The sequence below is a fragment of the Sphingomonadaceae bacterium OTU29LAMAA1 genome (assembly GCA_024072375.1).
In the GTDB taxonomy this organism is placed as follows: Bacteria; Pseudomonadota; Alphaproteobacteria; order Sphingomonadales; family Sphingomonadaceae; genus Sphingomonas.
Genome location: CP099617.1, coordinates 391,616 through 449,286 on the forward strand (window position 1 = coordinate 391,616; position 57,671 = coordinate 449,286).

A 57,671-nucleotide genomic window follows, 5' to 3' on the forward strand; every position below is an offset into this window, starting at 1 on the left:
CAGGCCTCCGGGCTGCCGGCCGCTCTCCTCACGAACAAGAACGCCGTGCGCTATGATGACAGCTCAATCGGATACTTAACGCCGGGTCGCGTCCTCCGTCCATTGCGGATCGCCACTTATAACGCAGAAATTTCCGCGCTTGGTGGAAAGCGGCCATTCCGCTTTCTGGCTGCGATTAACAATTATTGACGTTTGTTCAGGAGGTGAGACAGGCGACGGAGGGGCTGCCTTTGACCAAAGGCCGCGAACCCCCGCGTTTACGACCGAGTGGCGTGGGCAACCATTCAACGGGTAGTCGGGTTAGGGACGGGCGGCTGTTAATCGGACCATGCCTAAACTCGCTGAGCGTGTAATGCTCGTATTAGAAAAGATGAAACTGTCGGAATACGTATGTAAATTCTACGGACAAGGTAAATCTCTATTCATGGACAGCTATGTTTGGCAGAATTTTAGCTGCCAATTTTCTAAGAATATCCTTTCGAATTTTACCCGTCGGCGTTCTTGGCAAATACTCGATCCACCATATCCATTCGGGCAGCTTCTGTTTGGCCAATCTCTGATGAGCCATGAACTCCAGAATGTCCGTCGTATCTCCGTGCTCGCCGCCAGCGGAGATGAGGAACGCGCCGACGCCTTCGCCCAGCCGGTCGTGAGGTACTGCGATCACCGCCGCTTCGCGAACGCGCGGATGACGTTCCAATACTTCTTCGATTTCACGTGCGCTGATGTTCTCGCCGCCGCGGATGATCAGGTCCTTTTTTCGTCCCGTGATCGTCACCGTTCCATCCGCCCTGACGATCCCGAGGTCGCCTGTGCGAAACCAGCCGTCGGAGGTGAACGCAGCCTGTGTCTGCTGGCCATCGGCGTAGCCGAGGCACATGGCCGGACCGCGCGTCTCGATTTCGCCATCTGCGCCCGGGGTCAGGACTGTTCCCTGATGATCCACGACGCGCACCTCATAGTCGCAGACCTGTCCGTCGCTCGTCGCACCCCTTGCCATCAGGTCGTCGGGCGGGAATCCCAACGTGACCAGAGGTACTTCCGAGCTGCCGAATACGCGGAATGCGCATGGCCGGGCGAAGCTTGCGTTGGCTTCCATGACGACGGCGGGCGACACAGGCGCTCCACCGCAGGCGAAGAAGCGGAAGCTCGGCAAGTCCGACCCTGCCCGCTGTGCCGCCGTCGCGAGTTCCTGGAGGAAGGGTGTCGCTGCGACCGTACCGCACAGCGAGTGCCGATCGATGAGAGCCACCGCGTCATCCGCCTGCCATCGTTCCATCAGGATCGTTCTGGTGCCGGTGACGAAGGGCTGTTCCAATCCATTGGCATATCCGCTGGTGTGCGTGACCGGACTGGGCATGAGGATGCCGTCGCCGTCCGTTACCTGCCAGCGCGCGAAGCTGATCCGTTCGACGCGTTCCATCGTGTTGTGGCTGTGCAGGACCGCCTTCGGGGTGCCGGTGGTCCCCGAGGTGTACAGGCGCAGCTTGACCGTGTCGGGATCGACCTGCGGCCTGCGATACGTGCCTGCGTCACCGGTCGCGATCAGCGCTTCATAGTCCCGCTCGGGCGATCGGACCGCCACGATGTGCTCTAGCGCGGGCAGATGGGCGGCGAGGTCCTCGACCATGTCGCGATGCGAGAAGCCGCGGAAGCTGTGGGCGACGAACATGGCGCGGCACCGGCTATCGGCCAGCATGTGGCGGACTTCGGCGTGCCGGTAGATCGGGACGATCGGCATGACGACGAATCCGGCCAGCGCACAGGCGAGATTGATCGTCGCCGCCTCGCACCAGTTCGGCAGGAGCATGCCGACCACGTCGCCCGCACCGAGGCCGCTGCGCGTCATCGCATCCGCCAGGGCCAGCGCCTGTGTCGCGACGGTTTGTCGATCGAGCGCATGAGGGCCATCGACGAAGGCCGTCACATCCGGGCGGTCGGACGCGCGCTGCAACGCATAATCGCCGATGGTGCGGTTCGCCCAGAGGCCGAGGCCGGCGTAGCGCTGCAGGTGCGGCGGGAGCGGGAGCCCAGTCATCACTGGTCGCTCCGATTCATAAGGTCCGGCATCGGAGCTTCGATGACGCCTGCACTGAAGTCCCGCACGACGCCGATCCGATGTTCGGCGGTGTTGACCTGCGGCGGGCGATAGGCATGGCAGGCGTCACGACGTTCGGGGAAATCGGCGAGCGGCCACGGATGGTTGTCGGTGATGTGCGCGCGGGCTCGCGCGGTGAAGGCGGCCATGCGCAGCACGGTTGCGCCCTCGAAAGCGTCGTCGCTGAAATGCGTCCGCGCCCAGGGCGCGAAGCCGGACAGGAGCGATTGCTGTGGCCGTCCGACTGCGGGCATGATCATCACTTCGTCGAGCATCCAGGCGTGGACGATGGTTCCGTCCAGGCCGATCGTCGCGGTCGTCCGACCGCCGTGGGCATCGGGGACGACGGCGTCCCACAGGCGATCGCCCTCCGGACGGCGCGCCATCGCCAGGGCCAGCATCGCCAGGTCGAACAGATGCGTACAATGATGCCGTGTGCGGCCATCCCCGCCCACGACATCGCGGGTGGCAGCTATCGACCGGCCGACGATGTCCTGCAGGATGTCCGCCGCACCGAGGCATCCCGTCGTCGGCCAGCGATGGAAACCGCCGTCGATCGTGGTCACCGCGCCATCGGCATGGCAGAGCCGAACCCACATCGCGTGGTTGTTGTCGTCCAATGCGCCGACCACCACGCCATCGCGATGGCGCAGCCGGATCCGGCGACAGAAAGCGCCCGTTCCGAAATCCGGGTTGAGATCGAAATGCGGCAGCAGGCGCTGGGGCGCAGCATCGCCGTCCGGTGCAGGCGCGGTCATTTGCGACCTCAGCCGGGCACGTGCCGACGCGCCGTCATAACGTCTGGCCGTCGTCGATCGTCAGCACCGAACCGGTGACATGGCTGGCGGCATCCGAACACAGGTGGAGCAGAACGGGGTCGAGTGCGTCGATCGGCATCACGCGACGGCGCGGGAAGCCGTCGAGCAGCTTTTCGCCCATCGGTTGCGTCCAGATGTCGGCGTTGAGCTCGGTCTCGATATAGCCGGGGCACAGCACGTTGACGTTGATGCCCTTGCCCGCCCAATCCTTTGCCAGCGCGCGACCCAGTTGCGCGACCGCGGCCTTGGTCGCGCAATAGGGGGCGATGCCGAGCGAGGCCTGATGCGCGGTGATCGACGAGATGATCGTGATGCGGCCATCGCCGCGCGCCGCGCTGCCGGCGGCGACCATGCGGCGGGCGCCCTCGCGCGCGGTCAGGAACACGCCGCGCACGTTGACGTCGACCATCCTGTTGAAATCGTCGATCGCCAAGCCGAGAGAGCTGCCGGGCAGGTTGATGCCGGCATTGGCGACGATCGTATCGACCGGGCCGAATGCGGCCTCGGCGCGATCGTAGGCGGCGATCACCGACGCTTCGTCGGCGACGTCCATTTCCACCGACACCGCCGCGCCGCCATCCGCCGTGATCGCATCGCGCAGATCGTCGAGCAGCGTCAGCCGACGCGCGGCGATCACGACCTTGGCGCCGCTGCCTGCCAAAATGCGCGCGAAATGGTTGCCGAGACCGGACGAGGCGCCGGTGACCAGCGCGACCCGACCGCTGAGATCGTAGGAAAATACCGGCATCGTGCCTCCCCGGTGATAGTGTTTGCAGCAACGTCCGATCGGGATATCAGGCCCGCCCGAGCACCGCAGCGGCGTGTGCCGCCAATACCTTCTTGTCCATCTTGCCCGTCGCGGTGGCGGCGATGCTGTCGACGAGCACCAGATGCTCCGGCCATTTCTTTCGCGAAACGCCGAGCTGTTCCATATGCGCCAGCAGCTCCGGCAGATCGATCGCCCGCTGCCCCGGCAAGATGCGGCATACCGCGCAGGCCTGTTCGCCCAGCTTGCGTTCCGGCACCGCGACCACCGCCGCCTCGACGATCGAGGGGTGGCGCAGCAATGCCGCCTCCACCTCGGCGGGATCGATGTTGAAGCCGCCGCGGATGATCTGGTCCTTGATCCGGCCCACGACCTTCACGAAGCCCTCGGCATCGCGGACGATCTCGTCGCCGGTCAGGTAAAAACCGTCGGGGGTCATCCGTTCCTGCCCCGCGCCGAGGCCGTCGGCATAGCCCAGGAACAGCGACGGGCCGCGCACGCCGGCCTGTCCGCGGCTGCCGCGGGGCAGGGGGGCGAGGCGATCGTCGAACGCCTCCTCCTCGGTGCCGGGGAACGGGATGCCGTCATATTGCTGGCGGCGGTCGAGCGAATGGCCGGGATGCGCGCAGCAATGCCCCATGCATTCTGACATGCCGAACACGCGCAACGCTCGCAGGCCGAGCAGCGCGTCCGCGTCGGCGATCAGTTCGGGCGTCATCGCGCTGCCGCCGACCGCTGCCGCGCGCAGCGACAGGCGCCCCTGCCAGCGGCCCAGCCTGGCCGCCTCGACGAGCGTGAACAGATGCGTCGGCACCATGATCGACCAGGCGGCACCATAATGTTCGGCGCGGCGCAGCGCCTCCTCGGGCACCCAGGGATCGAGCATCACGAGTGGCTGGCCGAGCGACAGCGCGAAATGCGCGGTGAAGGTAAATCCCGGCGCGCTGTCGAGCGGCACCAGCCCCATGATCGCCTCGCCCTGTTGAAGATCGGCGATGCCGGCGAACGCACGGGTCGCGTAGTTGAGCGCCTCCGCGCCGTGCATGACGGCCTTGGGAACACCGGTGGTGCCCGACGTGAATCCGATCAGCACCGTCTGCGCGTTGCGGGGATCGGCGGACCGCCGGTCCGATGGCGGGGGCAGCAGACGGACGCCGTCCGCACCGTCGGGTTCGATGCGCGCCGCATGGCCCAGCCGATCCTCCAGCACCGCGACATCGGCCGCCGACAGCTTCGAGGAATAGGGGCAGAAGACGGCATCCAGACGGGACACGGCGAGCGCGACGGCAAGCGTCGCCGCCGATTTGTGCGCCGCCACGAGCACGCGCGATGCCGCGTCGACGCCGGCATCGCGCAGCCGCTCGGCGATCGGCACCGCCAGATCGGCGAGCATGCGGCGCGACCAGATTCGCTCGTCGCAATCGATCACGGCGGGGGCGTCTGGCGCGCTCGCGAGCAATGCGGCGAATTGCGACCACAGCCGCGCATCGTTCCAGGTCAGATCGTCAGGCAAGCGACTGTCCTCCATCGACGAGGAAGGTCTGGCCGGTGATGAAGCTGCCCGCGTCCGACGCCAGCAGCGCAAGCGTGCCGCTGACCTCGTCGGGTCGACCGAACCGGCCGAGCAGGATGCCGGCGCGGGTGCGATCGGCGACTTCGGGCGTCAGCGTCTCCGTCATGCCGGTTTCGATCGATCCCGGCGCGATGGCGTTGACGCGGATGCCGTGCTCGGCCCATTGCGCGGCGAGATCGCTGGTCAGGTGGACGATCGCCGCCTTGCTGGTGGTATAGGGTACGACCTGTCCGTCGGCCGGGCGGTAGGAGATGAAGGCGCCGACGGAGGCGATGTTGACGATTGCGCCGCCGCCCTGCGCGATCATGTGACGCGCGGCATGGCGACAGGCGAGGAAGGTGCCGGTGACGTTGACGTCCATCACCTTGCGCCAGCCCTTGAGCGGGATGTCCTGCGGTAGACCCCACCAGGAGGCGCCGGCGTTGTTCACCAGTATGTCCAGCCCGCCAAGTTCGGCGATCGTGGTGGCCACCGCCTGTTCGACCGAATCCTCGTCTGTGATGTCGCAGGCGAGGCCGATCGCCCGCGTGCCATAGGTGTCGGCGACGCGTGCGGCGATCGCCTCGCATTCGTCGCTGGTGCGTGACGCGAGGGCGACGGAGCAGCCGAGGTCGGCGAGCGTCGATGCCATCGCCTCGGCGAGCGCGCCGCGCCCGCCGGTGATCAGGCAGCGGCGACCGGCGAGCCGGAACTGGTCCGTTGCGAAGCCGGGAACGGGATCAACCATCGGCTCCGGTCTCCAACAAATCCACCTCTTCGGTGATGAGGATGATGCGCCGCCCGCCCATGCCCTTGGTCTGCGCGGTCGCGGCCTTCCACTCGGGGGACGCGAAGGCGGCGTCGAGTGCTGCCTGATTGGCGAAGGTCAGCACGGCGTGGCCATCCCAGCCCGCCGCTTCGGGACTATCCCCCCCCGGCGTGCCGGGATTGTCATAGTCCTTTGTCACGACGCCGTGGCGGTAGGCGATCAGCCCGGGCAAAACCCGGGCCGCCGCAGCATGGGGGCCGCGCCACCATGTGGTGAAGCGATCCTGCGTCCAGTCGGCGGGGCGACTGGCGACCACGACCATGCTGACCGCCATCGCCTTAGTTGCCCGTCCAGACCGGCTTGCGCTTTTCCAGGAAGGCGGCGACGCCCTCCTTCGCATCCGCCGAATGGTGGACGACGTTGCAGGTCATCGTTTCCAGCGTGATGAGCGAGTTGGTGTCCGCGTCCATGCCGCGGTTGAGCGCCATCTTGGTCATCCACATGCAGAACGGGCTCTTGTCGATCAGCGGCGCGCAGAAGTCCTGGATCAGCTGTTCGAGCGCGTCGCCGCTCGGCGCGGAGGCGTTGCACAGGCCCCATTCGACGCATTCGGTGCCCGACAGCAGCTTGCCGGTCAGCATCAGCTCCTTGGACTTGCGCATGCCGATGTAGCGCGGCAGGCGATAGATCGGGCCGGCACCGCCGAACAGCGCACGACGGATGTGGAAATCGCCGATCTTGGCGTCGTCGGCAGCGATGCCGAAGTCGCACGAGATGAACAGCTCGAACCCACCGGCGACGGCATAGCCCTCGACGCAGGCGATGGTCGGCTTCTTCATGTTATAGATCTTGTCGTAGGTGCGCGCGGAATCGATCGCGAGCTGCAGCGACGTGCTCGATTCGTGCAGCACCGGCCCGACGAGCTGGTCGAGATCGGCGCCGGCGCAGAAGGTGTTGCCGCGGCCACGGAACACGACGGCAAGCGCCTTCTTGTCCTCGGCAGCGCGGTCGACCGCAGCCTCGAGATCACGCAGCAGCTTCGGGCTCACGCAATTGCGCTTGTGCGGGCGATTGAGCCAGATCGTGCAGATCCCGTTTTCCGCCAGCTCATACTGGATGACGTCGGTCTCTTCCGTCTTCGGCTGCTTGTAGACGTATTCCGTTGCCATGTCGTCATTCTCCGTTGGAAGTATCGGCGCGAATAGCTCCGCGTCGGGTGATGTGAGTGATTAAGACGCCGTTTCGGGGTGCACGGGCTCGAGCAGGCCGCCGACCGCCATCCAGGCGGCGATGCCGGCGGCGGGGACGGCGCACAGCGTCGCCTCCGCGATCTCGGCATCGGTGGCGCCGGCACGCCGGGCGCCATCGACGTGCCGCGACGCCATCGGGCTGTAGCTTGCCGCCAGAATGGTCAGCAGCAGCAGTTCACCGTGCTTGGGCGACAGCGGGTTGGCGTCGATGCTGCCACGGCGCATCAGGTAATAGCCGTCCGCACCGCGCGGTGAGAGCCGCAGCAGTTGGTCCAGCGCCGGCGGGATCGTGCCGAAATAGCTGGTGAAATTGTCGATGGCTTCACCCGCCGACGCGGTCGGCAGCGCGTCGCCGGTAGCGGTGGTGGGCGAACCGGGAAGGCAGGCATCGACGAGTGCGGCGAATTCGATCGCGGCGCCCTCGCCGCGCAGGCTTGCAAGGACGATGATCCCGGCGGTCGCATCGCGCGCGGTCACGCCCAGCGCGACGCCGCGTTCCAGCTCGCGTCGGGCGAGTTCGGGGTAGCGGCGATCGATTGCCGCGACCGCTGCGAACAGCGCCTTCATCCGCGCGGGCAGGGCGCCGTCCTGTTCGATCACGGCGCGAAATTCCGCATAGCCGGCGAGCGTATAGGGCGCGTGTTCCACCAACAGCGGGATATGCGCCAGCGTGTTCGTGAGCGTCGACATAGCGACCTCCTCTCCTGCCCCCGTAATGCCCGACCGTCTGGTCGGGCGTCAACAGATCGACCGCTGTCGCTTGTGACAGGCTGCGGATCGGGGCGCGGCATTTACGATGATCCGACGCCCCGATTGAGAGGGCGGTTCGATGAGGATGGAATGGTCATGACACGTCGATGGGCGACAGTCGCCATGGGTTTCCCAGTCCTGATGGTCACGCAGGTCACGCAGGTCACGCAGGGCATCGCGGCGCAGGCGCCGCAATCGCCTCCATCCGGCACCACAGCGCAGTTTGCGGGCGAGACGCGCGACGCACGGTTGCTCGCCATGCGCGCCTATGTCTGGGGCTATCCGCTGGTCCGCGCGGCGCAGCTTCGCCAGAATTTGACATTACCCGCAGACCCGCTGCGCACGCGGCCGCCGTCCTCGCCGGGCGCTGCGATCAACCGTTTCGGGCATGCGCATGAACTGGGATCGCCAAAGATGCGGCAGGGCGTCGCACCCAATGCCGACACGCTCTACAGTCTTGCATGGCTGGACATGGCGGGCGGTCCCTACGTTCTCGAAACGCCCGATTTCGGCAGTCGCTATTATACCTTTCAGATGGGCCAGGCCGACAGCTCGACGCGGCAATCGCTCGGCCAGCGCACGCATGGCCATCTGTTACCCCCGGTCTTCATCCAGGGGCCGGGCCAGCATCATCGGGTGCCCGCCGGCATGGTCGAGGTGCGATCCGACCAGCGCTATATGATGGTTGCGGGTCGCACGCTGGTTGCCGGCCCTTCCGACATCCCCGCCGTTACCGCGCTGCAACAGCGTATCCGCCTGCGGCGATGGGAGGATTATGCGGCGAAGCGCGACGTCCTGCCGCCGGTGACAGCACAGGGTGTGCTGGCGAGCGGTAACGCCGTCACCAGCCCGGACCTGTTCCTGTCGATGCTCGGCGTCGTCCTGCGCGACTGGCGACCCTCCGCTGCGGACCGGCCGCTCGTCGAATCGTTCCGGCGGATCGGCCTTTCGAAGCAAGACGGCTATCGGCCCGAACGGCTGACCCCGGCGACACGGGCGGCGGCATTGCTGGGCATCGGCGATGGCGAAGCTGCGGTTCGGCAGAAGACCTTTTCGCTTGGTCGCAACGTGCATGGCTGGAGCATCAACAACCAGGGCTCGGTATTCGGCGACGATTATCTGCTGCGCGCCGCCGTTGCGATGGACCAGATCTATGTTCTGCCGAAGGAAGAGGCGCTCTACCCCAATGCGCGCCTCGATTCGGATGGGCAGGTTCTCGATGGCCGGAACAGCTACGAACTGCGCTTCGCCAAGGGGGAGGTGCCCCCGGTACAGTTCTTCTGGTCGGTCACGATGTACCATGCGCAGGGCCTCATGGTCGACAATCCCATCGGCCGGTATGCGATCGGCGACCGCACCCCGTCGCTCATTCGTGATGCTGACGGCGGTGTCCGTATCCTGTTGCAGAACGCACCGCCCGGCGACCCCGACACGGTGAACTGGCTGCCCGCGCCGGCGGGGCCTTTCATGCTGATGCTCCGCCTCTACGGTCCTGCCGCCGCTGCGCAGGCCGGACGATGGACGCCGCCCGCGATCGTCCGCCGCAGCGATCCGAACCCGCACAGCTGACCCTTTTGACAGCCGACCGGTCGGTCGATTAGCCGTACACGGGAACATCGGACGAGCAGGCACACCCGCCGCCGGAGAGGATAGCAATGGCCTTCGAGCAATCTGAGCGATCGCGTTCGTGGATGGAGCGGGTCGCCGCGTTCATGGACGCGCACATCATCCCCGCCGTTCCAGTCTATCACCAGCAGCTCGGCCAGATCGATCGCTGGCGTGAGATCCCGCCGGTGTTCGAGGAGCTGAAGGCGCGTGCGAAGGCCGAGGGGCTGTGGAATTTCTTCATGCCGCCGTCGGACCATGACGACGATCTGTTCACCAGTACCGGCCTCAGCAACCTCGAATATGCCCCGATCGCCGAACTGATGGGCCGCGTGTCCTTCGCGTCGGAGGTGTTCAACTGCATGGCCCCCGACACGGGCAATTTCGAGGTGTTGCACCGCTATGGCACGCGCGCGCAGAAGGAGCGCTTCATGCTGCCGCTGCGCGATGGCGAGACGCGTTCGGCCTTTCTGATGACCGAACCCGACGTCGCCTCGTCCGACGCGCGAAATATCCGCACCGAGATTCGCCGCGACGGCGGCGAATATGTCATCAACGGCCGCAAATGGTGGTCGTCGGGCGCCGGCCATCCGCGTTGCGACTTCTTTATCCTGATGGGCAAGACCGATCCCGACGCCCCCGCCTATCACCAGCAGTCGATGATCCTGGTGCCGCGCGACACGCCGGGTGTCACTTTGGTCCGTCACCTGCCGGTATTCGGCTACGACCATGCCCCCCACGGCCATTTCGAGGTGAAGCTGGAGGATGTCCGCGTGCCCGCCGAGAATATGCTGCTCGGCGAGGGGCGAGGGTTCGAGATCGCGCAGGGCCGGCTCGGGCCGGGTCGCATCCACCATACGATGCGCAACATCGCGACGATGGAGGTCGCGCTCGAAAAGATGTGCCGACGGCTGTTGTCGCGCCGCACCTTTGGCAAGACGATCGCCGAACACTCGGTGTGGGAAGAACGGATCGCCCGCGCGCGCTGTGAGATCGAGATGGCGCGCCTGCTTTGCCTGAAGGCCGCGCACATGATGGACACGGTCGGCAACAAGGCCGCGCGGGCCGAGATCGCGATGATCAAGATCGCCGCACCCCGCATGGCGCAGCAGATCGTCGACGACGCGATCCAGGCACATGGCGGCGGCGGCGTGTCGGAAGACTTTGGACTGGCGGAACTGTGGGCCAACACCCGCATCGTGCGACTGACCGATGGCCCGGACGAAGTTCACGAGCGCCAGCTCGCTCGCATGGAACTGGACAAATATCGCGCGGAGCTCACGGCATGACGGCACCGGCAACGCCTGCGGCGACGATCGGCCACACCGTCGCGGTCGAACCGGGCACCGCCTTCGACGAGGCGGTTCTGCGCCGCTATCTCAACGGTCGCATCGCCGGGTTCTCGGGTGACATGGTGGTCAGCCAGTTTCAGGGCGGGCAGTCCAACCCCACTTTCCTGTTAACGACGCCGGATGCCAAATACGTGTTGCGGCGCAAGCCCGCGGGCGTGCTCCTCGCATCCGCGCATGCGGTCGACCGCGAATATCGGGTGACCAGGGCGCTGTTCGAAGCCGGGCTGCCGGTGCCGGAGCCGCTGGTGCTGTGCGAGGATCTGGATGTCATCGGCACGATGTTCTACGTCATGCGGCATGTCCCGGGTCGCGGTTTCTGGGACCCGCGCATGCCAGGCGTGTCGCGAGAAGACCGCGCCGCCATCTACGATTCGGCCAACGAAACGCTTGCCCGGCTGCATCTGGTGGATCATGTAAGTCTGGGTCTGGCCGATTACGGCCGTCCGGGCAATTTCTTCGCGCGGCAGATCTCGCGCTGGTCGCGCCAATATGATGCATCGCGGACACAGGACATTCCGGAGATGGAGCGGCTCATGGCGTGGCTGCCGGATGCGATTCCCGATGCCGGCGAACGCACGACCATCATCCACGGCGATTATTCGTTCCACAACCTGCTGATCCATCCGACCGAACCGCGGGTCGCCGCGGTGATCGACTGGGAATTGTCGACGCTCGGCGATCCGCTGGGGGACCTCACCTACCACATGATGGAATGGTTCAGGCCCGATGGCGTCGACGTGCGCGGCACCTTGCGCGGCGCCGATCTCGCCTCGCTGGGTATCCCGAGCGCCGAGGATTATGCCCGCCGCTATCGCGAGCGAACCGGCTTCGACGTCGATCCGACGCACCCGTTCTACACGGCCTTCAATCTCTTCCGCGTCGCCGCGATCCTTCAGGGCATCGCCGGCCGCAGCCGCGACGGCGTGCAGACCGCGAACAATTCCGCGGAGATCATCCAGCGCATCGTCCCGCTCGCCCAGGCTGCATGGCGTAGCGCGCAGGATGCCGGGGCGAGCTGAAGTTCGCGGGAACGACGACACCATAAAAAACGGCGGACAATGATCCGCCGAACAGAGGAGAGGGATCATGAAGAGCACGTTGAGGATCGCGCTGCTTGCAGCCGCCAGCATTGCCTCGCTATCGGCTGCTTCCGTCGGCGCTCAGCAGCTTGCGGCAGCACCTTCAGCGGCGGTCGCAGCCGCCGCCGACCCCCTGCCTCGGGACGGTCCGCCGCCGCAGACCATCGACACGACCACCGATCCCCGGACGGCCGCATCGGTCGGTCCGGTGGGCGGCGAGATCGTTGTCACCGCGCGTCGCCGCGTCGAACGCCTGCAGGACGTCCCCGTCGCCGCCACCGTGGTCGACCAGCAGCAGATCCGGCAATACGATCTCACGTCGGTCGCGAACATCCGGATCGCCGCACCCGAAATCAGCCTCGACCGCGGCTTCACCGGCTCGGGCTCGTCCATTGCGCTGCGCGGCGTCAGTTCCTCGTCGATAGATGCGGGTGTCGAACAATCGGTATTGCTCGATTTCGACGGCATGGCGATCAGCCGTGGTCGGATCCTCAACGATGCCCTGTTCGACATGGAGAGCCTCACGGTCCTCAAGGGGCCCCAGGCCGTGTTCTTCGGCAAGAATTCGCCTGGCGGCGTGGTGTCGGTCCGCTCCGCGGCACCGGGCAAGGCGCTGAACGGCTACATTCGCACCGGTTACGAGTTCACCACCGACAACAAACAGGTCGAAGCCGCCATCGGCGGCCCGATCGGCGAGGGCGCGGGCGCGAGGCTGGCGATCTTCGCCAGCGACAGCGAAGGGTACATCCGCAACCAGAATCGCGGCGTCGACAATGTCATCTTCCGCGGCAACACCGGCACGGCCTTCCTGCCGCCTTCACCGTCTCGCCTTGGTGCCGAACGCAAGATCGCAGCGCGTGGTACGGTCACGTTCACCGACAACGACGGCTTCGATGCGACGGTGAAGGTGCTCGCCAGCCGCTACGAGGGGCAGGGGGTCCAGAGCTTTTCCGAAGTCATGGCATGTCCTCCGTCGCGGACACGTCCCGGCACGATCGGCGGCCTCATCGACCCGACCGGAGACTGCAAGCTGAACGACAAGTCGTCGCAAGGCTGGGCGGATCCGGTGATCATCGCCAACTGGCCCGAAGTTCGCCGTAACAACGGCGGCCGTCCATATTCCCGCAACGACTCCTTCCTGCCGATCCTCACGCTCAACTATGCGAAGGGTCCGATCTCCCTGACGTCGGTAACCGGCTATTACGGCTATGATTACGTTACGCAGGGCAACGCCGAAGCGACCAGCTATTCCTATTTCTGGTCCTACAGCAACGAACAGAACAGCAGCTTCTACCAGGAGGTGAGGGCAAGCTCCGCGTTCGAGGGCGCGCTGAACTTTGCGGCCGGGGGGCATTACGAGAAGAACAATCGGACGCTGTTCGTCGGCGGTATCAACGGGTCCCAGCCGCGCGATCCGGCGACGGGTCGTTACGAGACCTATGACAACCAGCAGCACAACAAGTCGGAAGCATGGTCGCTGTTCGGCCAGCTGGTACTGAACGTGACGCCGACGGTCGAGCTCGCCGGCGGCGCCCGCTATACGCGTCAAACCAATGAACTGAACTCCTACACGACGTTCCTGAACCCGGTCATCACCAACATCTCTCCCCCTGGCCGCATCATCGCCGGCGAGAAGAGCCAGGACAACGTATCACCGGAAGCCACGCTGACGTGGCGGCCAACCAGGAATCTGACGATCTATGGCGCCTACAAGAGCGGCTTCCTCGCGGGTGGCTTTTCCAACCCCGGCATTCTGAGCAGTACGACCACCATCAACACGTTGAGCTTCGACAAGGAAACGGTCGACGGCGGCGAATTCGGGATCAAGGGCGGAATACTCGACGGCCGCTTGAACGCATCGCTGACGGCATACCGTTATACGTACAAGGGCTTGCCGCTTACCTCGCTGGTGGCGATCAGCCAGACGGCGGTCAGCTACATCACGCAGAATGCGGCCAACACACGGGTGCAGGGGCTCGAGTTCGAAACGTCGTACAGGGGCCCGGCAGGACTGATCCTGCGCGCCACTGCGGCGTACAACGATGCCAAGTTCAACGAGTTCGATCGTGCGCAATGCTGGACTGGCCAGTCGCTCGCACAGGGTTGCCTGGTCGATGCGGTGACGCGCGCCACGTATCAGAACCTCAGCGGTCGTACCGTCTACCGTTCCCCGAAATGGATCGCCACCGGCGGTGCCGTGAAGACCGTATCCCTGGGCGGCGACTATTCGGCAACGCTCAACGCCGATGTGCGCTATTCGGCGGGCTATTTTACCGGGGTCAATCTCAACCCCTATTCCTATCAGAAGAGCTATCTGCTTCTGAATGCCGGCGCGAGGCTGACCTCGCTGGCCAACTGGTCCCTCTCCGTCATCGGCCGCAATCTCACCAATCGTCGCTACGGAACGCTCGGCATCGACAAGCCCGGCGGAATTGGAGAGGTGTTCACCGTCGCCGGCGAACCGCGGGCAGTCGTGCTGCAGATCGAGACGAAGTTCTGATGGACGAGCCCGCGCTCCCGATGGAATGCGATCTGCTGGTGATCGGCGGCGGCATGGCCGGGATGTCGGCCGCCGGCTGGGCTGCCGAAAACGGAGCGCGGGTCATCGTGCTGGAAAAGGCGGGAGCGCTCGGCGGATCCGCCGTTCTGTCGGGTGGTGTATTCTGGACCGCCAGCTCGCATGGCAAGATGGCACTCTACGGCGGTGGAGACCCGGAACTGGCGCGTGTGGTGTTCGACACCTATGGCAGCGCTCTCGCACGGTTGCGCGAGCGCGGCATCGAGGTGTCGCCGCGGCTCGACGTCCTGCACGGGCAGGGCTACCAGATCGACATCGCCGCCCATATCCGTGGCTGCGCCGATCTGGTCGAGCAGCATGGTGGTTTCATCGCCCTCGACACCGAGACGACCGCGCTGACCCGCGACCCCAATGGGGCCGTCGTCGGCGCGACGGCGCATCACGTGGATGGCGATATCGTCATCCACGCCGCGGGTACGATCATCGCGACGGGGGGCTTCCAGGCCTCGCCCGACCTGCGCGAACGCTACATCCATCCCCACGCACGCGACATGCTGTTGCGTTCCAACCCGATCAGCGACGGCGGCGGCCTGCGGCTCGGCGAGGCGGCTGGCGGCGAGGTCGCGGGACGAAACCGGCGCTTCTACGGGCATCTGGTCAGCGGCTCGGATCGGTGGAACGATGAACGCCTGTATGTGGCGTTGTCGCAATATCATTCGGACCGTGCGCTGCTGTTCAATACCGCGGGCGAGCGGTTCTGCGACGAGACGCTGGGAGATCACGTCAACACCTACGAGACCCTGGTCCAGCCCGGCGCGCGTGCCCTGTGCGTGTGGGACAGCCGCGTTCATGCCTCCTATGCCACGGTGCCCGTCGTCTCGGTCGGCGTCGCCGACGACAAGTTCGATGTCGCCATGGCGCACGGTGGCGAAGGTCGGATAGCGGCCGATCTCGACGGCATACGGCAGTTCGCCGACAGCGTCGGGTTCGATGGTGGTCGCATCATCGCAGCGATGGCGCGCTTCAATCACGATGCGCGCCACGGCTGGGAAAACCAGCGTCCGCCGCGCAGCGAGGACAATCGCCCGATCGACAAGCCACCGTTCTACGCCCTGGTCGTCCATCCGGCGATCACATTTACCTTCGGCGGATTGACCATCGACGCCGATGCCCATGTCTTGCGGGCAGATGGATCGCGGGTGCCCGGCCTGTTCGCTGCGGGTGCTGACGCGGCGGGAGCCTATGGCAGCGGCTATGCCGGAGGCCTCGCTTTGGCGATGACGTTCGGTATCGCCGCGGCGCGTTCGGCGGGGTGGGCATGACGGCGGTCCTCCACATCGATACCCCTGCCGAGGCGCGTCAGCGGCGGATGGCATTGTTCGCGTTGTTCGTGGTTTCGGCGTTCAACTATTTCGATCGTACCATCCTGTCGGTGCTCCAGATCCCGATCAAGACCGAACTCGGGCTATCCGACGGTCAGCTGGGGGCACTCACCGGTTTTACCTTCGCCTTGTTCTACGCCACGCTGTCCCTGCCGATCGCACGGCTTGCCGACCGCTACAACCGGCGTATCATCGTCGCCATCTCGCTTGCGATATGGAGCGCGATGACGGCCTTGTGCGGGTTCGCGACCGGCTTCGCCTCGCTCGCCTTCTTCCGCATCGGCGTCGCGATCGGCGAGGCCGGTAGCGTGCCGGCGAGCGTGTCGCTGATCGCCGATTACTATCCGCCGCACCGCCGGGCGATGGCGGTGTCGGTCTGGGGCCTCGCCCTGCCGGCCGGCCTGCTGATCGGCTACGGCAGCATCGGGGCATTGGCGAATGCGGTCGGCTGGCGGCTCGCCTTCGCGATCGTCGGTGGTATCGGCGTTCTCATCGCGCCGCTGGTGCTGGCGATGGTCGGCAATCCGATCCGCGGACGGCTGGACGGCGCTGGTGCGAAAGCGGCCGCCGTTCCGCCCTTGCCGCTCGGACAGGCCTTGGCGCTGCTCTGGCGCACGCCGGCCTACCGGTGGGTGGCGATCGCGGGCATGTTCCACGGCTTCTCGCAATACGCGATGATGACGTGGAACGCGCCGTTCTTCGTCCGGACGCACCACCTGTCGCTGCGGGACGTGTCGTTTCTGATGGCGCTGCTCAGTGGTGTCGCGGGTGCGATCGGCATGTATGGCAGCGGCTGGCTGACCGACCGGCTTGCGATCCATGATCGTCGCTGGCGCGTGTGGATCATGGGCGCCAGCGTCGCCGCCACGGTGCCGTGCGCGTTGGTCCAATACCTGGCGTCCTCGACGAACGTCTCGATCGTCGCAGCCGGATTTTCCTCGATGCTGATGATCGCTTATTACGGTCCGATCGTCGCCGCGACACAATCTGCGGTGCCGCCGACGATGCGGGCGTTCGGCAACGCCATGCTGCTGCTGACCTTCAACCTGTTCGGCCTGGGTCTCGGGCCACTGGCGGCAGGTGCGCTCAGCGACTGGCTCAACCCGACGTTCGGCGACGACGCGCTGCGCTATGCGCTGGTGCTGGTGCTTGCGCCCTCGGTGCTGGCCGCCGGACTGTTCTTCTACGCCGGCCGCTATTGGCAGAATGAAACCGTCGCGGACAAGGAGCCCCTCCATGCGTGAACTTTCCGGAAAATGCGCAGTCGTGACCGGCGCAGGCAGCGGCATCGGTGCCGCGCTGGTCCGGCGGCTGGCGGCCGAGGGCATGAACATCGTCCTTGCCGACGTGGCGGCAGACGACGCCGGGGCGGTCGCGGAGGAGATTGGCGCGGCGCGCAGCATGGTGGTCCGATGCGACGTATCCGATGCAGGGGCGGTCGAGGCGATGGCGGTGGCCGCGGAGGCACGGTTCGGACCTGTGGCGTTGCTGTGCAACAATGCCGGGATCGTGCCCGGCGGCCGCCATCGCAAGGTCTGGGAATACAGCCTCAACGACTGGCAGTGGTCGCTCGGGGTCAACCTGTACGGGGTCATCAACGGCATCCGCAGCTTCGTCCCCCGGATGATCGCGCATGGCACGCCGGCGCATGTCCTCAACACCGCTTCGGTGGCCGGGTTCGTCAGCGGATCGGGGTCGGCCTGCTACGGGGCATCGAAGCATGCGGTGGTGCGGGTGACCGAGGCGCTGCTCGCCGGATTGCAGGAGGCGGACGCACCGATCGGCGTCACCTTGCTCGCGCCCGGATTGGTGGCCACGCGCATCTACGAGGCGGAACGCCTGCGTCCGGATCATCTTTCGGACGCCGGCGGCAGTCCACGCGAGTCCGCTGAACTCGAAGCGATGCGCGACGATTTGTACCGTGGCGCGACCACCGCCGGGCAAACCGCCGACCTTGCGATCGATGCGGTCATCGATGGGCGCTTCTACGTCTTCACGACCGCGGCATTCGATGCGGCGATCCGGCAACGCTGTGCCGACATCGTCGATCGGGCCGATCCGCGGTTCGAGAGCATCGTGGCGATGAGCCGCAAGGATTCCGGTCTGGACCCGGCCGCAACGTCGTCGTGAACGGCATACTGTCGGGACGTTGCGCGGTCGTCACCGGCGCGGCCTCCGGCATCGGCCGCGCCACCGCCGAACTGTTCGCCGCGGAAGGCGCGCGGATCGTTCTGGTCGACCGCGATGCGGATGCCGCGCGCGCCGTCGCCGGGGGACTGGCCGGCCGCGATCACAGCGTCGTGGTGATGGATGTCGCCGACGAAGCCGGCTGGCGAGCGCTCGCCGCATCGCTCGATGCAGGGTGCGACATCCTGGTCAACAATGCCGGCGTCGCCGCGCTCGACCCGATCGCCGCCACCAGCCTTGCGCGCTGGCGTGCGACGATGGCGGTGAACCTCGACTCGGTCTTCCTCGGCACCCGCGCGCTGCTGCCGATCCTGGCTCGGTCGGGGCGCGGGGCCATCGTCAACGTGGCGTCGATCCGGGGCATCATCGGCGGGGTCAATGCGACCGCCTATTGCGCGTCGAAGGGGGCGGTGAGGCTCTTTACAAAGGCCGTCGCCCTGGAATGCGCCGAACAGGGCAATGGCGTGCGCGTCAATTCGGTCCATCCCGGCCTGATCGACACGCCGCTGGCCGCCGCTGCATTGACCGACCGCGAAACAGCCGCCGGCCGCATGGCCGCGCTACCGATGGCGCGCGCGGGCCGTCCCGCCGAAATCGCGGCCGCCATCCTGTTCGCGGCCAGCGACGCCGCGCGATACATGACGGGAGCGGAGATCGTCATCGACGGCGGCACGATCGCGCAATAGGCGCCGCGCCGTATCGTCGATCACGGAGCCGCCGTGCCGATCGGCGTCGCCACCACGCCGTCGGGCGTCCAGCGGCCGTTCAGCAGATCCGCTTTCGGCAGATAGGCGCGCAACGCCAGGTAGAATGGGCGATCGGGTGCGGGGAGCCAGTTCGTCGCGTTCCCCGGCCGATCGCGCTGGATCAGGATCTTTACCGATCCGTCCTTGCCCATGATGAGTCCGGGCGTCCGGTCGTTGACCAGATAGCGTTTCAGCACATTGGGGTGCAAGCGATAGGTCGCGGCGTCGTAAAGCGTCACCGACCAGAAGGCGTCGACCGGCGGCGGGGGCGCCAGCGTCAACGTATAGGCCGCCCGCGATCCGTCGAGTGGCCGGCCGGCGGCATCGGAGAAGGTGTTGAAGGAATAGTTCTCCTCGCTGACGTTGGCGCCGAGGCCGACGTAGTTGATCGTCGCCCGATTGAGGTAATTGAAGCCGTATCGCGCCTTTTCGATGCGGTTCCAGCCCTTGCCCGTCGCGATCCCGAGCTGCGATCGCGAGGCGCGGATGATCGTCATCGCGGCCTGATACCCGGCCTCGATCCCAGCTTTGGTCTCTTCGTCGAGGGCGGCGGGATCAAAGGGTGCGGCAAGGCCGACGCCGACCGCCTGAAAGCGATGGACCAGCGCATCTTCCTGCACCGGATGGCCGTTCGATCGCAGCACTGAATCGAGAATGCGCAGGAACCCCGTACCAGTCTCGCGGTCCGTCGCCGGCGGCGCACTGCCTGGGGCGGCCGATTGCGTTCGGCCCGCGTCATAGCGCGCGATCGTTACGCGGTCCTGTAGCGTGCGCGCCATCGCCACCTCCGACGGCTTCTGGGCGAATATCCGCATCAGCACCCACATGTGCGGCGTCGCGACGCGGAACACCGTCACGCCGGGCGGCACGGTGCCGGTCCACGAAGTCGGTGCGATCAGGTAGCGACCGCCTTTGCTGCCGAAGGTGCGCGTTCCGATGTTGCTCGCATTGCCGTACGCGTCGAAGAAGTTGAGCGTGTAATATTTCAGCGGCACCGGCGGCACCGCGACGATCAGCGGACCGGCCGTGAGGTCTAGCCACGCATTGGAATACAGCGTGTCGGAATTGGGGCTCTTGAAGGCCGCATATTCGGGACCGGCGAGATCGCGATCATGCACGAAACGGTTGAAACCGACGTAGCGCTTACTGCCCCGATCGATCGCCTGAGCGTGCATCTCGGCATATTGGAGGACGGCCGGCAGACCATAGATCGCCGCTTCGGTCGCGACCGCTTCGGCATTGCGCCGCCGCGCGGCCGGATCATCGGGGATCGTGTCGAGCGCCTTGCCGGGATTGAACTGGTCCACCCGGCCGAGATCGTAGCTGGCGATCATCGGCGCCGCAGCAGGGTGCGGACGATCCTGCGCCGTCACCATCGTCGGAACCGCCAGCAGTGCAAACGCCATCGGCAGCGACAGTCGCCGCAGGGCATTGCGCGTCCCCCGGGCGTTCGTGGTCTCGTTCAGCTTACGCATCGCTCACTTCCCCTCCGTCCGGACGGTATCGGACATCGTGCCGCTCTGGGGCATCGTCGTTGACGACGAGCAGCGCGCCGGCATTGGCGCCGCGGAACAGATCGATCAATGCGGCCGGCAGGTGAGACAGCCCATGCCGTCGATCGGCGCGGACCGTCAGCGCGCCGTCGTTCACCCAGCGCCGCAGGTCGGCACGCGCCGCGTCGATCCGATCGACATGGTCACCGACCACGAAACCCTGGATGCGGATCGATCCGTAGACGATCTTCATCATGTCGCGCGGCCCCGGCGCGTCGCCGTCGCCGTCGTAAGCGGAAATCTGGCCGCAGACGACGATGCGGCCATGCCGCGCCATCCTGTCGATCGCATGCTGCAGCAACGCACCGCCGACATTGTCGAAGAATATGTCGATCCCGTCGGGTGCCAGCACGCGCAGACGGTCCGGAACGTCCTCATGCCGATAGTCGATCACGGCATCGACGCACCCCGCATCCAGCAGCCATCGGCACTTGTCGGCGCTGCCCGCGATCCCGATCACCCGACATCCCGACAGCCGCGCGATCTGGCAGGCGATCGATCCGACCGATCCCGCCGCGCCGGACACGAGCACGGTTTCACCCGGTCGCGGGCGGCCGATGTCGATCATCCCGAAATAGGCGGTCAGGGTGTTGGGCGAATATGCCCCCAGCGCATCGTCGAACGTCATGTCGTCCGGGACGGGGAACACGGGGATCGGCAGGCGATCGGGGCGCAGGCGGCTGATATCCTCCCATTGCGACAGGATGACGAGGCGGCTGCCGACATGATGTCGGGGATGCGCCGACGCCACGACCTCGCACGCCGCCATGCCGCCGATGACGCCGCCGATCGGTATCGCCGCGCGAAGCCCTTCCGCCGGCGGGTTAAGCCGGTTGCGGATAGTCGGCGCGACCGAGAACAGGTGGTTGCGGACGATGATCTCGCCCTCTTCGGGCGGGCGTTCGTCGTCTACCCGCTCGATCAGCGCGAAATCGTCCGCCGTTACGGCGCCGGCGGGGTGCCGTGCCAGCGTCCAGCAGCGGTTGCGCGTCATGCCGCCAGCCGGTGGCGCGCCTCCTCGGCGCGACCGAACACCCGCGCGAGCACCATCACGCGGCGCAGCGCCCGGCCGACGACCAGTTCGTCGGTTACCCCCATCCCGCCGTGCAGATGCACGGCCTCTTCGGCGACGTGCTGCGCCGCCTCCGCGACATAGGCCTTGGCGGCGGTGACGTGGCGGACGAAGTCGGACGCGTCGCGGGCCGTCGCGGCGGCTTTCAACAGCAGCGAGCGCGATTGCTCAAGCCGCACGAACATGCGCGCCAGCTTGTGCTGCACGACCTGGAACGTCCCGATCGCCACCCCGAACTGCCGTCGCTGCCGGGCATAGTCGACGGTCTGGTCGAGCAGCGTCGCCATGATGCCGACCATCTCCGCGACATAGCCGAGCTGCGCCAGCGCGCGCGCGCGGATGATGTCGTCGTCCGTGACCGCGAGCGCCGTTGCGGAGCAGCGGTGCAGCGACAGGGTGGCGGCGACGCTGCCGTCCGCCAGGCGGCTCGGATGCCGATCGAGGCCGGGCGCGTCGCCCGCGACCAGCCATGCCCGACCGCTATCGACGATCACGAAGGCATCGGCGTCGGCGCCCCAGCGGACCAGCGGACACGTTCCGTCGAGCGATCCGTCGCTATCGGTGACCGACCCCTCCGCCCACGCCAGCCTCTGCGTGCCTTCGGCCGCCGGCACGATCCGCTGGTCGATCTGGTCGGTTGTGCCATGCCGCGCCAGCAGGTCCGCCGCGCCGAGCATCGCCTCGGCGAACGGGGTGACGGCGACGGCGCGGCCCAGCTCCTTGGCGACGATCGCGGCGTCCTGCGGCGCGCCGTCCATCCCGCCGGCCGCGGCGGGCAGCGCGATGCCCAGCACACCGAGTTCCCCCATCGCGCGCCAGTCGTCGACGGGCAGCGGAGCCTTGCCGGCCTCCGGTGCGGGAATTGCGTCGGCCAGGAAGCGCCTGACCATGTCGCGGAGCAGGACCTGCTCTTCACTGGGCCGGAAGTCCATCGCGTCAGAGCCGCTCGACGATCGTGACGTTGGCGATGCCGCCGCCTTCGCACATCGTCTGCAAGCCGTACCGCCCACCGCGCGCGTGCAGGGCATGGATCAGCGTCGCCATCAGCTTGGTGCCGGTGCCGCCGAGCGGATGGCCGAGCGCGATCGCCCCGCCGTTGACGTTCAGCCGGGCAGGGTCCGCCCCCGTTTCCTTCAACCATGCCATCGGAACGGAGGCGAACGCCTCGTTGACCTCGAACAGGTCGATGTCGTCGATCGACAGGCCCGCGCGTTGCAGCGCGCGCCGGGTCGCCGGGATGGGTTCTTCGAGCATGATGACCGGATCGCCCGCCGTGACGGTCAGATTGTGGACCCGCGCCAACGGGGTGAGGCCGTGCGCCTTCACCGCCGCGGCCGATGCGACGAGCACGCCGCTCGATCCGTCGCAGATCTGGCTGGCGGTCGCGGCACTCAGCGATCCGTCGGGGGTCAGCGTCTTCACCGAACCGATCCCCTCCAGCGTGGCGTCGCCGCGCACGCCCTCGTCCCGGTCGTGGACGAAATCAGTCCCGTCCGGCCCGGTCACGGCGATCGGCACGATCTCGGCGTCGAAGGCACCCGCTTCGGTCGCCGCTGCCGCCTTGCGATGGCTGGCGAGCGCGAACCCGTCCATGTCGCTGCGGGAGAAGCCGTGCTTGTCGGCGATCATCTGCGCGCCGACGAACTGGCTGAAGCTTTCCACGCCATAACGCTGCTGGATGCTCTTGGCGAAGGGGCCTTCGCCGATCCCCGCATTGGCGGCGAGCGTCACCGGCGTCCCCATCGGCACGCGCGACATGCTCTCGACCCCGCCGGCGATCACCAGATCCTGGGTGCCCGACATCACCGCCTGCGCGGCGAAATGGAGCGCCTGCTGCGACGATCCGCACTGGCGGTCGATCGTCACCGCCGGCACGCTGTCGGGCAGCGACGAGGCGAGCACGACGTTGCGGCCGAGCGCGAACGTCTGTTCGCCGATCTGGCTGACGCAACCGATGATGACGTCGTCGATCGCCGCAGGATCGACGCCGGTCTCCGCGAGGATGGCATCGATGACATAGGCGCCGAGGTCGGCGGGATGGATGCCCGCGAGGCGACCGTTGCGGCGGCCGCCGGCGGTGCGGCGGGCGGAGACGATATAGGCTTCGGGCACGTCGACGTTCCTTGCGTTTAGAGGCCCAGCGCAGCGCGGGCGATGATATTGAGCTGGATTTCGCTGGTGCCGCCGAAGATCGACCACGCACGCGCGTTGAGATAGCGGGCGGCGGCGAGCCCCGCCTCGGGCGGCCCCGCGAAACCGGCGTCGTGATCGTGGAAGGGCCGGGCGTCCTGCGATTGCAGCCCGGCTATCCCGAAGGCGTCGATCGCCAGACCTTCGATCCCCTGACGGATTTCCGACGCGATCAGCTTGTTTGCCAGACTGCGTGGTGCCGGCGGCTCGCCGGCCTCGATCTCCAGCAGCGTCTGCAACTCGGTCATCTCCAGCGCTTCCGCCTCCAGCCGCAGCCGCACCGCGCGATCGGCGAGCGATCCGGTCAACGCCGCGGCCCGCTCCAGCCGTTCGAGATCGCCGAGCAATTGCGGCGCATAGCCGGTGCCGCCGCGCTCGTTCTCCAGCAGGAACTTGGCGATCGACCAGCCCTGGCCCTCGTCGCCGACGCGGTTGGCGATGGGGACGCGGACGTCCTCCAAAAACACCTCGTTCAGCTCGTGGTCGCCCGACGCACTGAGGATCGGGCGTACCGTCACGCCGGGCGAGCGCATGTCGATCAGCAGGAACGAGATGCCGCGCTGCGGCTTCACCTCGGCATCGGTGCGCACCAGCGCGAACAGCCAGTTGGCGAACTGCGCCTGCGTCGTCCAGATCTTCTGGCCGTTGACGGTATAGTCGTCGCCGTCGCGGACCGCCCGCGTGCGCAGGCTGGCGAGGTCGGAGCCCGATCCCGGCTCGGAAAACCCCTGTGCCCAGACGTGCTCGCCTTGTCGCAGGGCGGGCAGAAAGCGGTCCTTCTGCGCGGCCGTGCCGAAGGTGTAGACGACCGGCCCGACCAGCTTCAGCCCCATCCCGGCCAGCACGGGGGCGCCCGCGCAGGCGCATTCGGTTTCGAAGATCCAGCGTTCGACGGCGCTCCAGCCCGGGCCGCCATGCGCCGCTGGCCAGAAATACACCAGCCAGCCGCGCGCCTCCAGCGCCGCCTGCCACGGACTCGCGACATCGGGCTCGGCGAATACGCCGGAGGTCAGCGTCGCCCCGCGCCTCATCTCGGGCGTCAGCGCCTCGTCGAGGAACGCGCGCACCTCGGTCCGGAACGCCTGCTGCTGCGGGGTGAGGGTCATGTCCATGTCAGCGCTCCACAATGGCGATCGCCGACACGCCGGGCGCGCCGTAGACGTGGCTGTAGGCCAGCCGCGGACCGCCCGGCACCTGCCGCGCGCCCGCCCGTCCGGTCAGCTGCATGTAATTCTCGTAGACCTGCCGCAGCCCCGACGCGCCGATCGGTTCGCCGCAGGCGAGGCAGCCGCCATCGGTGTTCACCGGCAGCTTGCCGGCGATCCGCGTCGCACCATCTGCGATCCACGCCTCCTGCTCGCCATCGCGGCAGAAACCGTTCTCGGCCATGTGCATGATCTCGGCGCCGCTTTCGGTGTCCTGCAATTGCGCCACGTCGATGTCCTCCGGGCCGACGCCCGCCATCTCATAGGCGGCGCGCGAGGCGATGACGGTGGGGGAGGGGCCGCGCTCGACGTCCAGCGCCGGTGAAAACACTTCGAACGAGCCCGGCGGGCGGCTGCGCACCGTGGCGGCGCGCAGCTTGACCGACGGCAGAGCCAGTTCACGCGCCTTGCGCTCGCTGGCGAAGATCAGCGCGACCGCGCCCTCCGCGGGCGAGCAGAACATGAACTTGGTCAGCGGATCGCTGACCATCGGTGCCGCCAGGATCGTCGCGGCGTCCACCGGTTCGCGCCGCCAGGCATGATCGGCCAGCGCACCATTGTCGAACGCCTTCTCCGCCACCGCCGCGAGCGTTCCGTTCGTGATGCCGTACATCGCCATGTAGCGCTGGATCTTCATCGCGAAGAACTGCGTCGTTAGCATCAGCCCGGTGTCGCCATACCATTCCGGCAGGCCCCATTCGGCCGGCTTCGGATCGAACGCGCCGCGCGGATGCTTGTCGAAGCCGACCGCGATGCCGAGGTCGAACTCGCCCGACTTGATCGTCGCATAGGCGCCGAACATCGCCGATCCGCCCGTCGCGCAGCCGTTGGCGACGTTGATGAACTGGATGCCGGTCAGCCCCAGCTCCGACACCATCGTATCCGCCTTGCCCGCCGCATCGGAGCCGCCGTAGGCAAATTGCATGTCGCGCCAGTCGAGCCCCGCTGCGGCCAGCGCCTGGCGGACGGCATAGGCACCCTGCTGCAAACCCGTCCGTTCCGGGGTGCGGCCGAACGGGTGGATGCCGGCGCCGACGATATGCACGCCGCTCATGCCGCGCGCTCGGTGGGCGCGAAGGCGAAGGTGGATCGCACCGCTCCGTCGGCGCGCTCGAACCGCTCGGCGACCAGGGTCATCGGCATGTCGATGCGATATCCGTCGAGCGGCGCTCCGGTCAGCCGCGCCTCGACGATCAGCGCATCGCCCAGTGTGACGTAGCCGACCGCATAGGGCTCGAAGGATTCCGGCCCGGCATAGGGCGGCGATTTGGGCCGAAACCGCTGCACCGTCCACGACCAGAGCGTACCGCTACGGGGCAGCGGTTCCAGCGCGAACCGATCGTCGTCCGTCGGCGGCGGATAAACCAGCCGTCCGCTCTCCCGCTCCCGAGCCGCATACAGCGTGGGGGTGCCCGCGGCGTCCAGCGACAGCAGGCGATCGTCAACGGGGGGTGGCCAATCGGGCATCGTGCTTCCTCTTCCTGCACGACGACGTAGCGGAGCGAAGACGCCGCCGCCGCTGCCCTTTGTGTCAGCGCAACGTGCCGAGAAAGCCCAGCTGCGCCGCCTTGAAGAGTGCCTGGTCGCGATTCACCGCATTCAGCTTCTGCGCCGCGGTGCGGATATGGAACCGGATGGTGGTCCGCTGCAGCCCGAGGATGGTGGCGATCTCGTCGTTCGTCTTGCCGGCGCCGGCCCATCGCAGGCATTCCACCTCGCGCTTCGTCAGCACGATCGCCCCCACCTTTGCGGAACGGCGTTCCGTCACCTTGACGTAGCTCGCGACGAACACGCGGGCGAGCAGCGCGAGCGCCTCGCCATGCGCTTCGAACGCGGCGGCCAGATCGTCCATCTCCGGGTCGGGCGACAGGAAGCTCGCGGCGCCGATCTCCCCGAACGGCAGGTGGACGGGGGCGACGATCGCGGCGCTGGTCAGCGCGCGTTCGCGGAATTTGGACAGGTCGAACTCGGCCAGCAGCGAATTGGGCGACCGCGTATGAATACCCGCCGCGTTGCACCAGAACGGTTCGCTCTCCAGCCGGCATGCCATCGGCAGGGGCGATGTCAACGCCAGGTGCGGCGTCGTCCACCAGCATTTGTCGCCACTGGCACCGAAGACGTCGCCGGCCAGGATCGCGCCATCCGCATCCCGCATCGGCGTGGCACTGGCAATGTTGTGGGTCACCGCCACCCGCAGTCCGGTAAGATCACGTACGCCGTCGCGCAGCGCCTCGGCAGCGGGACGGATGCCCGCGACGCCATCGACGCGCACGGCCTGCAACAGATCGTCGGCGATATGCATGGCGTCAGCCCGCCTTCAGGCCATCGAAGAACGGAGCGCACAATGCGTCCGCAACCTCCTCCGGCGAGCGTTCCCGAGCCATCGGCGGATACCATTTATACGCCCAGTTGCACATGCCGAGGAAACCGTACGTCGTGATCAAGGGGTCGCATGGCCGGAATATGCCGCGCTCGACGCCCTCGACGACCAAACCGCGGATCGCCTCGAAATACTCCTTCCGCGCGGCACGGATCTGATCGCGCATCGTGCCGGTGAGGTCGCCGTAATTGTCCATGAACGCACGGACGTAGCCCGGATGGCTGGCGATCTGGCGCAGGATATCGACACAGGCGGCGCGCAACGAAGCGATCGGGTCTGCCCCTGCTTCGTGCGTCAGGCCGTCGAGCAAGGCACGGATATGGGTGTCGTGGATCGCGAACAGGATCGCGATCTTGCTGGGGAAATAATGGTAGAGCGTCGGTTTGCCCAGCCCGACCTCGTCCGCCAGCATCTGCATCGACGTATTGTGATAGCCCACCTTGTCGAACAGCGCGGCGCAATGCGCGATGATCTCGCCGCGCTTTTCATCGTGCGCTTCGGTTCGCGGACGCTTTCTGCCCGGTGCGGGCATTATGTGTTCCCGTGACATGACGGCGGCATCCTAGGATCGCGTCCGAAGCGTGTCCATCACGCCTTCGGCTCCATCGCCGTCGCGCCGACCACCCATGCCGACAATCCGGCGACCGGAACCGCGCACAACACCGCTTCGGCCACCTCCGTTTCGCTCGCACCCGCCTTGCGCGCGCCATCCACATGAACTGACGCCCATGGGCTGTAATCCGCCGCCAGCACCGTCACCAGCAGCAGCTCGGCATAGCGCGGCTCCAGCGCGGTGCCCGACAACGTGCCCTCCCGCATCAGGTAATAGGCGTCCGCTCCGGTCGGCACGAGATCGAGCAACGTACCGAGCGAGGGCGGGATGCTGCCGAAATAGCCGATGAAATTGTCCCGTGCCTCGCCATCCGGCACCTCGATCGGGGTTTCGTCCGCATCGATCGTCGCGGCGTCGCCATACACGGCCTCCAGCACCCCGGCGAAGCGCAGGGCGGCACCTTCGCCACGGCTGCTCGACAGGATGGTCAGCGCCGCGGCGGCGCTCTCGACGTCGAGGCCCAGTGCCGCCGCCGCCGCCAGTTCACGCTCGGCCATCGGCAGATAGCCTTTCACCGCCGCCGCCGCCGACAGGAACAGGCGCTTGATGGTCGACGGCAAGGCGCCGTCCTTCTCGACGACGGTCCGAAACCGGCGGAAACCCGCGATCGTCTTGGGGGCATGCGCGCGCAATCGTCCGACCGAAAGCAGGGGGCTCACATCCGACGCCATGTCATCATCCTCTCGCTGCCATTATCGCCCGACCGGTTGGACGGGAGTGACTTTCCGTCCTTTTGGGCAGTATGGATGCGGCTGGCAACCCTCCTATGGGTCCTTGTCCCGGCAACGCACCGGGCAACGCGTCGGTTAGGGAGATGGATCGTGACGCAGACCGGTACACAGACAGATCGGCGGAATGCGGGTGACCTGACGGGCCGTCTTGCCGTGGTCACCGGGGCGGCATCCGGCATCGGGCTGGCGACCGCCGCCGCGCTGGCAGAGCACGGCGCCGCGGTCATCCTGGTCGACCGCGACGGACCCGGTGCGGAAGCCGCGCTCGCCGGGCTGACCGGCGGGGGGCATCGGGCCGTCATGCTGGACGTCACCGACGAGGCCGGCTGGGCGGATCTGGCCCGGACGGTCGAGACGACCAGCGGACACCTCGACATCCTCGTCAACAATGCCGGGTTCGGCACGTTCCGGTCGATCGCCGACACCACGCTCGATCATTGGCGGGCGATCATGGCGGTCAATCTGGACAGCGTGTTCCTGGGCTGCCGGGCGCTGCTGCCGCTGCTCGCCAGGTCACCGGCCGGCGGGGCGATCGTCAACATGTCGTCGATCAGGGGGATCGTCGGCGGTGCCAATGCCGCGTCTTATTGTGCGGCGAAGGGCGGCGTTAGGCTGTTTACCAAGGCGCTTGCGCTCGAGTGCGCCGCGCTCGGCAACCGCGTGCGCGCCAATTCCATCCATCCCGGCCATATCCACACGCCGCTGACGGCGGCGGCGCACGACGACCCCGCCGTGCATGCCAGGCTGCTCGCCGACGTACCGCTGGGCCGGCTCGGTACGGCGGAGGATATCGCAGAGGCGATCGTGTTCCTCGCCAGCGACCGTTCGCGCTACATGACCGGCGCCGAATTGGTCGTCGATGGCGGATCGACCGCGCAGTGAAGCGACTGACAGACAACAGGAGAGCGTGATGAACATCGACGGACTAGCGGCCATCGTCACCGGCGGGGCGTCGGGCCTGGGCGCGGCCACCGCCGCGATGCTGGCCTGGCGCGGCGCGCATGTGACGATCCTCGACATGAATGCCGAAGCGGGGGCGGCGCACGCCACGTCGATCGGCGGTCACTTCGCCCGCACCGACGTCACCGACGAAGCGAGCATCGTCGCAGGCGTCGACGCGGCGGAGCAGGCGCACGGCGTCGCGCGCATCCTCGTCAATTGCGCCGGCGTCGCCCCGGCGATCAAGACGGTGGGCAAGGAGAACGCCGTTCACCCGCTGGCGACCTTCCGCCGCACCATCGACATCAATCTCATCGGCACCTTCGCCGCCATCACCCATGTCGCCGCCCGCATGGCCGCGGCCGATCCGATCGGTGAAGAGCGCGGCGTGATCGTCAACACCGCCTCGGTCGCGGCGTTCGATGGTCAGGTCGGGCAGGTCGCCTATGCCGCATCCAAGGCGGCGGTCGCCGGCATGACGCTGCCGATCGCCCGCGACCTCGCGCAGCACCGCATCCGCGTCATGACGATCGCGCCCGGCATCTTCCTGACGCCGATGCTGATGGGATTGCCGCAGGCGGCGCAGGATTCCCTTGGGACTCAGGTTCCCCATCCCAGCCGGCTCGGGCGACCGGAGGAATATGCCGCATTGGTCGAAGCGATCGTCACCAACCCGATGCTGAACGGCGAAGTGATCCGGCTCGACGGCGCGATACGGATGGCACCGCGATGAGCGCCCGTGCGAACGCCATCGCCGCCCGCGTGGAAGCCTTCGTGCGCGAGATCGTGGTGCCCTACGAACGCGACCCGCGGTGCGGCGCGCATGGTCCTGCCGCCGGGTTGGTCGATGCATTGCGCGAGCAGGCCCGTGCGGCAGGCGTGCTGACGCCCCACATCCTGCCGGGCGGCGAGCATCTCCATCACGCCGAGGTCGCCGTGGTGCTGCGCGCCGCCGGTCTGTCGCCGCTCGGCCCGGTCGCGGTGAACGTCGCCGCGCCCGACGAAGGCAACATGTATCTGCTCGGCCGGGTGGCGAGCGAGGAACAGAAGCGTCGCTTTCTCGACCCTCTGGTCCGCGGCGAGGCGCGCTCGGCGTTCTTCATGACCGAGCCCGCTGCCGAGGGCGGTGCCGGGTCCGACCCGTCGATGATGCAGACGACCTGCGAGCGCGACGGCAACCATTGGGTGATCAGCGGGCGCAAGGCGTTCATCACCGGCGCGGACGGAGCGCGCGTCGGCATCGTCATGGCGAAGGCGGAAGAAGGCGCGTCGATGTTCCTCGTCGACCTGCCCGATCCCGCCATCCGGATCGAGCGGGTGCTCGACACGATCGACAGTTCGATGCCCGGTGGCCACGCCGTCATCGCGATCGACCGGCTGCGCGTGCCGGCGGACCAGATGCTCGGCAATCCCGGGGACGGCTTCAAGCTCGCGCAGGTGCGCCTCGCCCCGGCACGGCTGACGCACTGCATGCGCTGGCTCGGTGCCTGTACCCGCGCCAACGAAATCGCCACCGATTACGCCTGCCGCCGCCACGCGTTCGGCAAGCCGCTCGTCGACCACGAGGGTGTCGGCTTCATGCTCGCCGAAAACCTGATCGATCTGAAGCAAGCGGAACTGATGATCGACTGGTGCGCCGGCGTGCTCGACGGCGGCGAACTCGGCGGCGCGGAGAGCTCGATGGCGAAGGTCGCGGTGTCCGAGGCGTTGATGCGCATCGCCGATCGCTGCGTGCAGGTGATGGGCGGGACCGGCGTCACCGGCGACACCATCGTCGAGCAGGTGTTCCGCGAAGTCCGTGCCTTCCGGATCTACGACGGGCCGACCGAAGTCCACAAATGGAGCCTCGCCAAGAAGATCAAGCGCGACTGGAAGGCGGCGTCGTGACCGCGTCCGATGCGGACATCGGAACGATGGCGGTGCGCGACGCACACCGCTTCGACGAGCGCGCGCTCGCCGACTGGATGGCCCGACGCGTCGATGGTTTCGCCGGACCGCTGCGCGTCGAACAGTTCAAGGGCGGCCAGTCCAACCCCACGTACCGGCTGTCCACGCCAAGCCGGGATTACGTGTTGCGCCGCAAACCGCCCGGCACTTTGCTGAAAGGGGCGCACGACGTGCTGCGCGAGGCGCGCGTCCTCACCGCGCTGGCCGCGACCGACGTGCCGGTCGCGCGCGTCTATGGCGTTTGCGAGGACGATGCCATCATCGGCACGGCGTTCTACGTGATGGCGATGGTCGAGGGGCGCGTCATCTGGGACGCTACCTTTCCCGACGTGCCGCGTGCTGACCGCCCCCGCTATTTCGACGCGATGAACACCACCATCGCGGCGCTCCATCGCGTCGATCCGGTCGCGGTGGGCTTGGGCGACTATGGCCGTCCGGGAAACTACTTCGCCCGCCAGATCGCCCGCTGGTCGGCGCAATATCTCGGCGACGGGCAGGCGGGGCGCGATCCGGACATGGACGCCTTGGTCGAATGGCTGCCCGCCAACATTCCCTACGGCGATGAAAGCAGCATCGTTCACGGCGATTTCCGTTGCGACAACATGATCTTCCATCCCACCGAGCCGCGAGTGCTGGCGGTTCTGGACTGGGAGCTGTCGACGCTCGGCCACCCTCTCGCCGACTTCGCCTATCATGCCCTCATGTACCGGATGCCGCCCGACATCGTCGCCGGCTTGGCCGGCGCGGATCTTGCCGCGCTCGGCATCCCGACCGAACGGGACTATGTCGCCGCCTATTGCGCCAAGACCGGGCGCTCGGCGATGCCGGACTATCAATTCTACGTCACGTTCAATTTCTTCCGGCTCGCCGCGATCTTCCACGGCATCAAGGGCCGGGTGATCCGCGGCACGGCGGCATCGCTTCACGCCCGCGAACGGGCCGCCAACTTCCCGAGGCTCGCACGACTTGGCCATGCCGCCATGCAGGAGGGCACGCGGACCGCGGCCTGATGCCGACACCGACGTGCGAAGGACGTGCCCCGCACCTTTTCAGAAGGACAGAAGAGTGAACGAAGTTCTGCTCGATCGGCACGGCGACGTCGCCGTCATCACACTGAACCGTCCGGATCAGGGTAACGCCATTAACGCGGCTCTGGCACGGTCCCTCCTCGAAACCGTGCTGGCATGCGCAGCCGACGCGACCGTGCGATGTGTGCTGCTGACCGGCTCCGGACGGATGTTCTGCGTCGGCGGGGACGTGAAGGCGTTCGCGGCGGCGGGAGGCGACACACCGGCCCTAGTCACCGAGCTGACGACGTTCCTTCATGCCGCAATCGTCGGATTGTTGCGGATGGACAAGCCGCTGGTCACCGCGATCAACGGTGCCGCCGCCGGCGCCGGTTTCAGCCTGGCGATCATGGGCGATGTCGCGCTCGCGAGCAGTGCGAGTTCGTTTTCGACGGCCTACGGGCTGATCGGCCTGACCCCGGATGCAGGGACGAGCTGGCTTCTGCCACGGCTGGTCGGCCTGCGCCGAGCCCAGGAGATCGCGTTGACCAACCGGCGGCTGGACGCGACGGAGGCCGTATCGATCGGTCTGGTGACACGCGCAGTCGATGCTGCGGCGCTGTTCGACGCGGCGATGGCGCTCGCCGCAGGGCTCGCGGCATCGTCCGTGACGGCGCTCGCGAGTACCAGGGAGCTATTGTTTTCCAGCTACGGGGCGACCCTGGAAGAACAGCTGGGCAGCGAGGCGCGCATGATCGCGCGGTCGGCAGGATCAGAGGAAGCGCAGGCTCTGCTCCAGAAGTTTGCCGGGCAGGGCAGGTCTTCATGAGCGACGCCCTGCTGACCATCACCGATGGCGCCGTTGGGCGGCTCCGGCTGAACCGTCCCGAGGCACTGAACGCTCTGAACCTGGCGATTTGCGAGGGGATGCTGGCGGCACTGGAGGCGTGGCGAACCGATCCGGCGGTGGCGGCGGTGATGCTCGACCATCACGAGGGCCGCGGCTTTTGCGCCGGGGGCGACATCCGCATGCTCGGCGAGAGCGGCGCGACCGACGGTGTCGCGGCGCGTGCGTTCTTCCACACCGAATACCGGCTGAACCACAAGCTGTTCACCTATGCCAAGCCGACGGTGGCGTTCATGGACGGAGTGACGATGGGCGGCGGCGTCGGCATCGCCTTGCCGTGCCGCTGGCGGGTCGCGACGGAGAACACGCGGTTTGCGATGCCGGAGACGGGCATCGGCCTGTTCCCCGATGTCGGGGGCGGCTGGTTCCTGGCGCGCCTGCCGGGGCGGATCGGGCAGTTCATGGCGCTGACCGGACATCGACTGAACGGTGCGGAAGCGCACGCGCTGGGGCTCGCCACGCATTATCTGCCCGCCGCCGCGATGGAGCGCGCCAAGACTGCGATCCTTGCCGATCCGCAGGGCATCGCGGCGGTGCTGGACGGGTTGGCCGTCGCGCCACCCGAAGCGGTGGTGCTGGCGCATCGCGCCGACATCGACCGGCTGTTCGCTGCGGACACGCTGGAGGAGGTGTTCGCCGCGCTGGAGGCGGACGATGGCGCGTTCGCGCAGGCACAACTTGCGGTGCTGCGGACCAAAAGTCCGCAGGCGATGAAGGTGTCGCTGCGGCTGCTATACGACGGCGGGCTGATGCAGAGCTTCGCCGACGAGATGGCACAGGAATATGCCGTCGCCAGCCGCGTCGTGCAGCGCCACGACTTCCTCGAAGGCGTGCGGGCGGTGATCGTCGACAAGGACAATGCGCCGCGCTGGCAGCCCGCCACGCCCGCCGGCGTTACCGATCACGTCATCGACCAGATCTTCGCGCCGCTGCTTGAAGCGGACGCGTGGACGCCCGCATAAGGAGAGTTTCCGTGGCCGAATACCAGACCATCCTCGTCGAGCGGCGCGATCGTGTGACGCTCATCACGCTCGACCGGCCGGAGGCGCTGAATGCCCTCAACGCACAGGTGCTGGACGACCTGCTGGCGGCGCTCGCGGCGTTCGATGCCGACGACTCGCGGGGCTGCGCGGTATTGACCGGCAGCGCCAAGGCGTTCGCGGCGGGGGCGGACATCAAGGAAATGCAGGCGATGGACTTCGCCGCGATGTACGGCCGCAACCACTTCAGCGGCTACGAAAGGCTGACCGCGACGCGCAAGCCGATCATCGCCGCAGTGGCGGGCTACGCGCTGGGCGGCGGATGCGAGCTGGCGATGATGTGCGACTTCATCCTGGCCGCCGACAGCGCGAAGTTCGGCCAGCCCGAGGTGAAGCTGGCGGTCAGCCCCGGCATGGGTGGTTCGCAGCGGCTGGCGCGCGCGGTCGGCAAGGCGAAGGCGATGGAAATGTGCCTGACCGGGCGGATGATGGACGCCGCCGAGGCGGAGCGCGCAGGGCTGGTCAGCCGGGTGATCCCGGCCGCCGATTTGGTCGAGGAGGCGGTGAAGACCGCCGCGACGATCGCCGGCATGGCGCCGCTCGCGGTGCTGGCCAACAAGGAGATGGTCAACGCGGCGTTCGAAACCACGCTGGCGCAGGGCGTGCAGTTCGAACGGCGGCTGTTCCATGGCCTGTTCGGCACCGCCGATCAGACGGAAGGCATGGCCGCCTTCGTCGAAAAGCGTCCGGGGGCGTGGAGAGGTAAATAGTAACAAGTCTAGTTCAGCATGTCGCAGAACCCGATACGGTGGCAGCGATGATCGAGATCTATATCGCGCATGCCGTTGGCGTCTTCGATCAAAGTTAAACCATATTCCTGAGATTACGATCCGGCGTTTCAGTACTATAGCGGCCAGTGTTCCTGTTAAAAAACGCTCCGCCAGTATTGAAGAACGGCCGAACTCATCAAGTGCGATGGGCACTATAAACGTCTACTTGTGGGTATTATACCTTGCCAGTAAGTTGACGCTTGGTGGATAGCCGATCTGCTTTGGGGCGGCCCGCCGCGGTAAGCTGTCGTCCGCTCAGGCCGCGGGGTAGGGGCCAGAAGGCCGGTTCTGATGGAGACCGGAACGGCTGCTTTCGGGAGTGCAGAAGGCGTAAGCGGACGCTTGCTCACCTCACTCGACGCCGAGCCGGAGTCGCAGGTGCAGCGCGTGAAACCCGTGCTTCTCGTTCATGGTGCAGAAGCTGCTGGCCCCCTGGACGAGGAGGAGCGAGCGTCGACAGTGCGGGGGGAGCCAGGACCAGGAGTGGGAGCCGCGGCCGACCTTAGCGGAGTTGGACCGGATCTGTATCGGGCGGCTGGGACTCAAGCTGGAGCGGGTGAATGTCTCGATGAGATAGTGGGGCGCAGCACGATCCGCGACCCTAAGGTCCAACAGCTGGACGATGACCGGCGACGCCGCGGTGGCGCTGGTGGTCCTCGCGACGGCGAAGTGCGAGGAGCGACCCGACGTGCCTCATCCCTTCGCGCGCAGCTGGACGATGTAGAGCTGCGCGTCGAACTCGCGGAGGCTGATGTCGGCGAGCCTTTGCAGCTCCGCCGTTGCGGGATCGTCGAGTGCTCGGGTCGTCGGCTCCGGGCCTGGCGGCAGGTCGCGTTCCTGACGACGGACGAAGGCGTCGAGCCGCGATCCGGCGTCGGGGACGGAGCGTACCTGCACCGGGAGCGAGCGCTCGATCTCCTGGTCCGCCTCGGTTCGCCGGCTCACCCGCTCGCGGGAGCGGATCCGTGCCGTCTCCGCCTCGCGCAAGGCCTCGCCGATGACGGCGCGAACCGGTCGCTTTTCCGCTGAGAGCCTGTCGGCGAGCAGCTTCTCGAGCTCCGTCGCGCCGAAGCCCTCCACCTCCCTCGGTTCGGACATAACGACATATCGGCGACCGTCGAATGAAAGGCGGTGCGCGTCATCGTCGGGGAGGACACCGATGTCGCGCGGGCGGACGTAGAAGGACCGTTGACGGACCACGTGCCGCAGGAAGGCGTCGTCGAACTCCGCCTTACGATGGAACAGCGGAGCGGCGTAGAGGACGACGTTCGGGTCCACGTCGAGGCCGACCAGCATGTCGTGCTGCTCTGACTGTGATCGTCCCGTGATCTCGAATCGGTAGTACGGGACTGACAACGGAGCGCCGGCCTTGATCTCGCGCGCGGTCCGCCTGGACAGGTGATCGGAGCGCTTGAACTGCAGGAAGAGCGGCAGGCCCGGCGCCTCCAGCTTCAGGTCATAGCCCCCGCCGGGCCCTCCTTCCTGAAGCAGGGACGGGAAGATCGGCGCTGCGGACAGCGTGCCCAGCGAGAGGACCAGCTCGTGCGTAAGCGCGAAGCCATAGGAGAACTCGGAGATCAGAGACTTCATGGTCCCAGCATGCGCTCGTTCCGTGTGGGACGCCACGTGCGGCCGGCTGCGCTCATCGGACCGTCTTGGAGCGGAGCGACTGACTTCAGCGCGCGTCACATCCGCCGTTCCGGACCGCTCATCGGAACGTGACGTCGGCGCGGAACCGCTGCAAGGCGGGACCGCCCCCGTTACATCGGGCGTGAAGAGGATCGGCGCGGCACGAACGTCACGTACAAGTGGGAGTTCACGCCGGCTTCGCGGCGGAGGCGCTGGTCTCGTCTCTGTCCACGCCATCGAGGACGGCGTGGTGGACGAACGCCGGCTCCGGGCTACAAGGCGAGTCCGGCGAGAAGAGTTGGACGGATTATGGACGGCAGCGAGGAGCAGGAGGTCGACTACGTCTTAGATCCGGCCTTCTGGGAGAAGGGCCAGGCGCTCGGCTTCCCGATCCGGTTCGAGCTGGTGCTCAAACATCTCCGTCAGGATATGCGTGACGACTGGTACTTCGACTGCCTGCAGTATGACGACCTGTTCAAGGATCCCGACGAGTCCAAGCGGATCATCATGTCGCTCCTCCAGGAGGGGAACGGCATTTACCGCGGAACGCGCAGCGTGGTCCGCAACATCCCGAAGAAGGGCTACGGCGAGCGGTACGGGCTCGAGACCGACTTCTTCGACCGCTTCGTCTATCAGGCAATCTGCAGCTTCCTGATCCCGTTCTACGACCCGCTGCTTGGCCACCGCGTGCTGAGCTATCGCCATGAGCCGCGGCCCCGGAACCCGAAGTACCTGTTCAAGGCCAAGATCGAGCGCTGGTTCACATTCGAGGGCGTGACCCTGACATTTCGACGTTCCGGCCGGCACCTGCTGATCACCGACCTCAGCAACTTTTACGAGAACGTCTCGCGCGCGCAGATCGTGGAGGCGCTCGACGGGATGGTGTCCCGCATCGCTGCGACCGGACCGGAGAAGCTCCAGATCCGCAACGCGATCGGCACCCTCGACCGGCTGCTCGGGAAGTGGACGTTCAGCGGCGACCACGGGCTGCCCCAGAACCGCGACGCGTCGGCCTTCCTGTCCAACGTCCTGCTGTCGTGCGTCGACCGTGAGATGACCGGTAGGGGCTACGACTACTACCGCTACGTCGACGACATCAGGATCATCGCAGATTCGGAACTTCAGGCCCGACGTGCGCTGCAGGAACTGATCAGGCAATTGAGGTCAGTGGGCCTGAACATCAACGCCAATAAGACCGAGATTCTTCCGCCGGACGTGCAGGCCACCAAGCTGGCCGAATACTTCCCGTCCCAGGACAGCTCGACCGCCGCGATCGACCAGATGTGGCGGTCCCGCAGCCGACGGATCATCACCAAATCGGTGACCTACATCTTCGACATCCTGACGAAGTGCATCGCGGACGGCGACTCGCAGACGCGGAAGTTCCGGTTCGCCGTCAACCGGGTGGCGCAGATTGTGGAGTCTGGTCTGTTCGACGTTGGCGACGCGCTATCCAAGGACCTGCTCGACGCGCTGTCGCGATCGTTGTCCGAGCATGCCGTCACGACCGACCAGTATTGCAAGTTGATCGCGACGCTCGACGGGGAGGGGCGCTGCCTACCCGCGCTGGAACAATTCCTCCTGGCGGAGGACGGGGCGATCCACGACTGGCAGAACTACAATATCTGGATGCTGCTCGCGACGAGGAGACACCGCTCCGACGAACTCGTCTCTCTAGCCGACCGCAAGCTCCGGGAGGACGTCAGGTCGGGAGAGGCCGCCGCCATCCTGATCTGGCTGCGATGCGTCGGTGAGCGGGAGCTGATAGGAAGGTGCATCGGGCAGTTCGATCGCCTGCCGTACCAGAACGCCCGCTATCTTCTGATCGCGTCCTCTATGCTCGAAGAGGAGCAGCTCCGGCCGCTTCACGGACAGGTGGGGGTCTGCCTAAAGGGCACCGGCCAACGGGCCGAGCGCCACTGCAACGCGGACGGGCTTCCGTTCGCGATGCGGGAGCGCGTTGACCTTCTGGATCTCGTTGACGAGATCGGCGGCTATGATTGACCTCTGCTCGAGGATCATGCTGTTCCTCAGAGACTTTACCGGCGGTGGAGGGGAGCGCTTCTGGTGGCTGGAGGACGGCGGTCTAATCGAGACCGACGCCTCCAGCGTCGTCGCCTTCGCCGGGATCGTGGTGTGTCACGACTTCTGGATGATCCGCGACGCCCTGTTCGACGCGACGGGGACGCTGCCCGGCGCGATCGTCGATGTGGACGAGTTCCGCATCTCGGTCAGCGGGCTGCCCGCCGACCGGCTGGACCGGGAGAAGCGGGACGTCACGGCGCAGCTCGATCGGTTCGGAGCGGAGCCGCAGGTCCGCGAAGCGTATCGGCGGATGTTCAACCGGGGCCTGCCGTTCGACCCGGAGGTCGCGGCCAGTGCCGCGACCGCGATCGGGGCCATGTACCTGTCGCTGTGCACGCAGGCGAGAGTCGACGGCGAGTTCGAGCGGTTCTTCTCTATCGAGGTCCCCGTCCATCGGGCGCTGCAGCTCGCGATGTCGGCGGGCATCGCGATCGACGCCGCCGGACTGTCGGAGATGCGGTCGCGTGCGGAGCACGACTACTTCGTCTGCCTGAAGGGCTACTCGGACAGGCACGACATGCCGCTCGAGACGCCGAGCAGGTCCGCCCTCGAAGGCCGGCTCCTCGCGGACGACTTCGACCTGGACCAGGTCTCCGTCGAGTACGTGCTGGAGTTCGTGCCGCACGATCGCGATTTCGGCCGTGACACAAGGGATCTGCTCGCGCTCGACGCGACGAGGCAGGTGCTCAACTCTTTGACGCTGGCCAGCCGTGTCGTGCGGCCCGTCGTGGACGTGTTCGGCTCGCGTACGTCGCGGGTCCAACTGCGGAGCCCCGGTCTCCAGAACGTGCCCAAGCGCTACCGATCGATCGTCGCACCGCACGAAGGCATGGAGCTGGGCTACGTGGACTTCGAGCAGTTCGAGGTCGGCATCATGGCCGCCCTGTCCGGCGACGAGGAGCTGAAGCGGCTGTACGCGGCTGGCGACATGTACGACCTCTTCGCGAACGAGCATCTGGGCCTCGCGGGCCGTCGCGATGCCGCCAAGCAGCTGTTCCTGTCCTACGCCTACGGGATGAGCCGCAAGGCCCTGGTGGACGCTGCCGTCGCGCTCGGTGTCGAGCGGGAGCGGGCCAAGGCCGCATTCAGGCTGTTTGGCAGTTACGAGGAATGGAAGCGGTCGGTCTGGGCGGGTTTCCGCCGCGACGGCCGGGTGTCGTCCATCCTCGGCAACCACTACCGCCGGGTCGGGAACGGGCAGCTGACCGGGAAAGAGCAGAGGTCGGCTGTCAGCCAAGTGGTGCAGGGAACGGCCTCGCTGATCTTCAAGCGGGCGCTAATGGCGGCGGCCTCGCTCGACGACGTGCGGATCGTGCTGCCGATGCATGACGCGCTCCTCTTCGAGTACAGGACCGCCGGGACGCCGCCGAGGGTGGTGGAGGCATTCGAAACCGCCATGACGGACGTGCTCGGGGGCTTGGTGACCGGGAAGGCGTCGGTGGGCGCGTTCGTCGCCTCCTGAAAAGTGGCTGTGGCGCCAATGATTCCCGCCACCGGCGCACGCGACGAGCAGTGCGCCTCCCGGCGTCGTTCGCGCTAGGAGCGATTGGCGACGGGCCATGATCAGCAGCGGCCCGCGAGAAGGGCAATGTCGCTGCCCTCCCCGGCGGGCCCCATTACTCGACTGAGAAAATCGCGACGGCGTCACGCGCTCTGGGTCTCTATAGTGTCACAACCGATCCTTCCCGGTTAGCGATAGCCTGGCAGGAAATGACCGCGCGCCCAGCCGCGAACGTATTCCTGCAGGCCGGGGAGGTTGGACGCGAACCCCTCCACAATCCCGATGAGTTGCCGCCAGTCGTCACGCTCGCGGATCAGGCATTCGAGGATGAGCCCGGTCGCCGGCTCGCAGACGGGCCGAACGCTGTTTGTGGACCAGAGCTGATCGATCGCCTCGCACGCGGCCTGCAGGTGCGACAGCGGCTCGGCTTCACGCCCGCCGAGTCGGCCCGCCAGTGCCCTGGCGCGCTCGCCGATGCGCCCGCTCTCAAGGCAGTCCTGCTCGATGCCCAGCGCAATCATGCCCCCGGAGATGCCAAGGTGGGTCTGGCCAGCGCGGATCATGTCGACAGTGTGCTGCGTGAAGTCGGCAGACGCGATGCGGCCGCGGGCGCTCGCCTCTGACAGGATTGCGTGCAGCCAGGCGGACAGCTTGCCGCCGCCTGCAGCGTGCATGCCACGCAGCGCTAGGTCGTCGCAGACCAGCAGCGTCCCGCTCGTAAGGGCGAGGGCCACGGCGTCGAGCATGTCGGTGCGGCCCGACTGGATCAGGTCGCGGAAGGCGGCGGGAAGATCGTCACCCATGACCAGCGGTCGCGAGGCGTCGTTGTCGCGGATCCAGGCGAGGGCGGCGGAAAGGTCCTCGCGCAGCTCCTTCATCCTCTCCGCCGGCGTCTCGGTGTGGAGGATGCGTCCACCCTCGAGGTAAGAAAGCGACGAGTGGCTGCCGTCCGCCATGAGCGACTGCGCGTCAAGCCGGGCGTCGAGGCGGTCGACCACGCTCCGGGGCACGGCGATAGTGCCGCAGATCTCCGCGACGACATCGAGGACGCCGAGCCGCCATGCCGTCCAGAAGGACAGGAGGTCGAGCACGCATCCGCGACCCCCGTTCGCGTGGATCGCGGCCTGCGCGGCCTGCCGTTCCGGTTCGGTGCCCGCCGCCACCTTGAGCGGAACGCCCTGTTCGGCGAGACCCGCGGCGACGTCGATCGTGTCCATGTGGAGCCGGGTCGCGAGCAGGTCGATGGGCATGCCGCTGGCGACGTGGCGCTCCTGCTCGGCGAGCACCCAGTCGCGTCGGTCCTTCAGCTCCGCGATGACCTCTTCGAGGCCGCTGGGGCTTTCCGGATCGACCGTCATCGACTTCAGCCCGAACACGTCCGGGAAGCGCTCTTCGTATTTCTCGAGGACGTAGTGGAAGCGCGCCACGATCTTGTGGCGCAGCTTCGTGATCCGGACCGATCTGCCGTCTGGCGCGGTGAACTCGTCATCCACGCGAAGACCCCAGGCGGCCTCCACGAGCGGATGTTCGGGCTCCCATGACTCGGGATCCAGCGCGCGCAGCTCCTTGTCGGGTTCGACGACGAAGAAGGCGATCGAAGCGTCGGCGTACTCGATGTCGATGGCGACGTCGGTGCCGACAGCGTCCGGAAACCAGTTGCCCGGCCTGCCGGCGTCCTGGGGTCCCTCCCTTATGGTCATGGAGGTGAGCGTCATCCAGGCTCGCGGCCGGTCCCGCTGCTGGAGGAAGAGGCGATAAGCGAACCTCGCCGCTCGGTCGTGGTGGCCGAAGTGGTGGAGGAGGCGGGCGACGCGGTAGGGATCGCTTCCGCCGGCCCAGGGGAGGTTCTCGATCGGGGTCTCGAGCGTCTCCAGCACGGCCTTCGAGCGTCCGAGTCTGAGCAGCGTCTCGATGCGCATGAGGATAGCCTTGGGCAGGCCAGGCCGTATTTCGAGCATGCGGTCGAGGTTCGCGAGGCAGCGGTCGAGGTCGCCGATGTTCCAGGAGTGGCGCGCGTCGAGCCAGAGCATGTCCGGGTGTTCACGTACCGTGGCCGCCGCGCGCGCCAGCGCGGCGCGGAACGCGCCGTCGCGGCGTGCCTCGGCGAGCGCGGTCAGGTACATGAAGGTGATGGGGCGGGGGCTTCCGAGGTCGGCCAGTCCTTCGATGAGATTGGCGGCTCTGGCCTCCAGCCCGTTCTCCAGCATCGCCTCGGCGACGAGCATGCGTTCGATCGGCTCCGGATCGACGCCGAGGTCGTCCGCGATGCCGATCAGGCGCTCGCGCGTCTCCTCCTCAGCCGCGCCCGAGCGGATCGAAGCCTGAACCTCCAGCAGCCTGGCGGCGACCACGTCCTCCGGGCGGGCGAGCATGTCGTCGAGGACGGATCGGAGCGCCACGTCGTCCTTCGCTGCGATCGCCATCTCGGCGAGGAGCCTGCGCCGCATCCCCGAGACGCGTTCGTCGCCGCGGTCCTCCGTGGCCTGCAGCGCCGCGAGTCGCTCGGCGGGATTGCCGGTGCGGGAGAACTGGACCTTCATGAGGACCGTCTCGGGCTCGCTGCCAGGTTCCAGCACCTCGACCGCCTCGTCGCGCCTGCCGCGGTCGATGAGCGTCATGGCGAGGAGCCTCATCAGCTGGTCCTCGCCGGGCATGGCCTTCAGGCCGTCGCGCAGCAGCGCCTCGGCCTCGTCGCGCCGGTTGGCGATCCGCAGCAGCAGCGCCGCGTTGCTGACGTGGGCCATGAGGTCGTGCCGGTCGGCGTAGGCGACGTCGAGGCAGTGCTTTGCGTAGGCGGCCATGTGCGAGGCCGCCTCGTCGATCTGAACGTCGGTGACGGTGTCGCCGCCGCCGACGACGTGCACGCGGCTGTCGACGGCAATGGAGAGGACGGCCAGTGCCTTCAGACGAGCGACGTCGTCGAACTCGCTATCGCCGTCCTCGAGCGAGAAAACCTTCGTCTCCCAGCCTGGAAGCCACCGCTTGCGCAGGAAGTCGGCGATCGCGAGTTCGGCCGAGCGGGTTCCCCGCATCTCCTCCGGCACGAGCGTGCCGGGATCACCCTGCCAGTTGGAGCGAGACGCGGCCTGCAGCATGGCGCTGACCGCGAACTCGGTCCTGTCCGGACGCGCGAGCACGGCTCGCGCGATCTCCATGCCCTCGTCGGGTCTGCCCTGGATCGTTCGCGCGATGGAAAGGTTCGCCAGTGCGTCGGGATCGTCGGGCCGCAGCAGGTGGGCGCGCTCGTAGGCCTCGGCGGCTTCGGCCTCGCGTCCGCGGTCCATCAGTGCCGCGGCGATGTTGGTCTCGATCCGGTAGCGCGCCCAGGGCGCGTCGGCCGCCTCGGGTCCGTCGCGCAGCGCCACGAGCCGCCTTTCGGCCACCGCGCCCTGTCCTTCGCGCACGAGGTCGCGCAGCAGGTCGATGCGGGCGTGCAGCGCCGGATCCTCGTCGCCGATGCTACCCGGCCCGGCCGGTGTGGAGGCCGCAGGCGGGGTAGCTACGATGCCGCGCCGCATGAACTCGTCCGCCATGTGGGCGATGAAGCCGTCGACGCTCATCGTGCCGCCGTCCGATATCTGGACCGGGAGCGTGGTAGCCACCGAGGACGGGACAAAGGTGTTGTAGGCGGGCTCGTGCAGTCCGATGAGCAGCTCGAGCTGATCCCAGCCGTACAGGTGCACGGTCACGTCGTGCCCTTCACCGCGCAGCTCGCGTTCGACCGCCTTCGCCGCCTGTTCGGCCTTCGCGTCGTTGGGCGCAGTGGTGGCGAAGATGATCTCCTTCAGGCCGAAGGGCAGCGCCAGGGCCGCGCGGCAGTCGGCGAGGATCTTGACGTGCTTCAAGCTCTTGGTGACGAGGCGGCACTGGATGCCGACCGGATGCGCCGGGTCGCCGCCCCGGTGGCCGAGGATGTCGATCCCGCCCTGGTCCTGCCCGTTGCGACCGTACTCCTTGGCGTTCGGATCCCGCAGCTCCTCGCGGAACAGCACGACGCAGTTGCGCTGGAATGCACCCCAGTCCTTGGGCTTCGCGATCTCTATCGCGAGCCGCTGCCCGACCGGCGCGCCCGTGGACGCGAAGCTGTGCTTTCGGCCTGTCTTCGAAGGGGAGGTCGCCATGGCTCGAGCATAGAGAACAGGTGGTGAACCTCCAACGGGTTTGACGCCGGCGACGCTCGTCCACCGGTGACGTATATCTCGATTTCGACGTGGAGCCGCCGGGCACCTTCGATTGGTCGGACGAGGTGGACCACGTCGCTCAGACGTTCAGGTCGCTCTCCGACGCGAATACTGCTCGAGTGAGGGACATCATAGCATGGCTCGACCTCCATCAGGAGGATGGCAGGGTCTTCGCTGCCGCAATCGATCACGAGGCAGGCCTCGACGCTCTCCGCTCAGGTGAGCTGGCCGATTGCCTGGTACGGGATTGTCCGGTCGCGGAACGTCCCGACCATTTCAGATTAACGAGCGTCCGAAGCTGGGAGCCGGGCAGGTAGGTCTGAATGACTGCAACTGGGTCGTGTCGGCGGGAGGGTCGGGCGGCCGCTCTCGCCCATAGCGGACGTTCAGGACATACGAATTACCGTTGCTCGCCGGGACGGCGGCACGATGGATAGTTGATTGGAGAGGCAAGCGCGCTCCAGTAGCCATCGGCGCCTCTCGTGAGCCTGAGCGAAGACACTGCATCGTAGCTTGGTCGGATACGATCAGCTCGCTGCTGGAGCGCCTGATCGCGAAAGCATACATCAACGCCTTTGACGGATGTAGCCAGCACGGTGAAGCTCATCAGCCAGCCACCGTCGCGACTGGTCATCGTCACGCCACTCTTACCCCGATCGGTTTCGATGAATCCATAATCTTCAGGCGTCCGCTTGCCGGAAGCTCGTCGAGGTCCGGTAGAGTTCGGAAATGAAGTAAGGTCCAGTCTGCGGATCAGCTGATCGACCCCGTCGCCCGTCGTTACAATCGGTGCGGGGATGTGATCATCAACAGCGACCCCCAAGGACGTCGCGCACCATCTACGCGCTAGGTCGAAGGCGGTCGACATGCCACCCTGGCGGCGTCGAATCCGACATACGGGCTGACCGACACCGCTATTACCGCTATGATAATAGACGATAATCCCGGCTCCGCTGCCGCTGTATCGAGCGCGGTACGCCAGGGGCGATGCCGACCGTGAGCCTGTGGTCGGCTGTTCGGCGTTCCAGGGTGTCAGCCCTTCGGTTTCGATCAGCGCACTGGCGAGCGCGTCGGGCTGCGGGATATTCGTGTCTAGCACCAGCTCCGCCGTCACTCCCTCCCGTTCGAGCACCTTACTATGGTAAGACGTTAGCACCTGAGAACCGCCAGCTAGCATCATCACTACCAATAAGCCGACCATCGTGCATCTCCTTCGCCGATTAGGATAACCAGCTGGTTTGCAGCTTTCATGCAGAAGCCGACTGCACCCCTTCAAACTTCCGTTCTCGTCACCTAGAGGCTGTTGACCGGCCCTTCAAAGCGGAGCGGCGGCTTTCTCCCAGATTATGACATTCGTCAGTGGATGGCCGGGGTGCCAAGCTAGTCGTTCGCGCCGATGAACAAGCGTCCGAAATTGGGAAGCGGAGAAAGTGAGCTGAATATCCACTTGTGGGTCGGAGCGGCAGAAAGGAGACGATCGGTCTCGTGCGACGGCGGACGTTTGCGTCACTAAGCATCCGCGGTAGGATTGGATGTGAATGCGGTAGGATTGGATGTGAATCGAGCGCAGTGGACAAGTCAATTAAAGCGGCGTGACTTGATCGCCGGTGCGGCGGGAGCGGCGCTGGTGAGCTTGCTGTCAGTGAGCCTTCAAGCACAGCCGTCCGCTGGCCGGTTGCTCGCGGTGAGAGGGACCCGCCTCTGGGTCACGGACACAGGGCCTCGCGACGCCCCCGTGCTCCTCTACGTCCACGGCGGTCCTGGCATCGGGGCGCTGGAGTTCGAGCACTACATGGTACCCGCGCTGGCTGGCAGGGTTCGGTTAGTCAGCGTGGACCAGCGCGGCGTCCTTCGCTCCGACGCGCTTCCTACCGGTACAAAGGTGACGGTCGACGATCTTATCGCCGATTTCGAGGCTGTTCGGAGTGCACTAGCAGTGCCGCGTTGGCACGTGGTGGGGCACAGCTTCGGCGGCATGGTCGCTCTACGCTATGCACTGGCGCACCAGAACCGCGTGCAGCGTCTGATACTGGAATGCCCATCCATCGATCTTTCCAGCTCGTTCCGCTGGCTGTGCGCCGCGGCAGCGCAGCTTCTAAACGGAACTGAGCCAGCGAAGGCGTTGCATGCGACACGACTGGCGGACCCGTCCACTCCTCTGGACGACGGCTTCATCAGCCAGATGGATGAGGTGCTTGCGACGCTGGGTGGGAGGCGGCAGGACCTCTACGTCAGCAACCCGCGAAACCGTGACATCTTCTCACGCCTTGCTGCGACCGCTGGCCTTTCGGAGGCCCGTTGGAGGCAGGGCGCCGTTCCCGGCAAGTCGCTGCTGGCGCAAACCTCGACGCGCCGCCCGATGCTATCTGCCATCGACCAGTGGAATGGGCCGCTGCTTTTGATCCGTGGCGATGGTGACCACGTCACCAGCCCAGCGGAACTCGTCGCCGTTGCACAAGCGGGCGGAAAGATCGTCACCGTTCCCGATGCAGGGCACTTCGTCCACGTCGAACAGCCTAGCGCGTTGGCGAAGCTTCTTTCGCAGTAGCCGCTGCGAACCATGTCGACACGTGGTTGCGCGTCATGCATGTAAGTTGGCCTGGAAACTCCGTCGATCAAGTATGAACGAACGTCCGAAAGCGGAGACTGATCATGCTGCTCGCGATGTCCGCATCTGGGTCCTGGCCGCCGCCCCGCCGTCGGTTCCCGATTGCCGAAGTCATATTTCGCGCACATCTTCGAGGTAGCTGCGGCCGATACGGAGCGTCGCTCCATCGGCGAGGACGACGGACCAGACACCGCCACCCTCGTGTCGCAGGCCGGCGATGAGGTCACGCCGGACGATCGTCGATCGGTGGATGCGCCGGAACAGCGGTGCGGGGAGGCGCGCGACGATGTTCTCCATGGTCTCGCGCAGGAGGTGCGATCGGCCTTCGACATGCAAGCGCACATAGTCCCGCTCGGCCTCGACCCGCTCAACCACAGCGAGATCGACGCGCACCAGATCGCCCCGGTGCGACACCCACAGATGGTCCTCGACCGTTGCGATGCCGGCGGAACGTCCGGCCAGAAAGGCGCGCGCACGGGTCAGCGCCACGGTCAGCCTGTCCGGCTCGATCGGCTTGAGCAGGTAATCGATCGCGCCCACATCGAACGCGGCGAGCGCATGCGCCGTGAACGCGGTGGTGAAGATGGTCGCCGGCGCCTGATGATCGCGCGGCAGCCGCCGGGCCGTTTCCATGCCGCCGATCCCGGGCATGGCGATGTCAAGGAACAGGATGTCGACGGGCCGATCGCGCACGGCCTCCAGCGCCGCCTCGCCGCAATCAGCCTCGCCCGCGACATGCAGGTCCGCCTCCGCGCATAGCACCCTCAGCAGGCGGCGCGCCGGCGCCTCGTCATCGACTATCAGTACCGAGAGCGCGCGGTCAGCCATCGGTGCCGGTCATCGGAATGGACAGGGTGGTCTCCCACCCGCCCTCGGCCGGTCCCGCCGTGAGCGCGGCGCCGGGGCCGAAGCGCGCCGCGAGCCGCGCCCTAACGTTGGCCAGGCCGATGCCCGTTGAGGGCCAGGACGCGACAGTCGCCCGCGCAGAGGTGCCGCATGCGCGATCGGACACGTGCAGTTGGAGTACCCCGCCTTCGCACCGGCCGCATATGCCGATCGTCACTCGTGCGGTGGTGGCGCCCAGACCGTGCTTGACCGCGTTCTCGATCAGGGGCTGGAGAATGAGCGGCGGCAGCATGATGCCATGCAGCGATCGGGCAACGTTGATCTCGACGGAGAGCCGGTCGCCGAAACGGGCCTGCTCGATCGCGAGATAGAGCCGCTGGAACTCCACCTCGTCGGCGAGCGGGATATCGGCCACGGGGTTCTCGACCAGACCTGCCCGAAAGAACGCCGCCAGGTTGCGGATCATGGCGCCGGCTGCTCTGGTCTCGCCGCCCGCCACCATCGCCGCGAGCGCGTTGAGGGCGTTGAACAGGAAGTGCGGATCGACCTGCAGCCGCAGCATCGCCAGCCTGGCGTCGTGCGCGGCGGTCTCGGCCGCCGCCCGCTGGCGCTCGACCGCGCGCACCTCGCCGACGACACCCAGCGCCAGCAGGAACGCGGCCCAGGCGGCGAAGAAGAAGTACCAGGTGACGAAACCGTCCGCGATGGCAGTCCGCAGCACCGCCCCGTCCTCCCATCGGGCGAGGTCGGGCAGCACAGAGGGAACGGGCAGCCAGCGATAGAACAGGTAGCTGTTGAGCGCGGCGAACAGCATCGCCGCGGGCGCGCACGTCAGGAACGCCGCGGCGGCACGGATCGGCAGCAGCGCCGCCGCCGTGCGGCGCAGCGTCAGATGGAGGCACCAGGCAAGCCCTAGGCCGATCAGCGTCATGCCGAGCCGGCGGACCAGCATCCCGCCCTGATCCGGCCAGCCCATGACCCACGCCCGGCCAGTGACAAGCGCGAGCCACACCGCCCAGAAGCCGGTGATGCTGACCAGAGCAAGGCGGGCGGGCACCGGAACGGCGATGGCAGGGTGGGCGGGATCGTGCATCGCCGATACGTCTAGCACGTCCTTCCATATTGCCACCCGGTCGTGAGCGACGCCCATCGCGGCCTGACGACGCTCGTCGCACCGCGCTCGACGTCCACGGCATCAGCCGCGACACGTCGATCAACGAACAGGGGAACGACTGTGATGAAGATGACGAAAGCCGGGCAAACGGGCGTGCTGGCGATGCTGCTCGGCACGGCGGGAAGTCAGGTAATGGCCGGCGCGCCGGGGTCCGGGCCTGTCCCGCCGCTCGACTTGGCGTTCGACCGCGCCGCTGCCATGGTGAAGGCCGCAGGGTTGCCGGGCGAACTGGTCCTGACCGATGCCGCCGGTGCTGAGCGGGCCGCCGCATTCGGCGTGGCGGACCGAGCGGCGAACGTCCCCAACCGCGTCGGTCAGCGCTGGCTCTGGGCGTCGGTGACGAAGCAGGTGACGGCGACACTCGTGATGCAGGAGGTCGCCAGCGGCCGGATGGCGCTCGACGCGCCTATCGGTCGCTACCTGCCCGACTTCGGCGGCGACCGCGCCATTACGGTGCGCGAAATGCTCCAGCATCGCTCCGGCCTTCCCAACCCTTCGGATATGCCGGCGATCGACGGCGTCCCCGGCTTCTACCGCGAGAGCGGCTCGAGGATCGGCGATGCCGCGCGCACCGCAAGTTTCTGTTCAGGCAAGGCCAAGGGCGCGCGGGGCGGCCAGTGGGAATACAACAACTGCGATTATCTCGTCCTCGGCGCCGCGCTCCAGGCCGTGACCGGCCGCAGCTATGCACGGCTGGTCGAAGAACGCATCGCCGCCCCCTTGCGGATCAGGACGCTGCGGCTTGCCCGAGACGGGGCGCCGCACGGCGGCGCGGCAGCGACCGGCTATGACGGCACCGCGCCTACGCCGGTGATGAACGTCGCCACCGGCGGGGCAGCCGCGGCGCTGACCGGCAGCGCTGGCGATCTCGCCCGCTTCGATCGCGGTCTGATGACCGGGCGTCTGCTCGATGCGCAGGCGCGCGCCACCGCCTGGACCGGGGATCCCAGGCTCGGCTTTATGGCGCTGGGCACATGGTCGTTCCCCGCGCGCCTGAACGGCTGCGCCGCGCCGGTCCAGCTTGTCGAGCGGCGCGGCGATTTCGGCGGCACCCAGGTCCGCAACGTGATCGCGCCCACTCTGGGCCGTGCCGTCATCCTGTTCACCAACGACGCCTCGGCCACATTCGGCGAGGTCTGGCAGGGCAAGGGCCTGACCTTCGACCTGTTGTCGGCCGCCTTCTGTCCCCCCACCGCCTGAAAGGAGTTCGCATGACCCTACCCGCCTGTCGCCTGGTGCTCGCCGTCGCGCTCGGCACGATCGCGCTTCCCGCCACCGCGCAGCAGAAAACTGACCTAGCCGGAGAGTGGACGGTCGATCTTCGTCCGACGCCGCAGGCGGCGGCTTATTTCAAGCCCATGACGATTGCCGTGGCGGCGGACGGGGCGTTGACCGGCGCGTTCTACGAGCATCCGATCGAACTCGGCCGGGCCGGAGCCACCAACGGCCGGCCCTGCTTCGCCTTCCGCACTCAGGACGCCTCCGGTCCCTATCAGACGTCGGGCTGCCTCGTCGGCGACCATATCGAGGGGCAGACCTGGTCCGAGGGGCGGCGCTTCGTCCTGACATGGCAGGCGACCCGTACCCGCAAGTAGCGTTTAGGGATCAGCCGATCGGCCAGGTGCCGGCGTGCTCCCACGCCCCTATGTTTCGCGTGATCTATGCGCAGTGGTGTCTCGAGAAAGCCGGAGGCGTGCTGGGAGACATTGGCCAGCCCAGATTGGCGTGGCTGGCAAAATGAACGGGTGTCCGAAGTCGGGAAGCCAGAAGCGGGCCACGAATGACCGCAAGTGGGTCTCAGCAGGCGAGGTCGCCGGCCGTTGTTGCAGCTAGCGTACCGCCACGCCCTTCCAAAACGCTATGCGACCGCGGATATCTTCGGCCGCTGCTTTAGGATCGGGATAGTACCACGCGGCATCTGGGTTCTCGGCACCACCCACGTGCAAGCTGTAGTAGTGGGCCGTCCCCTTCCAAGGGCAGATGGTTGTCGTGTTGCTTGGCTGGAGGACCGCAGGGTCAACGCTGTCGGCAGGAAAATAGTGGTTGCCTTCCACCATCACAGTATCGTCGCTCTGGGCGATTACTGAACCGTTCCATCGGGCTTCAACCACGTCAATTCTCCTAGCGCTGGTCCGGTAAGTCGGGCTGCACCTGTCTCTCGTCAAGCCACGACAACCCGGTGAACGGACGTCCGGTTCTGGGAAGCACGATGATTGCAGTGATCGACCGATTGTGGGTCGAGATGTCGGACGCCGGCTGGCCGGCGATGTCTTAACCGTTTGGTTTCGAACAATCAGCGCTAAACGTGCCCTGTTCGCTGGAACAAAGGGAGTTATCGGCAGATAACGGCCCGACGGCCGGCGCTTCGGGGCAAGCCCCCCTCTAGCGTCGGGTTTTCATGGAAAACGAAACTTCCGAGATGCTTCCTAGCGCTCCGGCTCCGCATCTGGCAGGAAGCGCGAACCCCGACATGACAGACGACAGCAACAGCATCTTCTTCGCGGCAGTGAAGACGACACGCATGCCGATGATTGTCACCGATCCCAATCAGCCCGATAACCCCATCGTATTCGCCAACCCGGCGTTCATGGGAATGACCGGCTACAGCAGCGACGAGTTGATCGGCACGAATTGCCGCTTGCTCCAAGGACCGGACACCGATCGCGATACGGTGGCGGAGGTCCGTCAGGCGATCGAGCAGCGTCGGGAAACGACGGTCGAAATCTACAATTACAAGAAGAACGGCGCTGGCTTCTGGAACGCCTTGTTCATCTCGCCAGTGTTCGACGCCGACAACAACCTCATCTATTTTTTTGCTTCACAGTTGGACGTCACACGTCGCCGCGATGCCGAGGAGGGGCTGCGCCAGGCGCAGAAAATGGAGGCGGTCGGACAGCTGACGGGCGGCGTGGCCCATGACTTCAACAATCTGCTGACTGTCATTCAGGGCTTCGGCGACGTGCTGAAGAGCCAGATCGAGGGCGAAGACGAGTTTGATCGCAAGCGGGCGACACGTTCGATCAACGCCGTTCTTCAGGCGGCCGAGCGGGGCGCCACGCTGACCCAGCAGCTTCTTGCCTTCTCGCGACGCCAGAAGCTGCAAGGCCGCGTTGTGAACTTGATCGACATGATCGATGAGTTGCAGCCGCTGATCGAGCGAACGGCAGGCGGCATGGTGAAGGTGAGGATCGTTCACCAGGAATCGACCTGCAATGCCCGCATTGATCCGACCCAGGCTGAGCTGGCGATCATCAATATCCTGCTCAATGCCCGGGACGCGATGCCGAACGGCGGCAACATCGTCATCGAGATCAAGAACCGGTCGATCGAGGCGGGTGACAAGGGCTTTGGCGAGCTGGAGGCTGGCAATTACGTCGCGGTGACGATCACTGACGAGGGCACCGGCATGTCGCCCGAGGTGCTGGCGCGCGTAGCCGAGCCGTTCTTCACGACCAAGGATCAGGGCAAGGGCACCGGTCTTGGCCTGTCGATGGTTTACGGGTTCATGAAACAATCGGGTGGGTCGCTGAGGCTCTATTCCGAGGAAGGGCACGGCACGACCGTGAGGATGCTCTTTCCGTGCGAGAATGCCAAAGCCGATCCATCGGGCGCCCAGCCTTCGCGATCACTGGCCGACAAGCGCGGCACAGAAACCGTGTTGGTGGTCGAGGACCAGGTCGATGTCGGCGACTATGCCGAGACGGTGCTCTCGGAGTTCGGGTATACGGTGCTGCGCGCCGACAATGCGAACGAAGCGCTGACGTTGCTCGACGGCTCCGGGCATATCGATCTGTTGTTCAGTGACCTCATCATGCCGGGTGGCATGAACGGCGTCATGCTGGCGCGCGAGGTGAAGCGACGTCGACCAAAGATGCGCGTGCTGCTGACCACCGGCTATGCGGAATCATCGATCGAACGCGTGGATGCCCGCGGCGCCGAGTTCGATCTGATTCAGAAGCCTTATAAGCGCAGCGAGCTAGCGACGAAGGTACGTCAGGTTTTGGAAGGACCGACCGGGATCGGCACGCACGGGGGGTGAGGCATGGAGAGTTACTACCGCGATCAGGCATCGATGTGTGCCGAGCAGGCCGCATCCACGACATTGCCGGACGTTGTCGCGAGATGCAGGCGATGCGAAGCAGCGTGGCTGGCCATGGCGGAGCGAGCGGCCCGCGATACGCAGATCAAGCAGGCGGTAAGAGCATGATGCTACAGCAGATTGCGACCGTAACAATCCTTCGCTAAATCGTTCCTGTTTTGGACCGACAACCGCTCGCCCCTATTCCGCTTCAACCTTTCGAGCCGTCGCCTCAAGTTCGGGCGGCGATCGACGCCTATGCGCGTGGACTGAACGCTTGCGATCCGATGCAGATCGGCTTCAAGATGACTCCAGTCGCGATGGTTGTCAGCGATCCGACCCTGCCTGACTGCCCGCTGATCTACGTCAACGAGGCGTTCGAGCAACTGACCGGCTTCCCTGCCGCCGAGGTTCTGGGACGCAACTGCCGTTTTATGCAGGGGCCTCTTACAGACCCTGATGACGTAGCCCGCCTCAAAACCGCAATCGCCCGGCGCGAGCCGATCGAACTCGACCTGCTGAACCATCGTCGGGACGGGACGCCGTTCTGGAACCGTTTGATGGTGGCACCGGTCTTCTGCGAGGACGGATCGCTCCGCTATTTCGTCGCTTCGCAGATCGACGTCACGATCGAACGGCACCGTGTGCTGGAGCTGGAGCAGGATCGCGAGGCGCTGGCCGCTGAGGTGGCACAACGGGATGCCGATCTGACGCAGCACAACACACGGCTGCGGCTAGCCTTGAAGGCGGGCGCCTTGGGCGCCTGGACGCTTGATTTGCCCGAGTTGGTTCTAACGGCCTCGTCGGGGTGCAAGCGCATCTTCGGGCGTCCGACCGCCGAGCCCTTTACCTATGACGAGTTGCTGGCATCGATCCATCCCGAGGATCGTCGTGCGATGCAGGCCGCAGTTCTCCGGACGATCGAGCACGGCGATCCTTATCACATCGAGTACCGGATTCTGACCCCGGCAGGCGAGCAGCGCTGGATATCGGTGCAGGGCGATCTTCAGTATCGCGCAGACGGTACGCCGCTGGCGATGTCCGGCTTCTCTACCGACATTTCGGATCGCAAGATTGCCGAAGAGCATCGGGCCGTCTTGGCTCGCGAACTGACCCACCGGGTCAAGAACACACTGGCGACGGTGAACGCGGTAGTCAGTCAGACCTTGCGTGATGCGTCATCGCTTGAGGATGCCGCGATCGCTGTATCAGGCAGGATAGCCAGCTTGGGTGCCGCGCATGAGCTGCTGATCCAGGACGAGGTCGAAGGTGCCACGATCGGCGATATCGTTGATCGCGCGCTGCTGCCGTTCAAGGACCGTGACGGTGCGCGTTTCGCGTTGCATGGTCCGTCCGTCCGGCTTTTGCCCGAGGTGACCCTGGCGCTTGCGATGGCGCTCCACGAACTGGCGACCAATGCGATCAAATACGGCGCGCTTTCAGTGCCGGAGGGGCGGGTCGCTATCGAATGGTCGATCAAGCGTCAGGACGGCGAGCGTCGACTGTTTTTCTGCTGGGCCGAGCATGACGGCCCGCCCGTGACGCCGCCTACCAGGACCGGGTTCGGCACGCGCATGATCGAGCGCGTGCTGCGCCGCCATGTGCGTGGTGGAGCGGCAATTCATTATCCTAAGACCGGCGTCCGGTTCGAGATCGAAGCATTAATCTGATGGTGATCTCGTGGCCAATATACCATGATAGAGATTAAAGCGACCGTTAACCGAACCCCTTTCGCGCTGAAGCATTGATACAAGACCATGTGTCATGTGCTCATCATCGAGGATGATTGGCTGATCGCCGATCATATCGCCCAGCTGATCGAAGCTGCTGGTGCGAGTTCGGTCGACATGGCTGACACCGAGGACGATGCTGTCGCGCAGGCGCTCGCCCATCCGCCCGAGGTCATTATTTCAGACGTCAATCTAAAGGGGGGCGGGAACGGCCCGGATGCGGTCAAGCGGATCGTCGCTGCGCTTGGCGAGCGGCCCGTCCTGTTTGTGACCGGCGAACCTCGAGCTTTTCAGCCGCAATCGCCGGCAATGCGGGTCCTGCACAAGCCGGTGGATGATCGGGCGTTCGTTGCCACCTTTCGTGCTATCGCTCCAATTTCATAAGGAACTGCCGAGTATCTCTGATCCGATCATCGCATAAGTGACGGCTGCAGGCGCAATGAGTTACGCATGAGGATGTATACGAAAATCGTTGAGCGCATCTGCCGTAAGGCATTCGTCGCCGTCAATGAGCGGAACTACGCGGTCCTGCTGTCGATGTGCGATCCGCATATCACTCACCGCTTCGGCGGGTCTCACGCGCTGGGAGGCATTCGTAACAACCGTGATGACCTGCAACGCTGGTTTGAACGGTTGGGGCGAGTCGTTCCGAGCCTTACCCTGACTATCGAAGACATATGGGTGAAGGGCGGCCCGTGGAAGACGACGGCTATCGTGCGGTGGACCTCGACTGGGATACCTCTTGATGGGCAGCGTTATGAGAACCACGGCGTCCACGTCGTGGAGATGCGCTGGGGCAAGGCCGTTTCGATCGACGCCAATGAGGACAGCCAGGCGGTAGCAGATCTTCTCCAGCGACAGGCGGCTTGGGGAATCGAGGAGGCCGTAGCACCGCCGATCCAGTCATAGCCCCTTAGTTTCCACGCCCTGATTACATCATGTTAGCGTCAGAACCGTTCGGTTGCGATACCCGCTATCGACCGCAGAATAGGTCAACGACGCTGTTCGGCGCATCAGGTCCGAAGAAGCGGTAAAGGTTGACGGCACTGGCCTCTGCCATTCGTGTGCTGCGCGTGAAGAGGTCGCGTTCATAGGTTGTGAGCGCGGCATCCGGAGCACCGGGATGGTCGATAATGGCGCGGGCAAGTTGGAGGCCATCGAGCATCACGAGGTTGGCGCCCTCGCCGGCGAACGGCGACATCAAATGCGCCGCGTCGCCGAGAAGCGTCACGCCCGCCTTGCGTGGCCACGTCATACCGACCGGAAGAGCGTAGATTGGGCGGACCACGAGAGTCCTGTCGGCTACGCAGATCAAAGCGCGCAACGATGGTGCCCAATTGGCGAACAGGGCGCGGAACCGCTCCACCGCGGCGTCGGGATCGCTATCAAGCCACGCCTCGAGTCGGTTCACCGCCACATAGGTGTGGATGCTGCTGTCGGCGTTTCGATGCGCCAAGATGCCCTGATAGGGGGGCGACCGCGATCAGCGTGCCCGTGCCGATGACCTCGGAGGCGGCCGCGGGACTCCGTCAAACCAACGTGGCAGGCGGGGCAGGGGGCTGATAACGGTCACGGATGAGCCGGAAATCGAGGGCGTTGCCGCCCAACCCATTTCGCCGCTTCAACTCCTCTCCGGAGGTGATCCGGCTGGTCGTGCCGATGTATTTGCGCTTTCCGCTGTCGCTGCGGAACGGCGGGTTCCGTCAAACCAACGTGGCAAGCGAGGCAGGGGGCTGATATCAATCACGAATGAGCCGGAAATCGAGAGCGTTATCTCCCAGCCCGTTTCGTCGTTTCAACTCTTCGCCCGAGGTGATCCGGCTGGTAGTGCTGATGTATGTGCGCTTTCCGCTGTCACTGCGGAATGTGGAAGACCTGCTGTTCGAGCGCGGCATCGACATCTGCCACGAGACGGTGCGACTGTGGTGGAACAGGTTCGGTCCGTTGTTTGCCGGTGACATCCGCCGTCAGCGGGCGAGCCGGATGTGCGGTTTTCGCCACTGGCGATGGCACCTTGACGAGATGTACGTGAAGCTGAACGGCGAGATGGTCTATCTGTGGCGGGCAGTGGATCACGAGGGCGAGGTGCTGGAAAGCTACGTTACAAAGACACGTGATAAGGCAGCCGCTCTTGGCTTTATTAAGAAGGCGCTAAAGCGCCACGGTTCACCCAAGGCGATCACCACCGATGGTCTACGCAGCTATGGCGCTGCCATGGACGAGCTTGGCTGCCGCGATCGTCAGGAGATCGGTCGCTGGGCGAACAACCGTGTCGAGAACAGCCATCTGCCGTTCCGACGACGGGAGCGTGCTATGCTACGGTTCAGGCAGATGAAGACGTTGCAAAAGTTCGCATCCGTCCACGCCAACGTCCACAATCACTTCAGCCTCGAACGACATCTCATCGACCGCCGGACCTACCGGGAACGACGCTCCGCCGCGCTCGCGGAGTGGCAGGGGCTCGCCAGCTAGGCTGCCGCCCTCAAAGGCCGCCGTGCATCGTGTGGAGAGCGGTTCGCGTTAGACTGACAGCACCCTCGTCGATGATGATCGCCGCGGCGAAGCGGGGCCTGTTGAGCGGAGCCGAAGCCGTCGCGCGTGTCAGCCCCGATC

At 66.2% G+C, this 57,671-nt stretch carries 52 protein-coding genes (1 of these 52 cut by a window edge); 27 read left to right on the top strand and 25 right to left on the bottom strand.

From position 1 onward, the window contains the following. Positions 1 to 418: 418 nt before the first annotated feature. The 8 genes from NF699_02190 to NF699_02225 are packed head-to-tail and all read right to left on the bottom strand — an operon-like array spanning position 419 to position 7,943. Entirely contained in the window at positions 419 to 2,038 is a 1,620-nt protein-coding gene (locus tag NF699_02190) for an AMP-binding protein (protein ID USU05532.1), read from the bottom strand. Continuing rightward, complete coding sequence (locus NF699_02195) at positions 2,038 to 2,856, bottom strand: DUF2889 domain-containing protein (GenBank protein USU05533.1); 819 nt, start codon at positions 2,854 to 2,856, stop codon at positions 2,038 to 2,040. Before NF699_02195 ends, NF699_02190 begins: the two co-directional genes overlap by 1 nt. Before the next feature lie 34 nt (positions 2,857 to 2,890). After that, a complete protein-coding gene (locus NF699_02200) occupies positions 2,891 to 3,664 on the bottom strand; it encodes an SDR family oxidoreductase (protein USU05534.1) in 774 nt (257 codons plus the stop codon). Positions 3,665 to 3,710: 46 nt separating this feature from the next. Continuing rightward, positions 3,711 to 5,210: a fatty acid--CoA ligase family protein gene (locus NF699_02205; protein ID USU05535.1), complete on the bottom strand. Its 1,500-nt coding sequence runs from the start codon at positions 5,208 to 5,210 to the stop codon at positions 3,711 to 3,713. After that, entirely contained in the window at positions 5,188 to 5,982 is a 795-nt protein-coding gene (locus NF699_02210) for an SDR family oxidoreductase (protein ID USU05536.1), read from the bottom strand. Before NF699_02210 ends, NF699_02205 begins: the two co-directional genes overlap by 23 nt. After that, complete coding sequence (locus NF699_02215) at positions 5,975 to 6,337, bottom strand: EthD family reductase (GenBank protein ID USU05537.1); 363 nt, start codon at positions 6,335 to 6,337, stop codon at positions 5,975 to 5,977. The genes NF699_02210 and NF699_02215 overlap by 8 nt, the downstream gene beginning before the upstream one ends. A 4-nt stretch (positions 6,338 to 6,341) precedes the next feature. Continuing rightward, the gene (locus tag NF699_02220; protein ID USU05538.1) at positions 6,342 to 7,172 is read right to left on the bottom strand and encodes an enoyl-CoA hydratase/isomerase family protein; all 831 of its coding nucleotides are present in this window, start codon (positions 7,170 to 7,172) and stop codon (positions 6,342 to 6,344) included. Positions 7,173 to 7,232: 60 nt separating this feature from the next. Further along, a complete protein-coding gene (locus tag NF699_02225; GenBank protein ID USU05539.1) occupies positions 7,233 to 7,943 on the bottom strand; it encodes a carboxymuconolactone decarboxylase family protein in 711 nt (236 codons plus the stop codon). A gap of 156 nt (positions 7,944 to 8,099) precedes the next feature. Between NF699_02225 and NF699_02230 the strand changes: the two genes are divergently transcribed. From NF699_02230 to NF699_02265, 8 genes are all read left to right on the top strand, one after another. After that, on the top strand, positions 8,100 to 9,572 hold the full coding sequence (locus NF699_02230) for a DUF1214 domain-containing protein (GenBank protein USU05540.1): 1,473 nt from the start codon (positions 8,100 to 8,102) through the stop codon (positions 9,570 to 9,572). An 86-nt stretch (positions 9,573 to 9,658) separates the two neighbouring features. Further along, entirely contained in the window at positions 9,659 to 10,897 is a 1,239-nt protein-coding gene (locus NF699_02235) for an acyl-CoA dehydrogenase family protein (GenBank protein USU05541.1), read from the top strand. After that, on the top strand, positions 10,894 to 11,979 hold the full coding sequence (locus NF699_02240; protein ID USU05542.1) for a phosphotransferase family protein: 1,086 nt from the start codon (positions 10,894 to 10,896) through the stop codon (positions 11,977 to 11,979). Before NF699_02235 ends, NF699_02240 begins: the two co-directional genes overlap by 4 nt. A gap of 67 nt (positions 11,980 to 12,046) precedes the next feature. Further along, a complete protein-coding gene (locus NF699_02245; protein ID USU05543.1) occupies positions 12,047 to 14,539 on the top strand; it encodes a TonB-dependent receptor in 2,493 nt (830 codons plus the stop codon). Next, on the top strand, positions 14,539 to 15,879 hold the full coding sequence (locus NF699_02250) for an FAD-dependent oxidoreductase (protein ID USU05544.1): 1,341 nt from the start codon (positions 14,539 to 14,541) through the stop codon (positions 15,877 to 15,879). The genes NF699_02245 and NF699_02250 overlap by 1 nt, the downstream gene beginning before the upstream one ends. Further along, a complete protein-coding gene (locus NF699_02255; GenBank protein ID USU05545.1) occupies positions 15,876 to 17,183 on the top strand; it encodes an MFS transporter in 1,308 nt (435 codons plus the stop codon). The genes NF699_02250 and NF699_02255 overlap by 4 nt, the downstream gene beginning before the upstream one ends. Continuing rightward, positions 17,176 to 18,069, top strand: coding sequence for an SDR family NAD(P)-dependent oxidoreductase (locus NF699_02260; GenBank protein USU05546.1), 894 nt, complete (start codon positions 17,176 to 17,178; stop codon positions 18,067 to 18,069). Before NF699_02255 ends, NF699_02260 begins: the two co-directional genes overlap by 8 nt. Further along, a complete protein-coding gene (locus tag NF699_02265) occupies positions 18,066 to 18,812 on the top strand; it encodes an SDR family oxidoreductase (protein ID USU05547.1) in 747 nt (248 codons plus the stop codon). The genes NF699_02260 and NF699_02265 overlap by 4 nt, the downstream gene beginning before the upstream one ends. A 20-nt stretch (positions 18,813 to 18,832) precedes the next feature. Here the strand turns inward: NF699_02265 and NF699_02270 are convergent, their stop codons facing one another. From NF699_02270 to NF699_02315, 10 genes are all read right to left on the bottom strand, one after another. Beyond that, a complete protein-coding gene (locus NF699_02270; protein ID USU05548.1) occupies positions 18,833 to 20,347 on the bottom strand; it encodes a DUF1254 domain-containing protein in 1,515 nt (504 codons plus the stop codon). Then, a complete protein-coding gene (locus NF699_02275; GenBank protein ID USU05549.1) occupies positions 20,340 to 21,419 on the bottom strand; it encodes an NADP-dependent oxidoreductase in 1,080 nt (359 codons plus the stop codon). The genes NF699_02270 and NF699_02275 overlap by 8 nt, the downstream gene beginning before the upstream one ends. After that, on the bottom strand, positions 21,416 to 22,429 hold the full coding sequence (locus NF699_02280) for an acyl-CoA/acyl-ACP dehydrogenase (GenBank protein USU05550.1): 1,014 nt from the start codon (positions 22,427 to 22,429) through the stop codon (positions 21,416 to 21,418). Before NF699_02280 ends, NF699_02275 begins: the two co-directional genes overlap by 4 nt. A 4-nt stretch (positions 22,430 to 22,433) precedes the next feature. Next, a complete protein-coding gene (locus tag NF699_02285) occupies positions 22,434 to 23,609 on the bottom strand; it encodes an acetyl-CoA C-acetyltransferase (GenBank protein USU05551.1) in 1,176 nt (391 codons plus the stop codon). A 17-nt stretch (positions 23,610 to 23,626) separates the two neighbouring features. After that, the gene (locus NF699_02290; protein USU05552.1) at positions 23,627 to 24,799 is read right to left on the bottom strand and encodes an acyl-CoA dehydrogenase family protein; all 1,173 of its coding nucleotides are present in this window, start codon (positions 24,797 to 24,799) and stop codon (positions 23,627 to 23,629) included. 1 nt (position 24,800) lies between these two features. Then, positions 24,801 to 25,946 (bottom strand): thiolase family protein, encoded by a 1,146-nt coding sequence (locus tag NF699_02295; protein ID USU05553.1) that lies wholly within the window; start codon positions 25,944 to 25,946, stop codon positions 24,801 to 24,803. Further along, positions 25,943 to 26,359 carry an OB-fold domain-containing protein gene (locus NF699_02300; protein USU05554.1) on the bottom strand — a complete coding sequence of 139 codons (417 nt, stop codon included), beginning with the start codon at positions 26,357 to 26,359 and terminating at the stop codon, positions 25,943 to 25,945. The genes NF699_02295 and NF699_02300 overlap by 4 nt, the downstream gene beginning before the upstream one ends. 64 nt (positions 26,360 to 26,423) lie before the next feature. After that, positions 26,424 to 27,194, bottom strand: coding sequence for a LuxR C-terminal-related transcriptional regulator (locus tag NF699_02305; protein ID USU05555.1), 771 nt, complete (start codon positions 27,192 to 27,194; stop codon positions 26,424 to 26,426). Between the two features lie 4 nt (positions 27,195 to 27,198). Next, complete coding sequence (locus NF699_02310) at positions 27,199 to 27,804, bottom strand: TetR/AcrR family transcriptional regulator (protein ID USU05556.1); 606 nt, start codon at positions 27,802 to 27,804, stop codon at positions 27,199 to 27,201. Between the two features lie 56 nt (positions 27,805 to 27,860). After that, positions 27,861 to 28,544, bottom strand: a complete 684-nt coding sequence (locus tag NF699_02315; protein USU05557.1) for a carboxymuconolactone decarboxylase family protein — start codon at positions 28,542 to 28,544, stop codon at positions 27,861 to 27,863. Positions 28,545 to 28,706: 162 nt separating this feature from the next. On the opposite strand from NF699_02315, the gene NF699_02320 reads away from it, so the two are divergent. Genes NF699_02320 through NF699_02350 form a run of 7 tightly spaced genes read left to right on the top strand, consistent with a single transcriptional unit; the run spans position 28,707 to position 35,166 of the window. Next, positions 28,707 to 29,498: an SDR family oxidoreductase gene (locus NF699_02320; protein ID USU05558.1), complete on the top strand. Its 792-nt coding sequence runs from the start codon at positions 28,707 to 28,709 to the stop codon at positions 29,496 to 29,498. A gap of 28 nt (positions 29,499 to 29,526) precedes the next feature. Beyond that, on the top strand, positions 29,527 to 30,288 hold the full coding sequence (locus NF699_02325; GenBank protein USU05559.1) for an SDR family NAD(P)-dependent oxidoreductase: 762 nt from the start codon (positions 29,527 to 29,529) through the stop codon (positions 30,286 to 30,288). After that, positions 30,285 to 31,442, top strand: a complete 1,158-nt coding sequence (locus tag NF699_02330) for an acyl-CoA dehydrogenase family protein (protein ID USU05560.1) — start codon at positions 30,285 to 30,287, stop codon at positions 31,440 to 31,442. Before NF699_02325 ends, NF699_02330 begins: the two co-directional genes overlap by 4 nt. A 26-nt stretch (positions 31,443 to 31,468) precedes the next feature. After that, positions 31,469 to 32,512 (top strand): phosphotransferase, encoded by a 1,044-nt coding sequence (locus tag NF699_02335; protein ID USU06965.1) that lies wholly within the window; start codon positions 31,469 to 31,471, stop codon positions 32,510 to 32,512. A gap of 55 nt (positions 32,513 to 32,567) precedes the next feature. Beyond that, complete coding sequence (locus tag NF699_02340) at positions 32,568 to 33,338, top strand: enoyl-CoA hydratase/isomerase family protein (GenBank protein USU05561.1); 771 nt, start codon at positions 32,568 to 32,570, stop codon at positions 33,336 to 33,338. Continuing rightward, positions 33,335 to 34,378, top strand: a complete 1,044-nt coding sequence (locus NF699_02345) for an enoyl-CoA hydratase/isomerase family protein (GenBank protein ID USU05562.1) — start codon at positions 33,335 to 33,337, stop codon at positions 34,376 to 34,378. The genes NF699_02340 and NF699_02345 overlap by 4 nt, the downstream gene beginning before the upstream one ends. A gap of 11 nt (positions 34,379 to 34,389) precedes the next feature. Continuing rightward, positions 34,390 to 35,166, top strand: coding sequence for an enoyl-CoA hydratase (locus tag NF699_02350; GenBank protein ID USU05563.1), 777 nt, complete (start codon positions 34,390 to 34,392; stop codon positions 35,164 to 35,166). Between the two features lie 753 nt (positions 35,167 to 35,919). Here NF699_02350 and NF699_02355 read toward each other — a convergent pair. Then, the gene (locus NF699_02355) at positions 35,920 to 36,816 is read right to left on the bottom strand and encodes a hypothetical protein (GenBank protein USU05564.1); all 897 of its coding nucleotides are present in this window, start codon (positions 36,814 to 36,816) and stop codon (positions 35,920 to 35,922) included. A 348-nt stretch (positions 36,817 to 37,164) separates the two neighbouring features. Between NF699_02355 and NF699_02360 the strand changes: the two genes are divergently transcribed. Together NF699_02360 and NF699_02365 are read left to right on the top strand one after the other, a co-directional pair. Continuing rightward, entirely contained in the window at positions 37,165 to 38,859 is a 1,695-nt protein-coding gene (locus tag NF699_02360; GenBank protein ID USU05565.1) for an RNA-directed DNA polymerase, read from the top strand. Between the two features lie 16 nt (positions 38,860 to 38,875). Further along, positions 38,876 to 40,402: a DNA polymerase gene (locus NF699_02365; GenBank protein ID USU05566.1), complete on the top strand. Its 1,527-nt coding sequence runs from the start codon at positions 38,876 to 38,878 to the stop codon at positions 40,400 to 40,402. A gap of 227 nt (positions 40,403 to 40,629) precedes the next feature. Here NF699_02365 and NF699_02370 read toward each other — a convergent pair whose 3' ends face one another. Together NF699_02370 and NF699_02375 are read right to left on the bottom strand one after the other, a co-directional pair. Next, the gene (locus NF699_02370) at positions 40,630 to 44,562 is read right to left on the bottom strand and encodes a hypothetical protein (protein ID USU05567.1); all 3,933 of its coding nucleotides are present in this window, start codon (positions 44,560 to 44,562) and stop codon (positions 40,630 to 40,632) included. 460 nt (positions 44,563 to 45,022) lie between these two features. Next, a complete protein-coding gene (locus tag NF699_02375) occupies positions 45,023 to 45,823 on the bottom strand; it encodes a hypothetical protein (protein ID USU05568.1) in 801 nt (266 codons plus the stop codon). A 591-nt stretch (positions 45,824 to 46,414) separates the two neighbouring features. Here NF699_02375 and NF699_02380 point away from each other — a divergent pair. After that, complete coding sequence (locus NF699_02380; protein USU06966.1) at positions 46,415 to 47,170, top strand: alpha/beta hydrolase; 756 nt, start codon at positions 46,415 to 46,417, stop codon at positions 47,168 to 47,170. A 171-nt stretch (positions 47,171 to 47,341) separates the two neighbouring features. On the opposite strand, the gene NF699_02385 is transcribed toward NF699_02380, so the two are convergent. Next, complete coding sequence (locus tag NF699_02385) at positions 47,342 to 48,058, bottom strand: LytTR family DNA-binding domain-containing protein (protein USU05569.1); 717 nt, start codon at positions 48,056 to 48,058, stop codon at positions 47,342 to 47,344. Further along, complete coding sequence (locus NF699_02390) at positions 48,051 to 49,169, bottom strand: histidine kinase (GenBank protein USU05570.1); 1,119 nt, start codon at positions 49,167 to 49,169, stop codon at positions 48,051 to 48,053. Before NF699_02390 ends, NF699_02385 begins: the two co-directional genes overlap by 8 nt. 144 nt (positions 49,170 to 49,313) lie before the next feature. Here NF699_02390 and NF699_02395 point away from each other — a divergent pair, with 144 nt between their 5' ends. Beyond that, positions 49,314 to 50,450, top strand: a complete 1,137-nt coding sequence (locus NF699_02395) for a beta-lactamase family protein (GenBank protein USU05571.1) — start codon at positions 49,314 to 49,316, stop codon at positions 50,448 to 50,450. A gap of 11 nt (positions 50,451 to 50,461) precedes the next feature. Next, positions 50,462 to 50,845 carry a hypothetical protein gene (locus NF699_02400; protein USU05572.1) on the top strand — a complete coding sequence of 128 codons (384 nt, stop codon included), beginning with the start codon at positions 50,462 to 50,464 and terminating at the stop codon, positions 50,843 to 50,845. A gap of 234 nt (positions 50,846 to 51,079) precedes the next feature. On the opposite strand, the gene NF699_02405 is transcribed toward NF699_02400, so the two are convergent. Further along, positions 51,080 to 51,361, bottom strand: coding sequence for a DUF427 domain-containing protein (locus tag NF699_02405; protein ID USU05573.1), 282 nt, complete (start codon positions 51,359 to 51,361; stop codon positions 51,080 to 51,082). Between the two features lie 308 nt (positions 51,362 to 51,669). Here NF699_02405 and NF699_02410 point away from each other — a divergent pair, with 308 nt between their 5' ends. The 4 genes from NF699_02410 (at position 51,670) to NF699_02425 (ending at position 55,967) form a co-directional block, all read left to right on the top strand. After that, positions 51,670 to 53,289 (top strand): histidine kinase famiy protein, encoded by a 1,620-nt coding sequence (locus NF699_02410; GenBank protein ID USU05574.1) that lies wholly within the window; start codon positions 51,670 to 51,672, stop codon positions 53,287 to 53,289. A gap of 326 nt (positions 53,290 to 53,615) precedes the next feature. Next, complete coding sequence (locus tag NF699_02415; protein USU05575.1) at positions 53,616 to 54,998, top strand: PAS domain-containing protein; 1,383 nt, start codon at positions 53,616 to 53,618, stop codon at positions 54,996 to 54,998. An 87-nt stretch (positions 54,999 to 55,085) separates the two neighbouring features. After that, positions 55,086 to 55,442: a response regulator gene (locus tag NF699_02420; protein ID USU05576.1), complete on the top strand. Its 357-nt coding sequence runs from the start codon at positions 55,086 to 55,088 to the stop codon at positions 55,440 to 55,442. Positions 55,443 to 55,508: 66 nt separating this feature from the next. After that, positions 55,509 to 55,967 carry a nuclear transport factor 2 family protein gene (locus tag NF699_02425; protein USU05577.1) on the top strand — a complete coding sequence of 153 codons (459 nt, stop codon included), beginning with the start codon at positions 55,509 to 55,511 and terminating at the stop codon, positions 55,965 to 55,967. Between the two features lie 64 nt (positions 55,968 to 56,031). Here NF699_02425 and NF699_02430 read toward each other — a convergent pair whose 3' ends face one another. Then, a complete protein-coding gene (locus tag NF699_02430; protein ID USU05578.1) occupies positions 56,032 to 56,514 on the bottom strand; it encodes an FAD-dependent monooxygenase in 483 nt (160 codons plus the stop codon). A gap of 119 nt (positions 56,515 to 56,633) precedes the next feature. On the opposite strand from NF699_02430, the gene NF699_02435 reads away from it, so the two are divergent. The 3 genes from NF699_02435 to NF699_02445 all read left to right on the top strand — a co-directional run. Then, positions 56,634 to 56,795, top strand: coding sequence for a hypothetical protein (locus NF699_02435; protein USU05579.1), 162 nt, complete (start codon positions 56,634 to 56,636; stop codon positions 56,793 to 56,795). Positions 56,796 to 56,807: 12 nt separating this feature from the next. Further along, a complete protein-coding gene (locus tag NF699_02440; GenBank protein USU05580.1) occupies positions 56,808 to 57,530 on the top strand; it encodes an IS6 family transposase in 723 nt (240 codons plus the stop codon). 71 nt (positions 57,531 to 57,601) lie between these two features. After that, positions 57,602 to 57,671, top strand: partial view of a hypothetical protein gene (locus NF699_02445; GenBank protein USU05581.1) — the start only. It continues 1,175 nt past the right edge of the window; the window shows 70 of its 1,245 coding nt (coding positions 1-70); it begins with the start codon at positions 57,602 to 57,604; the stop codon falls past the right edge of the window.

Excerpts from the sequence above, each read along its gene's own strand:
- NF699_02190 (USU05532.1), bottom strand. The coding sequence starts at position 2,038 with ATGACTGGGCTCCCGCTCCCGCCGCACCTGCAGCGCTACGCCGGCCTC.
- NF699_02195 (USU05533.1), bottom strand. The coding sequence starts at position 2,856 with ATGACCGCGCCTGCACCGGACGGCGATGCTGCGCCCCAGCGCCTGCTG.
- NF699_02200 (USU05534.1), bottom strand. The coding sequence starts at position 3,664 with ATGCCGGTATTTTCCTACGATCTCAGCGGTCGGGTCGCGCTGGTCACC.
- NF699_02205 (USU05535.1), bottom strand. The coding sequence starts at position 5,210 with ATGGAGGACAGTCGCTTGCCTGACGATCTGACCTGGAACGATGCGCGG.
- NF699_02210 (USU05536.1), bottom strand. The coding sequence starts at position 5,982 with ATGGTTGATCCCGTTCCCGGCTTCGCAACGGACCAGTTCCGGCTCGCC.
- NF699_02215 (USU05537.1), bottom strand. The coding sequence starts at position 6,337 with ATGGCGGTCAGCATGGTCGTGGTCGCCAGTCGCCCCGCCGACTGGACG.
- NF699_02220 (USU05538.1), bottom strand. The coding sequence starts at position 7,172 with ATGGCAACGGAATACGTCTACAAGCAGCCGAAGACGGAAGAGACCGAC.
- NF699_02225 (USU05539.1), bottom strand. The coding sequence starts at position 7,943 with ATGTCGACGCTCACGAACACGCTGGCGCATATCCCGCTGTTGGTGGAA.
- NF699_02230 (USU05540.1), top strand. The coding sequence starts at position 8,100 with ATGACACGTCGATGGGCGACAGTCGCCATGGGTTTCCCAGTCCTGATG.
- NF699_02235 (USU05541.1), top strand. The coding sequence starts at position 9,659 with ATGGCCTTCGAGCAATCTGAGCGATCGCGTTCGTGGATGGAGCGGGTC.
- NF699_02240 (USU05542.1), top strand. The coding sequence starts at position 10,894 with ATGACGGCACCGGCAACGCCTGCGGCGACGATCGGCCACACCGTCGCG.
- NF699_02245 (USU05543.1), top strand. The coding sequence starts at position 12,047 with ATGAAGAGCACGTTGAGGATCGCGCTGCTTGCAGCCGCCAGCATTGCC.
- NF699_02250 (USU05544.1), top strand. The coding sequence starts at position 14,539 with ATGGACGAGCCCGCGCTCCCGATGGAATGCGATCTGCTGGTGATCGGC.
- NF699_02255 (USU05545.1), top strand. The coding sequence starts at position 15,876 with ATGACGGCGGTCCTCCACATCGATACCCCTGCCGAGGCGCGTCAGCGG.
- NF699_02260 (USU05546.1), top strand. The coding sequence starts at position 17,176 with ATGCGTGAACTTTCCGGAAAATGCGCAGTCGTGACCGGCGCAGGCAGC.
- NF699_02270 (USU05548.1), bottom strand. The coding sequence starts at position 20,347 with ATGCGTAAGCTGAACGAGACCACGAACGCCCGGGGGACGCGCAATGCC.
- NF699_02275 (USU05549.1), bottom strand. The coding sequence starts at position 21,419 with ATGACGCGCAACCGCTGCTGGACGCTGGCACGGCACCCCGCCGGCGCC.
- NF699_02280 (USU05550.1), bottom strand. The coding sequence starts at position 22,429 with ATGGACTTCCGGCCCAGTGAAGAGCAGGTCCTGCTCCGCGACATGGTC.
- NF699_02290 (USU05552.1), bottom strand. The coding sequence starts at position 24,799 with ATGGACATGACCCTCACCCCGCAGCAGCAGGCGTTCCGGACCGAGGTG.
- NF699_02295 (USU05553.1), bottom strand. The coding sequence starts at position 25,946 with ATGAGCGGCGTGCATATCGTCGGCGCCGGCATCCACCCGTTCGGCCGC.
- NF699_02300 (USU05554.1), bottom strand. The coding sequence starts at position 26,359 with ATGCCCGATTGGCCACCCCCCGTTGACGATCGCCTGCTGTCGCTGGAC.
- NF699_02305 (USU05555.1), bottom strand. The coding sequence starts at position 27,194 with ATGCATATCGCCGACGATCTGTTGCAGGCCGTGCGCGTCGATGGCGTC.
- NF699_02310 (USU05556.1), bottom strand. The coding sequence starts at position 27,804 with ATGCCCGCACCGGGCAGAAAGCGTCCGCGAACCGAAGCGCACGATGAA.
- NF699_02325 (USU05559.1), top strand. The coding sequence starts at position 29,527 with ATGAACATCGACGGACTAGCGGCCATCGTCACCGGCGGGGCGTCGGGC.
- NF699_02330 (USU05560.1), top strand. The coding sequence starts at position 30,285 with ATGAGCGCCCGTGCGAACGCCATCGCCGCCCGCGTGGAAGCCTTCGTG.
- NF699_02335 (USU06965.1), top strand. The coding sequence starts at position 31,469 with ATGGCGGTGCGCGACGCACACCGCTTCGACGAGCGCGCGCTCGCCGAC.
- NF699_02345 (USU05562.1), top strand. The coding sequence starts at position 33,335 with ATGAGCGACGCCCTGCTGACCATCACCGATGGCGCCGTTGGGCGGCTC.
- NF699_02355 (USU05564.1), bottom strand. The coding sequence starts at position 36,816 with ATGAAGTCTCTGATCTCCGAGTTCTCCTATGGCTTCGCGCTTACGCAC.
- NF699_02360 (USU05565.1), top strand. The coding sequence starts at position 37,165 with ATGGACGGCAGCGAGGAGCAGGAGGTCGACTACGTCTTAGATCCGGCC.
- NF699_02365 (USU05566.1), top strand. The coding sequence starts at position 38,876 with ATGCTGTTCCTCAGAGACTTTACCGGCGGTGGAGGGGAGCGCTTCTGG.
- NF699_02370 (USU05567.1), bottom strand. The coding sequence starts at position 44,562 with ATGGCGACCTCCCCTTCGAAGACAGGCCGAAAGCACAGCTTCGCGTCC.
- NF699_02375 (USU05568.1), bottom strand. The coding sequence starts at position 45,823 with ATGGTCGGCTTATTGGTAGTGATGATGCTAGCTGGCGGTTCTCAGGTG.
- NF699_02380 (USU06966.1), top strand. The coding sequence starts at position 46,415 with ATGGTACCCGCGCTGGCTGGCAGGGTTCGGTTAGTCAGCGTGGACCAG.
- NF699_02385 (USU05569.1), bottom strand. The coding sequence starts at position 48,058 with ATGGCTGACCGCGCGCTCTCGGTACTGATAGTCGATGACGAGGCGCCG.
- NF699_02390 (USU05570.1), bottom strand. The coding sequence starts at position 49,169 with ATGCACGATCCCGCCCACCCTGCCATCGCCGTTCCGGTGCCCGCCCGC.
- NF699_02395 (USU05571.1), top strand. The coding sequence starts at position 49,314 with ATGAAGATGACGAAAGCCGGGCAAACGGGCGTGCTGGCGATGCTGCTC.
- NF699_02400 (USU05572.1), top strand. The coding sequence starts at position 50,462 with ATGACCCTACCCGCCTGTCGCCTGGTGCTCGCCGTCGCGCTCGGCACG.
- NF699_02410 (USU05574.1), top strand. The coding sequence starts at position 51,670 with ATGCTTCCTAGCGCTCCGGCTCCGCATCTGGCAGGAAGCGCGAACCCC.
- NF699_02415 (USU05575.1), top strand. The coding sequence starts at position 53,616 with ATGCAGATCGGCTTCAAGATGACTCCAGTCGCGATGGTTGTCAGCGAT.
- NF699_02420 (USU05576.1), top strand. The coding sequence starts at position 55,086 with ATGTGTCATGTGCTCATCATCGAGGATGATTGGCTGATCGCCGATCAT.
- NF699_02425 (USU05577.1), top strand. The coding sequence starts at position 55,509 with ATGAGGATGTATACGAAAATCGTTGAGCGCATCTGCCGTAAGGCATTC.
- NF699_02435 (USU05579.1), top strand. The coding sequence starts at position 56,634 with ATGAGCCGGAAATCGAGGGCGTTGCCGCCCAACCCATTTCGCCGCTTC.
- NF699_02440 (USU05580.1), top strand. The coding sequence starts at position 56,808 with ATGAGCCGGAAATCGAGAGCGTTATCTCCCAGCCCGTTTCGTCGTTTC.